This is a genomic window from Ruegeria sp. AP11, assembly GCF_056535865.1.
On sequence record NZ_JBQFJB010000002.1, the window covers coordinates 57,672 to 115,342 of the forward strand.

The 57,671-nt window shown below is 57.1% G+C and carries 47 protein-coding genes and 2 pseudogenes (2 of these 49 cut by a window edge); 23 read left to right on the forward strand and 26 right to left on the reverse strand.

Going from position 1 to position 57,671, the window contains the following annotated elements; genetic code table 11:
* The 6 genes from gcvT to glyA form a co-directional block, all read right to left on the reverse strand.
* Positions 1 to 65: the 5' end (the start) of a glycine cleavage system aminomethyltransferase GcvT gene (gene gcvT / locus ACR3E4_RS18175; RefSeq protein ID WP_480567129.1), read on the reverse strand. Its footprint begins 1,030 nt before the window's first position; the window shows 65 of its 1,095 coding nt (coding positions 1–65); the start codon lies at positions 63 to 65; its stop codon lies beyond the left edge, outside the window.
* A 16-nt stretch (positions 66 to 81) separates the two neighbouring features.
* Positions 82 to 504 (reverse strand): universal stress protein, encoded by a 423-nt coding sequence (locus ACR3E4_RS18180; protein WP_480536532.1) that lies wholly within the window; start codon positions 502 to 504, stop codon positions 82 to 84.
* Positions 505 to 580: 76 nt separating this feature from the next.
* The gene (locus ACR3E4_RS18185) at positions 581 to 1,954 is read right to left on the reverse strand and encodes an alanine/glycine:cation symporter family protein (protein WP_480536533.1); all 1,374 of its coding nucleotides are present in this window, start codon (positions 1,952 to 1,954) and stop codon (positions 581 to 583) included.
* Positions 1,955 to 1,978: 24 nt separating this feature from the next.
* Positions 1,979 to 2,923, reverse strand: coding sequence for a lipoyl synthase (gene lipA, locus ACR3E4_RS18190; protein ID WP_480536534.1), 945 nt, complete (start codon positions 2,921 to 2,923; stop codon positions 1,979 to 1,981).
* 14 nt (positions 2,924 to 2,937) lie between these two features.
* Positions 2,938 to 4,320 carry a dihydrolipoyl dehydrogenase gene (gene lpdA, locus ACR3E4_RS18195; RefSeq protein ID WP_480536536.1) on the reverse strand — a complete coding sequence of 461 codons (1,383 nt, stop codon included), beginning with the start codon at positions 4,318 to 4,320 and terminating at the stop codon, positions 2,938 to 2,940.
* Between the two features lie 12 nt (positions 4,321 to 4,332).
* Complete coding sequence (gene glyA / locus ACR3E4_RS18200; RefSeq protein WP_480536537.1) at positions 4,333 to 5,586, reverse strand: serine hydroxymethyltransferase; 1,254 nt, start codon at positions 5,584 to 5,586, stop codon at positions 4,333 to 4,335.
* A 147-nt stretch (positions 5,587 to 5,733) separates the two neighbouring features.
* On the opposite strand from glyA, the gene ACR3E4_RS18205 reads away from it, so the two are divergent.
* The gene (locus ACR3E4_RS18205; protein WP_480536538.1) at positions 5,734 to 6,336 is read left to right on the forward strand and encodes a helix-turn-helix domain-containing protein; all 603 of its coding nucleotides are present in this window, start codon (positions 5,734 to 5,736) and stop codon (positions 6,334 to 6,336) included.
* Between the two features lie 168 nt (positions 6,337 to 6,504).
* Here the strand turns inward: ACR3E4_RS18205 and ACR3E4_RS18210 are convergent, their stop codons facing one another.
* The 12 genes from ACR3E4_RS18210 to ACR3E4_RS18265 all read right to left on the reverse strand — a co-directional run bounded on the left by ACR3E4_RS18210 (position 6,505) and on the right by ACR3E4_RS18265 (position 20,100).
* Complete coding sequence (locus ACR3E4_RS18210; RefSeq protein ID WP_480567130.1) at positions 6,505 to 7,314, reverse strand: ATP-binding cassette domain-containing protein; 810 nt, start codon at positions 7,312 to 7,314, stop codon at positions 6,505 to 6,507.
* An 8-nt stretch (positions 7,315 to 7,322) separates the two neighbouring features.
* Positions 7,323 to 8,321: an ABC transporter ATP-binding protein gene (locus tag ACR3E4_RS18215; protein ID WP_480536542.1), complete on the reverse strand. Its 999-nt coding sequence runs from the start codon at positions 8,319 to 8,321 to the stop codon at positions 7,323 to 7,325.
* Positions 8,318 to 9,448 (reverse strand): ABC transporter permease, encoded by a 1,131-nt coding sequence (locus ACR3E4_RS18220; RefSeq protein ID WP_480536544.1) that lies wholly within the window; start codon positions 9,446 to 9,448, stop codon positions 8,318 to 8,320. The genes ACR3E4_RS18215 and ACR3E4_RS18220 overlap by 4 nt, the downstream gene beginning before the upstream one ends.
* A 4-nt stretch (positions 9,449 to 9,452) precedes the next feature.
* The gene (locus ACR3E4_RS18225; RefSeq protein WP_480536546.1) at positions 9,453 to 10,457 is read right to left on the reverse strand and encodes an ABC transporter permease; all 1,005 of its coding nucleotides are present in this window, start codon (positions 10,455 to 10,457) and stop codon (positions 9,453 to 9,455) included.
* Between the two features lie 60 nt (positions 10,458 to 10,517).
* Entirely contained in the window at positions 10,518 to 12,557 is a 2,040-nt protein-coding gene (locus ACR3E4_RS18230; protein WP_480536547.1) for an ABC transporter substrate-binding protein, read from the reverse strand.
* An 81-nt stretch (positions 12,558 to 12,638) separates the two neighbouring features.
* Positions 12,639 to 13,424 (reverse strand): DeoR/GlpR family DNA-binding transcription regulator, encoded by a 786-nt coding sequence (locus ACR3E4_RS18235; RefSeq protein ID WP_480536549.1) that lies wholly within the window; start codon positions 13,422 to 13,424, stop codon positions 12,639 to 12,641.
* Positions 13,425 to 13,598: 174 nt separating this feature from the next.
* Positions 13,599 to 14,438, reverse strand: coding sequence for an EamA family transporter (locus ACR3E4_RS18240; protein ID WP_480536551.1), 840 nt, complete (start codon positions 14,436 to 14,438; stop codon positions 13,599 to 13,601).
* Between the two features lie 2 nt (positions 14,439 to 14,440).
* Positions 14,441 to 15,586, reverse strand: a complete 1,146-nt coding sequence (locus ACR3E4_RS18245; protein ID WP_480567131.1) for an iron-containing alcohol dehydrogenase — start codon at positions 15,584 to 15,586, stop codon at positions 14,441 to 14,443.
* Positions 15,583 to 16,965, reverse strand: coding sequence for an aldehyde dehydrogenase family protein (locus ACR3E4_RS18250; RefSeq protein ID WP_480536655.1), 1,383 nt, complete (start codon positions 16,963 to 16,965; stop codon positions 15,583 to 15,585). The genes ACR3E4_RS18245 and ACR3E4_RS18250 overlap by 4 nt, the downstream gene beginning before the upstream one ends.
* Positions 16,966 to 17,082: 117 nt before the next feature.
* Positions 17,083 to 18,360: a glutamine synthetase family protein gene (locus ACR3E4_RS18255; RefSeq protein WP_480567265.1), complete on the reverse strand. Its 1,278-nt coding sequence runs from the start codon at positions 18,358 to 18,360 to the stop codon at positions 17,083 to 17,085.
* Positions 18,361 to 18,440: 80 nt separating this feature from the next.
* Entirely contained in the window at positions 18,441 to 19,190 is a 750-nt protein-coding gene (locus ACR3E4_RS18260) for an N-formylglutamate amidohydrolase (protein WP_480536649.1), read from the reverse strand.
* 106 nt (positions 19,191 to 19,296) lie between these two features.
* Positions 19,297 to 20,100 carry an inositol monophosphatase family protein gene (locus ACR3E4_RS18265; protein ID WP_480536650.1) on the reverse strand — a complete coding sequence of 268 codons (804 nt, stop codon included), beginning with the start codon at positions 20,098 to 20,100 and terminating at the stop codon, positions 19,297 to 19,299.
* 372 nt (positions 20,101 to 20,472) lie between these two features.
* Between ACR3E4_RS18265 and ACR3E4_RS18270 the strand changes: the two genes are divergently transcribed.
* Complete coding sequence (locus tag ACR3E4_RS18270) at positions 20,473 to 22,002, forward strand: sulfatase-like hydrolase/transferase (RefSeq protein ID WP_480536652.1); 1,530 nt, start codon at positions 20,473 to 20,475, stop codon at positions 22,000 to 22,002.
* A gap of 440 nt (positions 22,003 to 22,442) precedes the next feature.
* Positions 22,443 to 23,200 (forward strand): IS5 family transposase gene (locus ACR3E4_RS18275; protein ID WP_480536684.1). Its coding sequence is split into 2 segments (ribosomal slippage): positions 22,443 to 22,767 and positions 22,767 to 23,200, totalling 759 coding nucleotides; the frame shifts between segments, so codons are not numbered across the junction.
* Positions 23,201 to 23,510: 310 nt separating this feature from the next.
* Here ACR3E4_RS18275 and ACR3E4_RS18280 read toward each other — a convergent pair.
* The 5 genes from ACR3E4_RS18280 to ACR3E4_RS18300 are packed head-to-tail and all read right to left on the reverse strand — an operon-like array spanning position 23,511 to position 30,260.
* Positions 23,511 to 25,199 carry an ABC transporter ATP-binding protein gene (locus ACR3E4_RS18280; protein ID WP_480536103.1) on the reverse strand — a complete coding sequence of 563 codons (1,689 nt, stop codon included), beginning with the start codon at positions 25,197 to 25,199 and terminating at the stop codon, positions 23,511 to 23,513.
* Entirely contained in the window at positions 25,196 to 26,110 is a 915-nt protein-coding gene (locus ACR3E4_RS18285; protein WP_480536104.1) for an ABC transporter permease, read from the reverse strand. Before ACR3E4_RS18285 ends, ACR3E4_RS18280 begins: the two co-directional genes overlap by 4 nt.
* Positions 26,107 to 27,075, reverse strand: a complete 969-nt coding sequence (locus tag ACR3E4_RS18290) for an ABC transporter permease (RefSeq protein ID WP_480536105.1) — start codon at positions 27,073 to 27,075, stop codon at positions 26,107 to 26,109. The genes ACR3E4_RS18285 and ACR3E4_RS18290 overlap by 4 nt, the downstream gene beginning before the upstream one ends.
* Entirely contained in the window at positions 27,076 to 28,629 is a 1,554-nt protein-coding gene (locus tag ACR3E4_RS18295; RefSeq protein WP_480536107.1) for an ABC transporter substrate-binding protein, read from the reverse strand.
* A 56-nt stretch (positions 28,630 to 28,685) separates the two neighbouring features.
* Positions 28,686 to 30,260, reverse strand: coding sequence for an ABC transporter substrate-binding protein (locus ACR3E4_RS18300; protein ID WP_480536108.1), 1,575 nt, complete (start codon positions 30,258 to 30,260; stop codon positions 28,686 to 28,688).
* Positions 30,261 to 31,050: 790 nt separating this feature from the next.
* Here ACR3E4_RS18300 and ACR3E4_RS18305 point away from each other — a divergent pair.
* From ACR3E4_RS18305 to ACR3E4_RS18340, 8 genes are all read left to right on the forward strand, one after another.
* Positions 31,051 to 32,790, forward strand: a complete 1,740-nt coding sequence (locus ACR3E4_RS18305; protein WP_480536109.1) for an ABC transporter substrate-binding protein — start codon at positions 31,051 to 31,053, stop codon at positions 32,788 to 32,790.
* Between the two features lie 82 nt (positions 32,791 to 32,872).
* Positions 32,873 to 33,922: an ABC transporter ATP-binding protein gene (locus tag ACR3E4_RS18310; RefSeq protein WP_480536111.1), complete on the forward strand. Its 1,050-nt coding sequence runs from the start codon at positions 32,873 to 32,875 to the stop codon at positions 33,920 to 33,922.
* Between the two features lies 1 nt (position 33,923).
* Positions 33,924 to 35,000 (forward strand): ABC transporter ATP-binding protein, encoded by a 1,077-nt coding sequence (locus ACR3E4_RS18315; protein WP_480536112.1) that lies wholly within the window; start codon positions 33,924 to 33,926, stop codon positions 34,998 to 35,000.
* Positions 34,997 to 35,860 carry a carbohydrate ABC transporter permease gene (locus ACR3E4_RS18320; RefSeq protein WP_209595792.1) on the forward strand — a complete coding sequence of 288 codons (864 nt, stop codon included), beginning with the start codon at positions 34,997 to 34,999 and terminating at the stop codon, positions 35,858 to 35,860. Before ACR3E4_RS18315 ends, ACR3E4_RS18320 begins: the two co-directional genes overlap by 4 nt.
* The gene (locus ACR3E4_RS18325) at positions 35,857 to 36,654 is read left to right on the forward strand and encodes a carbohydrate ABC transporter permease (RefSeq protein ID WP_480536114.1); all 798 of its coding nucleotides are present in this window, start codon (positions 35,857 to 35,859) and stop codon (positions 36,652 to 36,654) included. The genes ACR3E4_RS18320 and ACR3E4_RS18325 overlap by 4 nt, the downstream gene beginning before the upstream one ends.
* A gap of 8 nt (positions 36,655 to 36,662) precedes the next feature.
* A complete protein-coding gene (locus ACR3E4_RS18330) occupies positions 36,663 to 37,067 on the forward strand; it encodes a DUF2160 domain-containing protein (protein WP_480536116.1) in 405 nt (134 codons plus the stop codon).
* A 65-nt stretch (positions 37,068 to 37,132) separates the two neighbouring features.
* Entirely contained in the window at positions 37,133 to 37,528 is a 396-nt protein-coding gene (locus tag ACR3E4_RS18335) for a BlaI/MecI/CopY family transcriptional regulator (protein WP_480536117.1), read from the forward strand.
* Entirely contained in the window at positions 37,515 to 38,612 is a 1,098-nt protein-coding gene (locus ACR3E4_RS18340) for a M56 family metallopeptidase (protein ID WP_480536119.1), read from the forward strand. Before ACR3E4_RS18335 ends, ACR3E4_RS18340 begins: the two co-directional genes overlap by 14 nt.
* A 432-nt stretch (positions 38,613 to 39,044) precedes the next feature.
* On the opposite strand, the pseudogene ACR3E4_RS18345 reads toward ACR3E4_RS18340, so the two are convergent.
* Together ACR3E4_RS18345 and ACR3E4_RS18350 are read right to left on the reverse strand one after the other, a co-directional pair.
* Positions 39,045 to 39,380: pseudogene (locus ACR3E4_RS18345) on the reverse strand (transposase); the annotation flags it as partial.
* A 486-nt stretch (positions 39,381 to 39,866) separates the two neighbouring features.
* A complete protein-coding gene (locus ACR3E4_RS18350) occupies positions 39,867 to 40,358 on the reverse strand; it encodes a DMT family transporter (RefSeq protein WP_480536120.1) in 492 nt (163 codons plus the stop codon).
* A gap of 644 nt (positions 40,359 to 41,002) precedes the next feature.
* Between ACR3E4_RS18350 and ACR3E4_RS18355 the strand changes: the two genes are divergently transcribed.
* The 9 genes and pseudogenes from ACR3E4_RS18355 to ACR3E4_RS18395 all read left to right on the forward strand — a co-directional run bounded on the left by ACR3E4_RS18355 (position 41,003) and on the right by ACR3E4_RS18395 (position 53,519).
* A complete protein-coding gene (locus ACR3E4_RS18355) occupies positions 41,003 to 41,956 on the forward strand; it encodes a helix-turn-helix transcriptional regulator (protein WP_480536122.1) in 954 nt (317 codons plus the stop codon).
* Between the two features lie 268 nt (positions 41,957 to 42,224).
* Positions 42,225 to 42,980: a DeoR/GlpR family DNA-binding transcription regulator gene (locus ACR3E4_RS18360; protein ID WP_480536123.1), complete on the forward strand. Its 756-nt coding sequence runs from the start codon at positions 42,225 to 42,227 to the stop codon at positions 42,978 to 42,980.
* A gap of 86 nt (positions 42,981 to 43,066) precedes the next feature.
* Entirely contained in the window at positions 43,067 to 45,529 is a 2,463-nt protein-coding gene (locus ACR3E4_RS18365; protein WP_480536124.1) for a GcvT family protein, read from the forward strand.
* 31 nt (positions 45,530 to 45,560) lie between these two features.
* Complete coding sequence (locus ACR3E4_RS18370; RefSeq protein ID WP_480536126.1) at positions 45,561 to 46,568, forward strand: helix-turn-helix domain-containing protein; 1,008 nt, start codon at positions 45,561 to 45,563, stop codon at positions 46,566 to 46,568.
* 45 nt (positions 46,569 to 46,613) lie between these two features.
* A complete protein-coding gene (locus tag ACR3E4_RS18375) occupies positions 46,614 to 47,453 on the forward strand; it encodes an EamA family transporter (RefSeq protein WP_480536127.1) in 840 nt (279 codons plus the stop codon).
* Between the two features lie 161 nt (positions 47,454 to 47,614).
* Positions 47,615 to 48,757, forward strand: a pseudogene (locus ACR3E4_RS18380) (sulfatase-like hydrolase/transferase); the annotation flags it as partial.
* Between the two features lie 476 nt (positions 48,758 to 49,233).
* Positions 49,234 to 50,253, forward strand: coding sequence for a putative 2-aminoethylphosphonate ABC transporter substrate-binding protein (locus tag ACR3E4_RS18385; RefSeq protein ID WP_480536131.1), 1,020 nt, complete (start codon positions 49,234 to 49,236; stop codon positions 50,251 to 50,253).
* A 132-nt stretch (positions 50,254 to 50,385) separates the two neighbouring features.
* Positions 50,386 to 51,501 (forward strand): putative 2-aminoethylphosphonate ABC transporter ATP-binding protein, encoded by a 1,116-nt coding sequence (locus ACR3E4_RS18390; RefSeq protein ID WP_480536133.1) that lies wholly within the window; start codon positions 50,386 to 50,388, stop codon positions 51,499 to 51,501.
* Positions 51,498 to 53,519 (forward strand): putative 2-aminoethylphosphonate ABC transporter permease subunit, encoded by a 2,022-nt coding sequence (locus tag ACR3E4_RS18395; protein WP_480536134.1) that lies wholly within the window; start codon positions 51,498 to 51,500, stop codon positions 53,517 to 53,519. Before ACR3E4_RS18390 ends, ACR3E4_RS18395 begins: the two co-directional genes overlap by 4 nt.
* A 32-nt stretch (positions 53,520 to 53,551) precedes the next feature.
* On the opposite strand, the gene ACR3E4_RS18400 is transcribed toward ACR3E4_RS18395, so the two are convergent.
* Positions 53,552 to 54,436, reverse strand: coding sequence for a LysR substrate-binding domain-containing protein (locus ACR3E4_RS18400; protein WP_480536135.1), 885 nt, complete (start codon positions 54,434 to 54,436; stop codon positions 53,552 to 53,554).
* Positions 54,437 to 54,555: 119 nt separating this feature from the next.
* Between ACR3E4_RS18400 and ACR3E4_RS18405 the strand changes: the two genes are divergently transcribed.
* The 3 genes in view from ACR3E4_RS18405 to phnY are tightly spaced (at most 20 nt apart) and all read left to right on the forward strand, a layout consistent with a single transcriptional unit that may run on beyond the window.
* Entirely contained in the window at positions 54,556 to 55,743 is a 1,188-nt protein-coding gene (locus ACR3E4_RS18405) for a 2-aminoethylphosphonate--pyruvate transaminase (protein ID WP_480536136.1), read from the forward strand.
* A gap of 20 nt (positions 55,744 to 55,763) precedes the next feature.
* Entirely contained in the window at positions 55,764 to 57,008 is a 1,245-nt protein-coding gene (gene phnA / locus ACR3E4_RS18410; protein WP_170744501.1) for a phosphonoacetate hydrolase, read from the forward strand.
* Between the two features lie 3 nt (positions 57,009 to 57,011).
* A protein-coding gene (phnY, locus tag ACR3E4_RS18415; protein WP_480536138.1) for a phosphonoacetaldehyde dehydrogenase crosses the window boundary here: on the forward strand, positions 57,012 to 57,671 show its start. 804 nt of this gene lie beyond the right edge of the window; the window shows 660 of its 1,464 coding nt (coding positions 1–660); it begins with the start codon at positions 57,012 to 57,014; its stop codon lies beyond the right edge, outside the window.

The window sequence follows — 57,671 nt, forward strand, 5'->3', positions numbered from 1 at the left end:
TCAACCAACTTTCCACCCAACTCAACATGCAAATCGTAGAGAGGCGTGCGTTTAATATCGGACATAATTCTAACCTTTCGATCAGCGAGACTGGTCACGAACGACTGTGACGGTGCAATGCGCGTTGCGTACGACACGGGCGAGGTTCGGGCCGATCTCATAATTCGGAAAATCGCCTTTAGTCGATGCCATGACGATCAGGTCGAAGCCGTCCTTGTAGGCCAGCTTCAGGATTTCGCGGTAGACACTGCCTTCTTCGATGTGAATTTTCACATCGGAGGCATTGCCATGATCCAGAACGGCCTGCACCGCGCCCCGGACATGTTCCTTGGCACCAGCCCCATAATTGGCGGGCAGGTTCGGCAGCTGGATGATCTCGGGGATGACGGCAACCGCATGCAATTCGGCACCATAGAACTTCGCCTGTTCCAGTGCGAGCGGCAGTGCGTTCTTCCACGAACGGTCGTCGGTGTGATCAATCGGCAGCAGGATTTTCGTGGCCATCACGTCTCTCCTCGAGATATGGAATTCTGTTTCAAAGGCAGGGGGCCGGGATGGCCCCCCGCATGTTCATCCGAGATTATTCGGCAGGTGTGCCGCCCGGCTCTTCGGATTGACCGCCTGAGGCGAAGAACTCTTTCGTCAGTTTGAAGACGATCGGGCTCAGCAATGCGAGGGCGATCAGGTTCGGGATAGCCATCATGGCGTTCAGCGTGTCGGCCAGCAGCCAGATAAAGCCCAGATCTGCAGTTGCGCCAAAATAGATCATCACGATCCACAGAACGCGATAGGGGATCAGCGATTTGACGCCCAGCAGGAACTCGACGCATTTCTCGCCGTAGAAAGACCAGCCAAGGATGGTGGTGAAGGCAAAGATCGACAGAGCGATGGCGATCAGATACCCGCCGATACCCGGCAGCGACAGCTCAAAGGCGTGGCTGGTCAGGGCTGCACCGGATTCACCCGATGTCCACGCACCCGACGAGATGATCGCCAGACCGGTGATCGAGCAAACGATGATGGTGTCGATGAACGTTCCCAACATCGCGATCAGGCCCTGATTGACCGGACCTTTGGTCTCGGCAGCGGCGTGCGCGATCGGAGCGGACCCCAGGCCGGCTTCGTTCGAAAACACACCACGTGCCACACCAAAGCGGATGGCGGCCCAGACGGCTGCGCCCGCGAAACCACCTTCGGCGGCCGACGGAGTAAAGGCATAGGTGAAGACCAGCGAAATAGCGTTACCGATATTGCCGATGTTGATCAGCAGAACCAGCAGACCGGCGATGATATAGGCAACTGCCATGAACGGAACCAGTTTACCGGCAACCGCACCGATGCGGGTGATGCCACCCAGAATAACGGCAGCAGTCAGAACCATCAGGACAACACCGGTGACCGAAGTGTTCAGGCCGAAGTTGGCCTCGAGAACCTGAGCCACACCGTTTGCCTGGACCCCGTTGCCGATGCCAAAGGCTGCAACCGCGCCGAACAGGGCAAAGGCAACGCCCAGCCAGGCCCATTTCGCGCCCAGACCGTTCTTGATGTAGTACATCGGACCGCCGACATAGTTGCCCAGCTCGTCTTTTTCACGGTATTTCACCGCGCAGACAGCTTCGGCATATTTGGTGGCCATGCCCACCAGGGCGGTCATCCACATCCAGAACAAGGCGCCCGGACCGCCCAGGAAGACAGCAGTGGCCACACCGGCGATGTTCCCCGTACCGATGGTCGCCGACAGCGAGGTCATCAGCGCGTTGAACGGGCTGATCTGGCCTTCGCCCTGCCCTTCACGGCCTTTGAACAGCAGGCTGAACCCTGTGCCGATGCGCAGGATCGGCATGAATTTCAAACCGACCTGCAGGAAGAAGCCGACGCCGAGGATGAGAACCAGCATCAGCGGCCCCCATACGACGCCATTGATGGCCCCTACGATTGAATTTAACGCTTCCATGGTTTCCCTCCCAATTGCGTTTGGTTATGCCCCTTTGGCGATGGTCCGCTGGCGGGCCTGCTTCAGGGCGGCAAAGTCTTCGTCCGCATGGAACGACGAACGGGTCAGCGGAGTGGCCGACACGTGCAGAAAGCCCTTGGAACGTGCGATCTGCTCCAGCTGGGCGAACTCTTCGGGCGACCAGAACCGGTCGATCGGATGGTGTTTCGGGGTCGGTTGCAGGTATTGACCGACAGTCAGGAAATCGACATTGGCGGCCCGCAAATCGTCCATGACCTGCCGGACATCGCTCAGGCATTCACCCAAACCGACCATCAGGCCGGATTTGGTGAAGATCTCGGGGTTGGCCCGTTTGGCATCGTCCAGCAACCGCAGCGAGGCATAGTAGCGCGCGCCGGGGCGTACCGTTGGATACAGGTGCGGAACGGTTTCCAGATTGTGGTTGAACACGTCCGGAGCAGCCTCGAACACGATATCGGCCGCTGCGCCCTTGCCCAGAAAGTCGGGTGTCAGCACCTCGACCGTGGTGCCGGGGTTCTGATGACGAACGGCGCGGATGGTCTGGGCAATGTGTTCGGCCCCGCCATCGGACAGATCGTCACGGTCCACCGAAGTGATCACCACATGGCGCAGGCCAAGCTTTTTGACCGCGGCGGCCACGCGTCCGGGTTCGAACACGTCCAGCGCATCCGGGCGACCGGTCGCGACATTGCAGAAGGAACAACCGCGCGTACAGACCTCGCCCATGATCATCATGGTTGCGTGACGCTTGGACCAGCACTCACCAATGTTCGGGCATGCCGCCTCTTCGCAGACCGTTGCCAAATCGTGATCACGCATCAGGCGGCGGGTTTCGTAGTATTCGGCGCTTTCGATCTTTTTCCGGCGAATCCATCTGGGCTTGCGCGGGATGACACTGTCGGCCTTCTTGGCCTTTTCCGGGTGGCGGGGACGAAGCTGGATGGTCATCTTGCTGTCCCCCGTTACGCGTGAATTGCGCGGCCCATGGCGTCGAGACAGGCCTCTTTGACCGCCTCGCCCATGGCCGGGTGTGCATGGCAGGTTGCGGCAACCTCGGCGACGGTTGCGCCTTTGGTCATCGCCAGAACCAGTTCGGCAATCAGGTCGCCGCCATGCGCGCCGCAGATATGCCCGCCCAGGATTTTGCCATCCGCGTCGGCCAGAACCTTGACCGCGCCATCGGTTTCACCGGTCGAACGCGCGCGCGAGTTGGCCATGAAGGCGAACTTGCCAACCGAATATTCGGTTCCTGCCTCTTTCAGCGCCTCTTCGGTCAGACCAACCGAAGCGACCTCGGGGTCGGTGTAAACCACGCCCGGAACCGTGTTGTAGTCCACATGACCACTCTGCCCTGCCAGCATCTCAACGCAGGCCACGCCATCTTCTTCGGCCTTATGAGCCAACATCGGACCGGAGATACAGTCCCCGATCGCGTAGATGCCGGGAACCGAAGTGCGGAAGCCGCCGTCCACCTGAACAAAACCGCGCGGGTCAAGGGTTATTCCCAGTTCTTCCAGCCCCAACCCGCGCGTTACAGGTCGACGCCCAACGGCAATGAGAACCTTGTCCGCCTCGATCACCTCTTCCTTGTCTTTGCCGACACGATCCAGAGTGAGTGTCAATCCGGACTCAGTCTTTTCGATGGTCTTCAGCGCGCGACCCAGCTGAAACTTCAACCCCCGCTTGGCAAGCGCGCGCTGAGCAAGCTTTGCAATCTCGCCATCGATCCCGGGCAGCACACGGTCCAGATATTCAACAACGGTGACTTTCGCGCCGAGCCGCGCCCAAACCTGACCAAGCTCCAGCCCGATCACACCCGCACCCACAACAACCAGATGGTCCGGCACTGTGTCCATCGCCAGTGCGCCGGTCGAACTCAGAACATTCTGTTCGTCAATCTCGATCCCGGGCAGCGATGTCGGCTCCGATCCGGTTGCAATCAGGATGTTCTTGGCCTCATAGACATCATCGCCCACTTTGACCTGCCCATCCGCAGGAATGCTGGCCCAGCCTTCAATCAGCTCTACGCCGTTTTTCTTGAACAGAAACCCAATACCCTTGGTCAGATCGCCGACGATCTTGTCCTTGCGCCCCATCATGGCGTTCAGATCGATGCTGGCCCCCTCAACCGCAATGCCATGGGAGGAGAGATGAGCAAGTTCGGCATATTTGGCCGAGGAGGTCAGCAACGCTTTGGAGGGAATGCACCCCACATTCAGACAGGTCCCGCCAAGCGTCCCGCGCCCTTCCACACAGGCCACTTTCAGACCCAGTTGCGCCGCCCGGATCGCAGCAACATAACCGCCGGGGCCGCCCCCGATGACGATGAGGTCATAGATGCTCATTGGGTCAATCCCTCAGTAGATCGGGTGGCTGGCGCACAAGGCGCGGACTTTGTCACGGGTCTGGGCTTCGACAGTCTGGTCACCGTCCGGCGACTGACACAGTGCGTCCAGAACATCGCCGATCAGATGGCCGATCTGTCTGAACTCATCCGGACCAAACCCGCGGCTGCAGCCGGCGGCCGTGCCCAGCCGGATACCGCTGGTGACCGTCGGTTTTTGCGGATCACCCGGTACGCTGTTCTTGTTACAGGTGAACCCGGCCCGCTCGAGCGCCGCTTCGGCGTCTTTACCGGTGACACCCAGTGGTCTCAGGTCAACCAGCATCAGGTGGTTTTCGGTACCGCCCGAAACGATGTCACATCCCCGCGCCATCATGACATTTGCCAAGGCGGTCGCGCTATCGACAACGCGCTGCATGTATTCTTTGAATTCCGGCTTTAGCGCCTCGCCAAATGCGACGGCTTTACCGGCAATCACGTGCATCAACGGACCGCCCTGCAAGCCGGGGAACACAGCCGAGTTGATTTTTTTAGCCAGTGCCTCGTCATTCGTCAGGATGATCCCACCGCGTGGGCCGCGCAGAGTCTTGTGCGTTGTCGAAGTGACAATATGAGCGTGGCCAATTGGCGTAGGATGCAGCCCGGTAGCAACCAGGCCCGCGATATGGGCCATATCGGCCAGCAGCCAGGCGCCGACCTCATCGGCAATCGCACGAAACCGGGCGAAATCGATCTTTTGCGAATAGGCCGACGCGCCTGCAATAATCAGCTTGGGCTTTTCTGCCTTGGCGAGCGTTTCGACCTGATCGTAGTCGATCAGCCCCGTCGCGGTCAGACCATACTGAATCGGACGGAACCATTTCCCGGATTGAGCTGGCTTGGCACCATGGGTCAGATGACCACCTGCATCAAGCGACATGCCAAGGATGGTGTCGCCCGGGCTGAGCAGCGCCAGCTTGACGGCCCCGTTTGCCTGTGCACCGGAATGGGGCTGAACATTTGCATACGCGCAGCCGAACAGTTTCTTGAGTCGTTCGATCGCCTCGACCTCGACCTCGTCCACGTATTCACAGCCGCCATAGTACCGGCGACCGGGATAACCCTCGGCATACTTGTTCGTCAGAACGGAACCCTGTGCTTCGATCACAGCCCGCGAGACAATATTTTCAGACGCAATGAGCTCAATTTGCTCGGCCTGACGTTCGCCCTCTCGCGCAATTGATGCGGCGATAATCGGATCAGCGTCTTTAAGCGGTTTCGCAAACATGGTTCCCTCCTGGATACCCGAATCCCAAGTACGAAATTTTGTTTCCTATAGTGGAATTATATCTCCATTGGCAACATAAATCTCTTCGTTGTGAAGTTGTGTAAGCACGGGGAAATCGTTAACCTGCGGAAAATCTGGGAGAATTCGATGGTCGAAGACAGTCCGAACGAAGCCGTCGGGCCGGCGGAACAGGACGAAGGTGCCGCGTTGGGGCGCTCAATCCGGGACGCGCGCCGTGCAAAAGGATGGACTTTGGAGGAAGCGGGACGCGCTGCGGGAATCGGCCGCTCGACCCTTTCCAAGATCGAAAACAACCAGACACGTCCGAGTTTCGACATCGTACGAAGGCTGACTCAGGCACTGGATATGAGCACCCCGCAACTTTTCCTGCAATCAGGTCAGAGCGGCATTTCAGGACGGCGCGATTTCACTCCGCTGGGTGGCGGCGAATTCCGCGACACCCCCACATACCTGCACGAATTGCTTTGCCCGGAGTTAACCAGCAAACGAATGCTGCCCTATATTGCGACTATCAAAGCCCGCGATGTATCCGAATTCGAGAACTGGATTCGCCACACCGGCGAAGAGTTCATGTATGTTATCAGCGGTGAGCTGATCTTTGTCTCAGAACACTATCGACCTTTGCCGATGAAGGCCGGGGATTCCCTTTACTACGATAGCGGCATGGGACATGGCTGTATCTCGACCAGCGAAGAAGATGCCCGGGTTTTGTGGGTCTCGTTGGAGTAGACTTGCGAAGGCTGTCTCAGGCACTCTGTGGCATTGACGATATGAGATCCGAGGTTTTGGGACCGAAAAACGCTTGTTTCTTAGGCTCTTGCAAATGGCGTCAGGCCGCCATCATACTTCGGGGATATCGCGCGCTCGCGATCTCCCTTTGAAATTGCGGGCGCCCCTTCACGCGTGCATTCGGTGATCCGGGTCCAGCGACGGGATCGCGTCAAGCAATCGCTTGGTGTAATCCTGCTTTGGCGCGGCGAACAGCTCGCGCGTTGGCGCGCTTTCGACGATTTTGCCGTGATACATCACAACGACGAAATCACAGGTATGGGCCACCACAGACAGATCGTGGCTGATGAACATAAAGGTCAGACCCATGTCGCGCTGCAGAGATTTCAGCAGGTTCAGGATATCGGCCTGAATCGACACATCCAGCGCCGCCACACATTCATCTGCAACCACGAAACGCGGGCTGCAGGCCAGGGCCCGCGCGATTGAAATCCGCTGACGCTGCCCGCCCGAGAAAGCGTGCGGATAGCGGCGCAGATGCTCCAGGTTCAGACGGCACTTGGCCGCAATATCGCGCACTCGCGCATCCGTTTCATCGCGCGACCCGGTCAGGCCCATGACCTCCAGCGGTTCGGCAATGATGTCGCGCACGGTCATTCGCGGGCTCAGCGCCGCATACGGATCCTGAAAAATCAGCTGGGCGCGGCGGCGATAGTCCTTGAGGTCAGTGGCTGACATCTTGGTCAGATCGAACTGCGCCTCTCCGTCATCGTAACGGGCGCTGCCGCTGGTGACGGGCACCGCATTTAGCAGCGCGCGGCCAAGCGTGGTCTTGCCCGAGCCGGATTCGCCAACAACGCCCACAAAGGCACCCTGCGGAATCTCGATCGAGACATTGTCGACCGCCTTCAGCGTGCGCTTATTGAAAAGTCCGCCCCCGATGGGAAACTCGACCGACAGGTTTTCAGTTTTGATCAATGCGTTTGTCATGGCTGGCCGGGGATATCTTCGGGGAAAATGGCTGCGAAATGGCCGGGGCTGACCTCGGTCAGGGGCGGGCGTTCCGTCTCGTACCGCGATCCGGGTTTCAGTTCCGGATTGCGCGGATGGAACACGCAACCTGAGGGGCGTTCAAGCGGCGACGGGATATCGCCGGGGATCGGCGTCAGCGGCGCATCCAGATCGTCAAGTTTGGGAAGCGCGTTCAGCAGACCCCGCGTATAGGCGTGTGCAGGGTGGCGGATCACGTCGCGCACTGGTCCGCTTTCCAGGATCCGGCCCAGATACATTACGGCCACCCGATCGGCGGTCTGGGCAACAACGCTCAGGTCATGGGTGATAAACACGATGCCCATGCCAAACTCGGCCACCAGATCCTTCATCAGATCCAGAACCTGAGCCTGGATGGTCACGTCCAGCGCCGTTGTCGGCTCATCCGCGATCAGCAGTTTGGGCTTGGTCGAAAGCGCCATGGCGATCATCGCCCGCTGACGCATCCCGCCCGACAGCTCGAACGCGTATTGGTTGAACCGGGCCGCAGGTTCAAGGATGCCGACCCGATCCAGCATTTCGATGGACAGTTCTTTGGCCTGCTTCTTGCTCAGATCCGTGTGGATCAGCAGCTGTTCGACCATCTGCTTGCCGATGGTAATCGCGGGGGCAAAGCTGGCCATCGGTTCCTGAAAGATCATGCTGATCGCCCCGCCACGCACGATCTCCATGTCGCGGGGCCGTTTCAGCGCCATCACATCAACCGGACCGTTGTCCAGATGCAGATCGATCCGGCTTTCGGGCGCATAGATCGCGTTGGATGGGTTCAGCTTCATCAGCGACTTTGCCGTCACCGATTTGCCCGATCCGCTTTCGCCGACCAGCCCCATCACCTCGCCCGGGGCAAGCGAGAACGAAACATCATCGACCGCCGTGATCAGCCCCTCATCGGTTTTGAACTGGACGGACAGGTTTTCGACATCGATCAGGCTCATTTGCGGGCCTCCGAATAGGGGTCGGCCGCATCGCGCAGACCATCGCCGACGAACACGAACGACATCACCAGCACGACGAAGAAGATGACCGGGATGAAGTACCATTGGTAGTTCAGCAGAACATCCGCCTTGGTCACATTCTGCAGCATCACACCCAGCGAGTTGACCGGATCTTTCAGCCCCAGCCCGATAAAGCTGAGCGCGGTCTCGCTGAGGACCATATAGGGGAACGAGATCACCAGATCGACGATGATATAGCTGGTGAAGCTGGGCAACAGATGACGTCGGATGATGTGGCCCGGCGATGCACCGCACAGTTTCGCGGCAAGCACGTATTCCTGATTGCGTTCCGTCAGCAGATGGGTGCGCACCCGCCGCGCCAGCGTCGGCCAGCCAACCAGTCCCAATATGGCGGTTATCACAAAGAACCGTGTTTCAGCCGACCATTCCGGCGGGATGAAGGCGGCAATCGCCATGAACAGAGGGATGGCCGGAACCGTTCGGATCGCATCGGTGATCATCTGGATCACGCTGTCCACCATGCCGCCATAATACCCGGCAACCCCGCCAATCGCGAGCGCCAGAACGAATGAGATCATCACCCCAAGCGTTCCGACCTGCAGCGACGTCCACACCGCGTGCAGCGTCCGGCTGAAGATATCCTTGCCGGCACTGTCTGTTCCGAACAGATGAACATAGCCCTTATCGACGCCAAACAGGTGGATGTCACCGGGTATGAAGCCGAACAGCTTGTATTTGTCGCCCCTTACAAAGAACTGGATATACCGGCGTTCGTCCTCGTTCACCTTCTCGACCCAGCGGAAATTGGTCGCCAACGAGCGTTCGCGGGTCACCCCATGCAGGAACGGGCGGATCGAACAGCCATTGCTGTCGCAGAATTTCGGGATTTGCGGGGCGCCGTTCAGATAATCTTTGTCCCGTCCTGCGGCAGTCGGATCGTAGGGGGACAGGAACGGGGCGAAAATGCCCGACAGGATCAGCACCACCAGAACCGAGGCAGCAATCATTGCCGCCCGCTGTTTCTTGAAGCGCGCCCAGATCAGTTGACGCTGCGAGGCGGTGAAATAGGCTTCTTTTGCCTTTTGGTTGTCGATTGTCGCAGTCATCTGGTCACCTGAGGATACTTTTGCGCACGCGCGGATCGATCACCGCAAGCAGAATGTCGGTGAAGAAATTCAACGTCACGATGGATGCCGTCAGCAGGAAGATAATGGCCCCCGCAAGTTGCTGGTCATTGGACCGCGCCAAGGCTTCAAGCAGCAGCGCCCCGGCTTCGGTCAATGTCAGGATCAGCGCCACGATGGGCAGTTCGTTGAAAATCCGGTTCAGGTCAAAGCCAAGGCTATTGACGATGGGCCCCAGCGCATGGCGGGCCGGATAGCGCCACAGCAGGCGGCGGCCATAGATGCCCCGCGCGGCAGCGGCCGTCACATACAGCTTGCCGATCTCGTCCGACATCAACGCGCGCACGGTCTGCAGCGCAAAAGCGGTGGCCGACCAGCCCAGGATGAAAACCGGCAGCCAAGCGTGTTTCAGCAGGTCCACGAACTTGCCCCACGACCAGGGGGCCTCTTTGTATTCGGGTGAGAACAGCCCCGTCAGCGTCTCGCCGAAGTAAACGGTCGATACCAGCATCACCATCAGGGCGAGCAGGAAGTTCGGCATCGCCAGACCCAGATAGCTGACGATCCGCAGTGAGTTGTTCAGTGCCGCGCTGCGCGAGGCGGCGGAAATGATGCCCACAGGGATGGCAATGGCATAAGCCAGCGTCAAAGCACCAAGGCAGATCCACAGCGACAGCCAGAATTTGTCGCCCAGCAATTGCGCGATATTCACTCGTAGAATGCAGCTTTCGCCGAAATCGCCGCGAAACGCCCCCGACAGCCACGTGGCCCATCGGGTCAGGAACGGTTGGTCCAACCCCAGCCGGGCACGTTCGGCTGCAACATCTGCGACGGTGATCGCGGAGCCTTGAGTGTTCTTATACGCCAAATAGCGCTCGGCACAGTCGCCGGGCACCAGCTCCATCAGCGAAAAAACGATCAGTGATACGATGACCAGAGTGACCAGCGCCATAACCGCCCGGGTGGCGGCAAATCTGCAGAATTGCAACATATCTGTCCCCGCGGGATGCGCGAAGGCGGGCGCGAGCGCCCACCTTCTTATTTCTAAACCTTACTCGCTCAACCACCATTGCGCGGGACGGTACGGATAGGTCCGATAGAACTCGTAAGACTGCGTTTTGAACTCGGTGAAGTTCTGCAGGTTATTCGAGTGATAGATCGGCGCGGGCGCGTTGACGGTACCCAGGAACAGCAGCTCGCCGGTCATGATCTCGACCATCTTCTGCGCAGCTGCCACCGAAGCATCCGAACCCGGCGCGCTGGACTGATAGGTATCCAGAGCAGTCTTCAACTCGGCAACCCACGCAGGCGGTTCAACACCATTTTCGCCATTCGAAGAGATGTATTCGGCCCACAGCATACCTGTGCGGACGTCGAAATACCCATCGAACGGAGGCACCCAGATTTCGCTATCGCCAAGGATCGAACCGACGGGCTGACTTTTCAGCCACAGGCCCAGATCAAGCGAGTTCGCCGTTTGCGCAGCGCGGAACTCGTCCGAGGTAACCTCTTTGATCGCGGTGTTGACGCCAACGTCTTTCCAGTTCTGCGCAATCAGCTCCACCAGTTGCGCCGAAGCAGGCTGGGTCGAGAACTGCCAGTCCAGAACAAACGGATCACCGTTCGGCAGATCGCGGAAACCGTCCCCATCCTTGTCGACCAAACCGATTTCGTCCAGCAACGCATTGGCGCGGTCAGTATCGAATTCGATCTCGTGGTTGGCCCATTTTTCATCGACGAAATCCGGGCGCGGCGAGAAGCCGATATACTGTGTCGGCGTACCCAGACCAAAGGCTGTCACTTCGTTCAGTTGGTTGCGATCCATCGCCACGGACATCGCGGTTCTAAACCGGATGTCATTAAAGATCGCCCGTTTCGCTTCGTCTTCAGCGGTCACGTTGAATGTCAGAACAGGATAACCGATCGAAGGTTTCACCTCGACCGTATAGTTGCCGTTCTCCTGACCTTCGAGAAGAACCGGAGCGGATGTCAGGTTCACACCCTGCGACTTGTAGTCGACTTCGCCATTCAGCAGTTTGAGCGTGCGGACTTCCTCATCCGGAACATAGGTTTCGTCCATCTCAGAGATGTAGGGCAGTTGGTTACCCTGCGTATCGACCTGGAAGAAATAGGGGTTGGCCACATAGTGGCGACCCTCGGTGCTTTCCTTTACCAGAATATGGCTTTCCAGCGTCGGCATGGTATCGGTCGGAAGACCTGCCAGCTTGTCACCGGCTGTCAGCATTGGTGACGGCGTGTCCATCCAGTCCGAGTTGCCATAATAAGCCTTGATCAGCTCATACCCGTTTTCATAGCCAAGCGCCTGCGCGTTGGCATCGGCGTTCTCGTCAAGCGCGGGGTGGAACTTTTCGAAGAAATGCCTGGGCTGGTAAGGCTGCACATAGGTGAACGAGAATGTCTCGGTCAGACCCGGTTTGGGCGCAGCAAGCGTGAAACGGACGGTGGTGTCGTCCAGCGCCTCAACCTTCATGGGCTCGCCGCCCGCCAGCGCATAATCTTTCGCCTCGGCGATGACATTGGTGTCCATCATCAGGTTGTCGTACCAGAACACAACATCCGCTGAGGTGAAGGGCGCCCCATCCGACCATTTGTGACCTTCTCGAAGGCTCACGGTCAGCTCGGTGAAATCATCATTCCATTCCCAGGATTTGGCCACATTGGGCACCAGGGTCTGAAGGTCGTCCGAGTACCGGAACAGGTTTACGTGGCGCACAGACAGAAAGTCCGACGTCCCGCTTTCGGTCGCGTTGGACAGCGCGTCCAGCACACCGCCATACTGACCGACCGAGTCATAGGGCACGATCACCAGAGGATCCGCCGGCAGGCGATCCGCCACCGCAGGCAGATCACCGTTGCCGCGGATCATGCCGTTCAGATCACTAATGGCCGGGTTTTCGGCAAAGCTGAGCGTACAGTTTGCAGCCGACTGAAACTCGGACAGATCAAATTGCTGAGGATATGCACCGGCAGATACCCCTTGCATGTCCGCAACGGTTGCCGCTGGGCAATTCGCCCAGGCCGCGCTTCCAATTGTGGCAAAGGCCACACCTGACATAAGAAACTTTTTCATGTTCTCTCCCTAAGTTTCGTTCACTTTGTTTTGCGTAGCGGGTCAGCTGCCGTTTCTGTGTCGGCCTTGTGACCGTGGTCTTTAGTTTTTATCCGCGACATGCACGTTCACTCCGGCATCCTTGAGAACCGGCGTAAACGCGTCCGGTGGGACAATATCGGTCACCAGATCAGTGACCTTGTCGAATGGGCAGGATACGTTGGCTGCCTTCGCGCCAAATTTGGTGTGATCCGCTGCAACGATCATGCGATGGGTGTGTCCGTGCAGCGCGCGGGTCAGTTCCGCCTCAAGCGGGTTGGACGCCAGTACACCGCCCACCAGCGACAATGCATCCGCGCCACAGATAACCGCATCATAGCTGTACTGACGCGCCAGCTCCTCGGCTGGGCGACCAAAACTGCCGCGCTCAGACCGGATTACTTCGCCGCCTGCCAGCACAGCCCGTGTTCCATTGTGGTCAGCCAAAGAGGCAACCACCGACAAGGAATTGCTGACAACCGTCAACCCGCGCAATTCGCGCAGTTGCTCTGCCACATGCGTCATCGTCGATCCGACGGTGATGAACAGCACCATTTCATCTTCAAGCAACCCGCAGACCCGCTTGGCGATATTGGTTTTCTCATCAGCGTTGTGTTCCAGCGCACCTGAGAACATGGGCGTGTCTTGCGCGCGTGACAGATAAGTACCGCCGTGCACACGCTCGACTTTGTTTGCCCGTGCCAGAGCCTTGACCAGACGTCGAACAGTTTCCTCCGAGACGTCCATGATTTGCGCAATCTGAGTATTGCGTGCTGATCCACCCAGCCGCGCCAATACATCCAGAAGCTCTCGCCCACGATGCGGGATGGTTACGCTGTCATCATCCATGTTCAAACTCGGTCACAATTCCGCGCAAAAATCCACAATAAATGTAAATATTTTGCGATAAATTTGGTTTTTTGCCGCTTTTGGTCAGATTTATACAAAATATCTGCTCTGCTTGAGGTGCGGCGGGTGAAGTCCGGGCTATGTGCAAGAATCATCCGCAACTCCGACCCGTGATCATGACGACAGAGCGATCATCGTCACCCCTGCCGCCATCATCACCGCAGCCAGAAGCCGGCGAATGGGATTGCCTTCCCCCAACAACAGGAACCCAATCAGGGCTGCGAAGATCACAGAGGTTTCGCGCAAAGCCGAAACAACGCCCAGCGGTGCGAAATTCTTGGCGTAAAGCACCAGACCATATGCCGTCATCGACACCATTCCGCCCACCAGCCCTATCACCCAGGTTCGCAATGGCAAATCCAGCAACAAGGTGCCCCGGCGTATTGCTACAAATCCGACAAGAAAGATGTGGAGCACCGAATGCCATGCCCAATAGCTCAGGATGTTCCCCGACACCCGTACACCCAGTCCATCAACAAGCGAATAGATCGAGATGCAGAAACCCGTCCCCAAAGCAAAAACAAGCGATGCCCTGCCAACGCCCTGCCTCAGGACCGACCAACTTGACACCTGAATGCCCGTGGCAATCACGGCAATCCCCATCCAGGCCTGCATCGGCAGATGCTCGCCCGCAAAGATCACCGCCCAAAGCGCAACAAGTGCTGGCACAACACCGCGCGCAATCGGATAGACCACGCTCAGATCACCGTGCCGATACGCTTGGTTAAGCATGTAGAAATAGCCGAAATGCACAACCGTCGAGCCTGCCAGATACGGCAGGCTCTCGATATCAGGCAGCGGCAAAACCGCTACCATCAGCGCCCCCGGAATCACATGCCCCAGCGCTACCAACCCCAGAGCGACTGTCCGGTCAGTGGCCGTTTTGACGACAGTATTCCAGATCGCATGCAGCAGAGCTGCGGTCAGAATTATGAGAACGATGCCAATGCTCACGCTCAAAATGCCGCTTTGAACAGCGCGGTGAGGTTGTCTTCGGTCAGCGTGATCGGGTTACCGCCGCATGAGGGGTCGATGATTGCGCCTTTGACCAGTTCGGGGACCCGTGCTTCGGTGACGCCCAGCTCGGAGAGTTTGCGCGGAATGCCCAGGCTGTCGTTGAGGTTCCGCACAAAGGCGCGGAAGCCGTCAAAGCCGCCTTCGATACCCAGATAGGCCGCCGCCTGCTGGAACCGGTCCGCGATGGCGGGGGCGTTGAACTCCAGCACCGCGGGCATGCAGACCGCGTTGGTGGTGCCGTGATGGGTGTCGAACACCGCACCGATCGGATGGCTCATGGCGTGGATCGCGCCCAGGCCCTTCTGGAAGGCGGTGGCGCCCATCGCCGCCGCGCTCATCATCTGGGCGCGGGCCTCGATATCGGTGCCGTCGGCATAGGCGCGCGGCAGATACTCCTTGACCAGCCGCATCCCTTCCAGCGCGATGCCCTGAGACATCGGGTGGTAATGCGGGCTGCTGAACGCCTCGACACAGTGTGCAAAGGCATCAAGGCCTGTACCTGCGGTGATGAACTTTGGCATCCCCACCGTCATTTCCGGGTCGCAGATCACCACGGTCGGCAGCACCTTGGGGTGGAAGATGATCTTCTTGGCATGGGTCTCGGAATTGGTGATGACGCTGGCGCGGCCCACTTCCGATCCGGTCCCGGCAGTGGTTGGCACCGCGATGATCGGCGCGATCACATCGGCATCGGCACGGGTCCACCAATCGCCGATATCCTCAAAATCCCAGACCGGGCGCGTCTGACCGGCCATGAAGGCCACCATCTTGCCCAGATCCAGCCCCGAGCCGCCACCGAAGGCAATCACCCCGTCATGGCCACCTGCGTTATAGGCCGCGACCCCGGCGTCGAGGTTCTTCTCATTCGGGTTCGGATCAACATCGCTGAACAGACCCCGGCCCAGACCGGCGGCCTCCATGATATCCAGCGTCGCAATGGTGATCGGCAGATCCGCCAGCCCCTTGTCGGTGACCAGCAGAGGGCGCTTCATCCCAGCGGCGGCACAGGCCTCGGGCAGTTCTTTGATCCGGCCAGCGCCGAACTTGATTGCGGTCGGATAAGACCAGTTTCCAACAAGGCTCATGAGGTCACCTTCTTCAGATGGTAGGATTTGGGACGGGTCAGGTTGTGATAGCCGATGACGGACAATCCCCCGCCCCGCCCGGTATTCTTGCAGCCGGTCCAGCACAGGCCCGGGTCCAGATAATCGGCCCGGTTCATGAAGACCGTCCCGGTTTCGATCCGGTCGCCGACGCGCGCGGCGCGCTCCACATCGCTTGTCCACAGGCTGGCGGTCAGGCCAAATTCGCTGTCATTCATCAACGCGATGGCCTCGTCGTCGGACGACACTTTCATGATGCCCACAACCGGCCCAAAGCTTTCATCCCGCATCACCCGCATGTCGTGGGTGACATTGGTCAGGATCTGCGGCGTCAGGTATGCGCCGCCATCGTCTTCGGCGAAGGTGTCGATATGCGCCACCGCGCCCGCCGCCACGGCCTCGGCAATCTGCGCCCGCACCTCATTGGCAAAGCGCACATTGGCCATCGGACCCAGCGTCGTCTCAGTGTCCAGCGGATTGCCCAGCTTATAGCCCTTCACGATCTCCACCGCCTTGGCGGCAAAATCGTCATAGAGGCTCTCATGCACATAAATCCGTTCGATCCCACAGCAGCACTGGCCCGCGTTGAACATCGCCCCGTCGATCAGCGTCTCAACGGCGGCACCCAGATCGGCGTCCTCCATGACATAGCCCGGATCCTTGCCGCCCAGCTCGGTGCCAACGCCGGTGAAGGTGCCTGCCGCCGCGCGTTCCATCGCCTGACCGCCACCGACCGAGCCGGTGAAGTTCACAAAATCAAACGCCTTGCCCGCGATCAGATCATTGGTCACGTCATGGCTCAGGAACACGTTCTGGAACACATCCTCGGGCACACCCGCCGCATGGAAGGCCCGCGCCATCCGCTCGCCCACCAGCAGGGTCTGCGTGGCATGTTTCAGGACCACCGTATTGCCCGCGATCAGCGCCGGGGCAACCGTGTTGATCGCCGTCATGTAAGGATAGTTCCAGGGCGCCACCACAAACACCACCCCATGCGGAATGCGCTTGATATAGCGTTTGAACGTCTCATCCTCACCCACGGCAATATCGGCCAGCGCCGTCTCGGCAATCTGCGCCATATGGCCGGCACGCTCGTTGAAGCCGCCAAACTCACCGCCATAGCGTACGGGACGCCCCATCATATGCGCCAGTTCCGGCACGATCTCATCATTCATCGCGCCAACTGCCGCGACACCCGCCATCACCAGATCGATACGCTCCTGCAACGGCCGCGCCGCCCAGCCCGCCTGTGCGGCCCGCGCCCGACCCGCAACCTCAAACGCTGCCTCTCGCGACAGCACCTCACGTTCCGCAAAAACCGATCCATCAATCGGCGAGACACATTGCAACATCTGCCCCATAGTCACTCCATTTCGAAAGAAAGCAGGATCCCTGCTTCATCTGGCCATAAATATCCCGGGGGCCGCCGTTGGTTCGAGCGCCGATGGCGGCGGGCAGAGCCCCTCGCCCCCTCCACCTCAAGCCCGCTCAAACCCGCGGGCAATTTCCCAATCGGTCACCACCCGCTCGAATTCCTCGATCTCGACCTCCGCCGCGCGCGCATAGTGATCGACCACCTCATCCCCCATCGCCGCCCGCAACATGGCCGAGCCATGCAGAGCATCCCGCGCCGCGCGCAAATTGCCCGGGATCATGCCACTTTCACCCTGATATACGTCGCCTTTGGTGGGCGCTTGCAGCTCCAACCCCTCTTCGATGCCCGCAATCCCGGCGGCCAGCATCCCGGCCATCGCCAGATAAGGGTTCATGTCCGAGCCGGGTATGCGGCATTCGACCCGCACCGCCCTGGTGCCATCCCCACACAGGCGGAACCCGGCGGTGCGGTTGTCCACCGACCAGATGATCCGCGTTGGCGCAAAGGTGCCCTTCATGAACCGCTTGTAGCTGTTGATGTAAGGCGCCATGAAGTACGTATAATCACCGGCGTATTTCAACAGCCCGGCCATATAGCTTTTCATCAGCGCCGACATGCCCAACTCATCACCCGCATCATAAAAAGCCGGCTGGCCATCCGCCCACAGCGACTGATGCACATGGGACGAACTGCCCACCTTCTCATGATGCCATTTCGGCAAAAACGTCGCGGCATGGCCGTGCTGCCAGGCGATCTCCTTCACCGCGTTCTTGGCGATCGAGTGATACTCGGCCGTCTCCATCGCAGGCGCATATTTGATGTTCAGCTCTTCCTGCCCGGTCTCGGCCTCGCCCTTCGTATTCTCCACCGGGATGCCCGCATTCCACAGATGGTTGCGGATCGGGCGCATCACATGCTCTTCCTTGGTGGTCTGCAGGATGTGGTAATCCTCATTATACCCCGAAATCGGCTCCAGATCGCGAAACCCCTCCTTGCGGATCGCATCAAAGCTTTTCTCGAACAGGAAGAATTCCAGCTCGGTGGCGCACATCGCCTCATAACCCATGGCTTTCAGCCGGTTCACCTGCCGCTTCAGGATCGAGCGCGGCGCGTGCGGCACCTCTTCATGCGTGTGGTGATCCAGCACATCGCACATCACCATCACCGTGCCCTCAAGCCACGGCACCGGGCGCAGAGTGCTCAGGTCCGGCTTCATCACATAATCGCCATAGCCCCGCTCCCAACTCGTGGCCGCATAACCATCCGGCGTGCCCATCTCAAGATCCGTCGCCAGAAGATAGTTGCAACAATGCGTCTCCTCCCACGCACCCGCCACAAAATGACCCGCGTGAAACCGCTTCCCCATCAAACGGCCCTGCATGTCAACAAAACAAACCAAAACCGTGTCAACCGCGCCAGCTGAAACCTGCGCCTGAAGATGCTCGAATGTAAGTGTCGCGCTCACGATGCGTCCTCCCTGATCGTGATATCGTTCAGCGCCGGTTCAAGCAGCGCCAGAATGTCTTGTGCCATGGCGGCAACCTGCTGTTCGTCGCTCAGCAGATCATTGCGCACCTCGATCATCACATTGGCCAATCCCCGGCTTAGCGCGTGCAGTCGAAGTGAATGGGTGACACCGTCCGCCGGGCCGTAGGGCTGGTTGCGTTCGGTGCGACGGTGCGGAATTCGATCCGCGTAATCCAGCATTGCATCGACCAACCGGCTGTCCTCATCATGAAGCAACCCAAGCTCCACCGCGCGCGGCTGGCCATAATAGACCGGCGTGAAGGAATGAACAGTCACCACCACCGTGTCCGGTCCACGCCCATCCAGAACCTGCGCGACGGCGCTACAGAACGGCAGATAGACCGCCCGGGTCCGCGCGTCGCGTTGCAGTTGATCAAGGCCCACATTTCCCGGGACCTCGATCAATTCAGATCTGTCGGGCATCGCGCTTGCCGCCTCGGGCGGGCGATTGCAGTCATAAACCAGTCGCGAAACAGTCGAAACCACGACCGGTGCATCGAGCGCTGAAGACAGCGCCTGTGTCAGCGCCAATGCGCCAGGGTCCCAGGCGACATGACTGACACGATCCGAGTCGGACAATCCCAATCCATCAAACTCGGACGGTATGTGGTTACTTGCGTGTTCGCAGAGCAGAACGACGCGCCCTTTGCCCGTTTCGTTCAGGATTTCAACTGATCCGGTCAAACTTTGACCTCCACATCAACATCCAACGCACTCCGCGCCATTTCTTTGATCAGACACATCTCTGGTCATTGCCCTTAGCGACACAGAAATGGGCCATCGCATCCCTTTATCCGTTTACAAGTTCAAGAAGCTCGGTGAGCAACGCGGGCGTCGCGGCTGATATCACCCGCCCGTCTGAGTTCAGATCCAGTGCCTTGCCCTGCCAGTCGGTCATGATCCCACCAGCAGCTTCAACAACCGCTGTTACAGGCAAGTAGTCATAGGGCTGCAGATCATAGTCGATCACCGCATCCACGTGACCCATCGCAAGCAACGCATGGGGATAGCAGTCATAAGCAAACCTCCGGGTTTGCCCAGCGTTCATCAGCCGGTCAAACAGCGCCGGGTGATCTCGATAAATCTTATCACCCTCGTTGACGAAAAGAACCGCATCGCTCAGTTGACGTGTCGCGCTGACAGCGACGGGCACACCGTTCAACGCAGCCCGCTGACCCTTTATGCCGATCAGAACTTCGTTCAGAGCCGGCATACCGATGACACCCAGCTGCGGCACCCCGTCGGTCAGATACCCCAACAGGAAACCAAACAACGGATGCCCCGACAGGAACGAGCGGGTTCCGTCAATGGGGTCCACGATCCAGACATTCTGCCGATCCTGCCCGTCGAAACCCTGTTCTTCGCCAAAGATACCGTCGTTGGGGAAGTTCTCGGCCAGATATTGGCGCACAACGGCCTCGACGCCTTTATCCGCTTGCGTGACGGGGCTTTCATCGGACTTGAACTCTATCCCCAGCCGTCCGCGGAAATAACCGCGCGCAGCCTGAGCGGCGATACGTGCAATTTCTGCCGCATGGGCTGCGATGTCTGCCGTCTTTTTGGATGTTTCAACGGCGTTACGTGGGGTCGGCATTCAGTTCTTCCTTCATCGCAGTACCCGTGGCGACAGGTCGAGGCGCGGCTCTGAAACAGCTAAACCAGATGTGTAACAGATCATCATTGCACACGGGTTTTCCGACTGTATCGTCACTCTGAGCATCTAAGTTGCGCAGCATGTTTGAAGCATCTACCTCATAAATTCCACACAACACGTCAACAATAACCCACAAAAACCAACCATCACAACGTAAATGCTCCGCTTTTTGTTGATTGTTGCGTTCTTTTGTGGATTTTAGGCGACGGATATCGCAAGCATGCGGCAAAGCGGACCCATCCACAGCGCATTTTGGGCAGGAATACACGCACGGGACCCGAGATACGGTCCGGCGATCAGGAGCAACGGGAAATGACAGTCAAACGCAACGTCCTGTTTATCATCACCGACCAGATGCGAGCGGATTGCTTGTTCGGGGCGCTGGCAGATCATGTGGATCTGCCCCATATGCGCGCGCTGATGGAAGACAGCGTTTCTTTCACCCGGCATTTTTCGGTCACCAACCCGTGCGGACCTTCGCGTGCCTCGTTGCTGACCGGGCAATACGCGATGAACCACCGATCGGTGCGAAACGGCACGCCCTTGCGACACGATACGCCGTCCATCGCCAGCGAAATGCGCAAGGCCGGGTATTTACCGATGCTGTTTGGATATACGGACACATCGCAAGACCCACGCATCTTTGATGCAAACGACCCCGCGCTCAAGTCCTACGAATTCCATATGGCCGGATTTCAGGAAATGCTCGAAATGCGGATGGAGATGTCGTTTCCCTGGCGGTCGCATCTGAAGAACCGCGGGTATAAGTTCGATGACTATTTCGATGTGTTCAAACCCGTCGCATACGACGGCGGCCAGCCTGCGCTGAACGATCCCGCTATGTATGCGGCTGAAGACAGCGACACGGCCTTTCTGACAGACCGGTTTCTGGACACCATGCCCGCCTACGCGGATGATGACCGGGGCTGGTTTGCCCATCTGACCTATCTGCGCCCACATCCACCGCTGGTCGCCCCGGCACCCTATAACCGGATGTATGACCCCGCCGAATTGCCGCTGCCATCGCGCCTTGCAACACCCGTGGCCGAGGACGCCTTGCACCCGTTTTTCGCCCCGGCGCGCGCCAACACCACGGTTGCCGGATTTGTAGAAGGCTTCCCTGATCTCGAACCGACGGACGAGGTGGTGCAGACGTTGCGCGCCATCTATCTGGGGCTGGCAACCGAAGTGGATCATCACATCGGCCGCGTTGTGTCTTTTCTGAAAGCGTCAGGCCAATATGACAACACATTGCTGGTGATCACCGCCGATCATGGCGAAATGCTGGGGGATCGGCATAGCTGGGGCAAAATGTCGGTTTACGACGCTGCCTATCACACGCCACTGATAATGCGCATGCCCGGCGGCGCGCGCGGCAAGCGCGTCGATGCGCCGACGGAATCGATCGATATCGTGCCGACCATTCTCGACTGGGTCGGTCAGGACATCCCGGATTCCATGAACGGGCATTCGCTGATGCCTTTTGTACAGGACGAAAACCCAAATCCACCCAAAGATTGGCGTCACTATTCATTCTCGGAACTGGATTTCGCCGACCCTCTTAGCCCAACCCGCTGGCAACGGGATCTTGAAACAGGACTAGAGGACAGTTGCCTGAGCATTCTGCGCGACAATCGATTCACTCTGGTCGAATTCGCAGCCGACTTGCCGCCCTTGTTGTTCGACAGCGCAGGACGAGGAGAGCAAGAGAATCTGGCGGAACATCCTGAACACGCAGCTACTTTGGCGCGCATGACACGCGACATGCTACGTCACCGGATGCGAAAAATGGACAAGACGCTCTCAAACTGGATGGTTACCCCGGACGGGCCACGCCGCTAAAAAACGAGGCCACCGCCTTTGCCTGATATCAGCGCCAACGAAACATCTAAGGTCGATTTGATTCAAGAGAGCTTCTGGCACAATGTACCCGCCAAGACGTGGGAATGAGATGGGTCGAAGCGTCAATCATTTGATCCACGGATTTAAATGCAGTGCATTGCGGCGACGTATAACTGCAACAGCCAGCAGGTTGTTCTTTCCCCAAGTATGCAGATTTATACGCCATGTACCTATGTCCGCGATAGGCCGTGCAGCATCGTGATTTCTGAGATCCCCAGGATCAAAAGCTTGTTTCATAGTTCAGAGAATGAAATCTGACGCGTTCAGATCGAGGTTGCCCTGAAAGGTCACTTCGGAAACGAAGTCGGTTCGTCTAGGGTCAGGATGCATTGATTTCCCGAGCGCTGCGTGATTCACGGCTCCGAAAACAGAGCGGTGACATGAGCAATCTTTTCTGGCTGACCGACGCACAGATGGCGCGTCTGAAACCCTACTTTCCAAAGTCGCACGGTAAGCCAAGGGTCGACGACAGGCGGATTCTGAGCGGGATAATTTTCATCAACCGCAATGGGTTAAGGTGGCGCGACGCTCCTGAAGCCTATGGCCCACACAAGACGCTTTATAGCCGTTGGAAGCGCTGGAGCGAAAAGGGCATATTCGCGCGGATGATGGTGGGGCTAGCTGCCGAGCACGGCGAACAGAAGACAGTCATGATCGACGCGACCTACCTGAAGGCACATCGAACAGCGACCAGCATGGCCGCTAAAAAGGGGGGCGCGGTCGCCTGATTGGCCGGACCAAAGGTGGTATGAACACCAAGCTTCACGCCATTTGCTACAGCCAGGGACGACCGCTCGACCTCTTCATCACCGCCGGACAGGTCAGTGACTATATCGGCGCACGGGCATTGCTGGGCGGTTTGCCAAAGGTCGAATGGCTGCTCGGAGACCGAGGCTACGACGCCGACTGGTTCAGAGATGCGTTGAAAGACAAAGGGATACGCGCCTGCATCCCTGGACGAAAACAGCGCAAGAAGACCGTGAAATACGACAAGCGCCGATACAAACGGCGCAACCGCATTGAGATCATGTTCGGCAGGCTCAAAGACTGGAGACGCGTGGCAACCCGCTACGACAGGTGTCCCAAGGTCTTCCTCTCGGCCATCGCGCTCGCAGCCGTCGTCATCTACTGGTTATGAATCCTGACCCTAGTTCGTCGATATCAATTTGGTACCGCACCCTAAAATCTTTTTCGCTCAATCCACCTATGCCGTTCGGTTCATTTAACGAGGTGAAAGCAATGCTCAAAGACTGTTTTTCAGTCGGCCCAACTTACCTCGGGGAGAAAAAGAAGCGCCTGCTGAAAATAGTCACGCTCGCACCTAGCTAATGCGCTGGAGCGAAAAGGCAGGAGAATGGGTGCTTTTGCTGAAGGCACGCATACTGGCCCTAACGTTGGATACTGCCCTCTCAGGTGCAGTCTTTCTGGCGGGACCGGAGCCTATCCGATCACGCCAATTGCTTGAGCCTTGGCATCAAATCCAGAAGCTCTCTGGTGTATGGATGCTGCGGGTCTGCGAACAACGCGTCCGTTTTCTGAACCTCGACCAGCTTGCCCTGCCGCATGACGCCCACGCGATCGCACATCTGCCGCACCACCGGCAGGTCGTGGCTGATGAACAGCATTGTCAGGCCCAGGTGATCCTGCAGGTCCTTCAGGATGTTCAGAATCTGCGCCTGAATCGAGACATCCAGCGCGCTTGTCGGCTCATCACAGATCAGGAACCGGGGCTGCGTGGCCAACGCACGGGCGATGCAGATCCGTTGTCGCTGCCCGCCCGAGAATTCGTGCGGGTATTTGCGCCAGGCATCCTTGGCCAACCCGACCCAGTCCAGCAACTCGCGCACGCGCGGCTCGATGACAGGCTTGGGCAGGATTTTGTGATGATGGATCGGCTCAGCAACAAGGTCCCCGACCCTCATACGAGGGTTGAGGCTGGAGAACGGGTCCTGAAAGATCATCTGAATCTGGCGGCGATAGGCTTGCAGGTCATCCATGCCCATTGCCGTCACATCCTGCCCGTCAAATATCACGCGGCCACCGTCCACCGGATAAAGCGTGCCGATCATCCGCGCGACGGTGGATTTTCCCGACCCGCTTTCGCCGACAAGGCCAAACACCTCGCCATCGCGGATGTCGAAGCTGACCTGATCGACGGCGGTGAAATACTGTCGCTGCGAGGGCAGCAGACCGCCTTTTTCCAGAAAGGTCTTGGTGATGTTTTCGACCTCAAGCAGCTTGCCGGATTTGGAAAGATCGGTTTTGTCCCAATGCGCCGCGAGATCGTCGATCTTGAAGGTTCTTTCCCGCTCGCCATAGCTGACGACCGGAAAGCGTTCGACCCGTGTGTGTGGGCGCGGCACGGCGGCGATCAGGGATTTGGTGTAATCATGCGTGGGCGCGCCGAGGATTTGATCGGTGGTGCCGCTTTCGACCACATGGCCGGAATACATGACGGTCACGGTATCGGTGGTGTCGGCAATGACGCCCATATCGTGCGTCACGAGGATCACGCCGACCTGCCGTTCCTTGGCCAGTTCCTTGATCAGATCCAGTACCTGCGCCTGCACCGATACGTCCAAAGCCGTGGTAGGTTCGTCCGCAATCAGTACGCTGGGTTCGGTACACAAGGCCAGCGCTATCACCACCCGCTGACGCATCCCGCCGGAAAACTGATGGGGATACTGATTGAATCGCTCTGCCGGGTTGGGGATCGACACACGGTCCAGCAGGGCGATGGCGCGCTTCTTCGCCTCGGACGCCGACAGGCCAAGGTGCAGCTGGATCGTCTCGACCAGTTGCTCACCCACGGTGAACAGCGGGTTCAGCGAAGTCAGCGGGTCCTGAAAGATCATCCCGATCTCTTTGCCCCGAATCCTGCGCTTGTCTTCAGCATCAAGCACGTCAATTCGGCGGCCGTTCAGCCAGACTTCGCCTTCCGAGACATGGGCCGGAGGGTCCAGCAGGCCAATCACCGCGTTGCCGGTCATGGATTTGCCAGCACCGCTTTCCCCCACGACCCCACGGATTTCACCGGGGAGGAGGTCATAGGTCACATGCTCCACCGGCTTGAAAATGCCGTGACGCGTGGGAATCTCCACCGTCAGGTTGCGGATCGAAAGAACGGGGTTGGTCATTTCAGCCTCGGGTTCAGAACATCGCGCAGCCAGTCGCCCAGCAGGTTTACACTCAGCGCCAGTGCCAGCAGGGTGCAGGCGGGGAAGAACAGAATCCACCACTCGCCTGAGAACAGGAACCCCTGCCCGATACGGATCAGCGTGCCCAGCGACGGTTGCGTGGGCGGTGCCCCAACGCCCAGAAAGCTGAGCGTCGCCTCAGCGATGATCGCCAGCGCCAATGAGATGGTGGCAATTACCAATACCGGCGACAGCACGTTGGGCAGGATATGGCGCAGCATGATCGTCAGCGGGCTTTGCCCGATGATGCGCGCGGCGGCGACATAGTCCTTGTTCTTCTCTACCAGCGTTGCGCCCCGAACGACGCGGGCGAACTGAACCCAGTCAGACAGACCAATGGCCAGGATCAGCACCCAGATTGCCATCTGATCGCGATATTCCACCGGGGTCACGCCCTTGGCGATACCAAAGATCAGCATGGCCAGCAGGATCGACGGGAAGGTCAGTTGCACATCTGCCGTGCGCATGATGATGGTTTCGGTCCAACCACCGAAATACCCCGACAGCAGGCCCAGAATGATGCCCAGCACCATTGCAAACAGAACCGCAGACACGCCCACAAACAGCGAGATCCGCATTCCGTACAAAATGGTCGAGAACACGTCGCGTCCCTGATCGTCGGTGCCCATCAAAAAGCTTTCGCCGGTGAAGGCGTTTGGTGCCATCGGCGGGGTGAACCCGTTCATCAGGTTCAGGCTGGCCGGGTCGAACGGGTTCGTTGGCGCAATCAGTGGGGCAAGGATGGTGGCGAGGATGAGAACCAACGCCACCGTTGCCGACACCATGGCCACGGGTGAGCGGCGGAAGGCATAGAACTGATCGCTATCCAGAATGGTTTGCAGACGGCTCATGCGCTGACCCTCAGGCGCGGGTCGATGAACGCGTAAAGAATGTCGACCGCTAGGTTGATGGTGACGAAGATGACCGAGATCATCATCAGGTAGGCTGCCATGACAGGGATATCCACGAACTGGATTGCGTTGATGAACAGAAGGCCAAGGCCGGGCCATTGAAACACCGTTTCGGTGATGATGGCGAAGGCAATGATGGCCCCCAGTTGCAGACCGATTATGGTGATAACAGGCACCATCGTGTTCTTTAGCGCATGACGGAAATTGATGGTCCGGTCGCTCAGGCCGCGGGCGCGGGCAAAGCGGATATAATCCTGCCGCAACACCTCGAGCATTTCAGAGCGTACCAGCCGCATGATCAGGGTCATCTGATACAGGCCCAGCGTGATCGACGGCAGGATCAGCGCCTTGAGACCGCTCGCGGTCAGGAACCCGGTGTTCCACCAGCCAAGATCAACGACCTCGCCCCGTCCGAAGCTGGGCAGCCAGCCCAGTTCGACCGAAAAGACGTAAATCAGCAGAATGCCGATCAGAAAAGTGGGAAGCGATACCCCGATCAATGAGGCCGACATGATGAAATTCGCCGCGAACCCGTCTCGTCGGATCGCGGTAAAGACGCCCAGCGCGATGCCCAATATGATGGCGAATGTCGCCGATACCATCGCCAGTTCCAGCGTAGCCGGAGCGCGCTCGGCCAAAATCTCGGCGACCGGGCGCCCCTGGCGGAAGCTGACACCGAAATTGCCCTGCACCGCCTCTTGCAGGAATTTCACATATTGCACCGGAAATGGCTGATCCAGGCCCAACTGGGTGCGCAGGCGTTCCACGTCTTCCATGGTGCGCTCCTGCCCCAACATGTTGTCGATGGGATCGCCGACAAAGCGGAACATGGAAAAGGCGACAAGGCCCACGACGAACAGAACCAGCGCCGACTGGGCCACCCGCCTGATGATGTATGACAGCATTTAGTTGACCGTAACCCACCGCAGAAGGAAGAAATTGTCGGGCCGCTGAGTCAGCTCGATATTGCTGCGCGCGCCCCAAACCAACGGCTGCACATAAAGCGGCACATAGGCCACCTCGTCCTGCAGAAGGCCGGCGACCTCGTCCAGCATCGCCTGACGCTTGGTCTCGTCAATCTCGGACTGGATCATCGGCAGCAGTTCATCCACACGCGCGTTGGAATAGCCACCAAAGTTCCACGAGCCCAGCTTCTTTTCCTCGTTCGGGGTCGCGGCCAGAAAGCGCACGGGATGTTCGGCGTCAAAGGTGCCGGGCGACCAGCCCAGCAGATACATGTCGAAATTGTCGGCCCGCAGTTCCGGCCAGTAGTTCTGCACCGGCATCGCGTCGAGCGTCACATTCAGCCCGGCCTGCGTCAGCATGGCGGTAATCGCCTGACACACGGATTCGTCGTTCAGATACCGATTGTTGGAGCATTTGAAACTGACCTCGGCCCCCTCTGCCCCGGCCTCGGCCAGCAGCGCCTTCGCACCCTCGGGGTCATAGCCATAGGGGTCTGCATTCACGGCTGAGAACCCGCGCATTGCGGGGCTGACAAGCTGGCTCGCCACTTCGGCATTGCCGCGCATGATGGTTTGCAGAATGGCCGGTACGTTGACCGCCTTGGCCACAGCCTCGCGGGTACGGGGATCAAGAAACAGATCAGAACTGCCCTGCCCGGCCTCGCTTGCGCCTTCCTGCTGATCGAAACCCAACATGATCACACGCGCTTCGATCCCCTGAATAACCTTCACATCCGGGTTGCCCTGCAGGCGGGCGACGTCCTGAATGGGGACCGGGTTGATGAAATCCACATCGCCTGAAAGCAGCGCCGCCAAAGCGGTCGCCGGGTTCTGGATCGGCACCAGTTCGGCGCGGGTCAGGTTGTGTTCGACATCGCCCCACCATGCATCAAAGGGTTCCAGCACCGTGCGCAGGCCCGGTTCGCGCGCGGAGACGCGGAACGCGCCTGTGCCGTTGGCGTTCAGGGTCGCATAGTTGCCGGCCTCTTTGTCGGGCAGAGCGGCGTCGTTTGCCTCGGCCCAACCGCTGTCCATGATCATCCAGTTGGCGATGCTGTCCGGAAAGATCGGGTTCGGCGCAGTGGTCATCACATCGACGGTAAAGTCGTCAACCTTCACCACCTCGCTGACCGGAGCGAACCAGCTGCGGGTATCCGAACTTTCATCCGAGGCGCGCTGATACGAAAAGATAACGTCATCAGCGTTGAATTCGGACCCGTCATGAAATGTCACCCCTTCGCGCAGCTTGAATCTCCAGCCCGCGCCGCCATCGATGGTTTCCCAACTGGTGGCCAGAGCGGGTTCGATGGTCATATCCTTGCCGCGACGAACAAGCCCTTCGTAGACGTTGTTCAGAAAACCCAGAACAGGGGCTGAGTTAACCGCATGAGGGTCCATCGTTTGCGGGTCGGTTGTGACGGCAAACGTGAACTCTTCGGCTGCGACAGGTAAGGCAAGCGCGCCCAACAGCGCGGCAGTGGTCAGACGTTTCATGATAGCTCCCACTTTTTTGGTGGCAGGCCCCGTATTCCGGGGCCCGGCCACTCAGCTTAGTTCAGACCGAAGTGCTTCACCATGGGCTGATCTTCGGGATCAACCTCGATGGCCAGGTTTTCAGCCATACCCCAGTTCAGCACCTGGTGGTGGATCGGGATGTACAACTGTTCGTCCTGCACCACACGCCAGATCTCGGCGATGTCCTGATTGCGGGCATCCAGATCGGTGTTCGAGGCCAGCGATTTGATCTTGGCGTCCAGATCGTCATTGTCGAAGCCAGTGCCATTCCAGGTGCCGATGTCGCTTTCACGGCCATGGACAAGGAAGTTGAAGATGTACTCCGAGTCGTATGTCGGAACACCCCAGCCCAGCATGTAGAAATCGGTCTTGCCATCCGTGATCAGCGGGAAATGCTGCGCTTTGGGTTTGGCGTCCAGGTTTACGGTAATGCCAATCTGACCCAGCATCCCGACGGCGGCCTGACAGATGCCTTCGTCGTTGATGTAGCGGTCATTGGGGCAGTCCAACCGTATCGAGAAACCGTCAGGATAGCCCGCTTCGGCCAGCAGCGCCTTTGCGCCTTCAACATCCGTGCTGCTTTCACCGTCCATCTCAGCCGTCCAGCCGTTCACAAAGGGTGGTGCGATCATCCCGGCAGGCTGTGATTGACCGCGCATGACCACCTGCTGAATCGCATCGCGGTTGATCGCCTTGGACATGGCCTGACGCACACGCACATCGGCCAGAGGATTCTTGCCATCCACATTGTCGGCTTCGATATCATCCCCGCCCTGGTTCATCCCGAAGAAGATTACCCGGTTCTGAGGCGCCTGTTTGACAACCAGCCCGTCCGCGGCATTGACCCGCTCAAGATCCTGTACCGGCATGTCCTGAAGAAAGTTCACTTCACCCGACAACATCGCCGCAACGCGCGTCGCGTTGTTCTGGATGGGGGTATAGATGATTTCGCTGATCGCCATGGGGAACTGATCGCGACCCCAATAGTCCTCATTCCGCTCCATAACCGTTTTTACATCAGGCTCGCGGCTGACCAGTTTGTAGGCACCTGTGCCATTCACATTGGTGGTCGCAAAAGTGATCTCGCCACCTTCAAAGTCCTGAACGTCGACTGTGTTGTTTGCCTCGGTCCAGCCCTTGTCCATGATGAACAGGTCCGTCAGGTTCGCCGGAAGGATCGGGTTTGGGCCGTCGGTCACAATCTCGACCGTGTGGTCATCGACCGCGCGCACCTCGACGATCGAATTGATCAGCTCTTTCATGTCCGAGTTCGGCTGCTTGGCGCGATTGATGCTGAACACCACGTCTTCGGCGGTGAAATCCGCGCCATCGTGGAACTTCACACCCTGGCGAAGGTTGAACACCCAGACATTCGGGTCATCGGCGCTGGGTGCCCAATCGGTGGCGAGCGCAGCTTCGAATGCACCGGTCGTGTCACGAATAATCAACGGCTCATACATCTGATGGCGCACGGTATGCGTGGGCCCTTCGTTTTGCGAGTGTGGGTCGAGCGTCAGCGCGTCACCGGCACGGGCCCAGCGCAGAGTCTCGGCCTGTGCTAGCGTTGTTGACGACATCAGCAACGCCAGCGCGAGCAATGATTTGTTCATTATTTTCTCCCTTTTTTGCAGTCGGTTAACTGCATTGAATCCGCGATACGATGTCGCAAATTTCTGTGAACGTTATGGTTGGGGATAGCATACCAACTGCGTGGGCATGTCAATCGGTTGGATTACCAAACGTTGTGGGAAGCAGGTTTTTTGGGGGAGTGCAGCCCGACAGACGTAGCGAAAGACTGGTCTATATGAATTCAGTGGAAGAGCACAGCATTGCAAGTAGCGACTGGAATTTGGTACAAGTGCCGTTCTGCTCAGGCTTAGTGTGAATGCTGCACGGCACGACACCACCAACAAGCAGATTGAAGTCCACATCGGAGCAAATCCGCCGTGATATTGCCCTGCCTGAAAGTAGGAGCGCATTGATTTATGTAGCCCCGGAGCCGCACAAACCGTCCGCTGTACGAATCTCTGCACATCGAGAAACAGATTCTCAGTGCGGACATGAATAATCAGCCCGTTTGGACTTCGGCCTCCCGGAGAATGAGCATCAGTATTTTGAACAGAAGCAGAGTTTAACTTACCGGTTTCGAAGATCGTATGCGGCTGCAATTGGTGGACAAGCACTGTTCAAACTCACAATGCGCTACAAGTATCGGGGATGAGATTTTGTTATGAAACATGCAGCCCACACCACAGATCATCTTAACGTTTTTATATCAATATGTTACATTAATAATTTCCGTATTACTAAAAATTTAGTTTGACAGCCACGCAGAAAATCGCTGATGCTGCCTGCCATCCGGTTTCAACCGGAGAACCATAATTTTTTGGGAGGAAAGAGATGCGGAGACATCTACTTTCCGCAGTGGCGGCTGCTGCCGTCATTGCGGGGCACGGTCCCGTTTGGGCCGACGAAGCCGCAGCACAACGTTGGATCGACGACGAATTCCAGCCATCGACCCTGTCGAAAGACGAACAGATGTCGGAAATGCAGTGGTTCATCGAAGCTGCACAGCCTTATGCTGGCATGGAAATCAACGTCCTGTCCGAAGGCATCCCGACCCACTCGTACGAATCCGAGGTTCTGACCAAGGCGTTCGAGGAAATCACCGGCATCAAGGTCAATCACCAGATCCTTGGTGAAGGTGAAGTGGTACAGGCTGTTCAGACGCAAATGCAGACGGGCCGGAACCTGTATGACGGCTATGTCAACGACAGCGACCTGATCGGCACGCATTCGCGACTGCAACTGGCCTATCCGCTGACCGATATGATGGCGGGCGACTGGGCAGCGACAACCTCGCCCACGCTGGATCTGGATGACTTCATGGGCATTCAGTTCACCACCGGTCCCGACGGCAAGCTGTATCAGCTGCCCGATCAGCAGTTCGCCAACCTCTACTGGTTCCGCAAGGACTGGTTTGATGACGAGGCCAACAAGGCCGCGTTCAAGGAAAAATACGGCTATGATCTGGGCGTTCCGGTCAACTGGTCGGCCTACGAGGACATCGCTGAATTCTTCACCAATGACGTGAAAGAAGTCGACGGTGTGGCGATCTATGGCCACATGGACTACGGCAAGCGCGCACCTGACCTGGGCTGGCGCATGACCGACGCCTGGCTGTCGATGGCCGGTGCGGGCGACAAGGGTGAGCCGAACGGTGTGCCCGTCGACGAATGGGGCATCCGTATGGAAGCGGGCACCTGTAACCCTGTTGGGGCGTCCGTCTCGCGCGGTGGTGCTGCGAACGGTCCAGCTGCGGTTTATGCGATCCGTAAATGGGATGAGTGGCTGCGCAACTACGCGCCTCCGGGTGCGGCGTCTTATGACTTCTACCAGTCGCTGCCCGCGCTTAGCCAGGGCAACGTGGCTCAGCAGATCTTCTGGTACACCGCCTTTACCGCCGACATGGTGAAGCCGAAGTCCGAAGGCAACAACACAGTGGACGACGAGGGCACGCCGCTGTGGCGGATGGCGCCCAGCCCGCACGGCCCCTATTGGGAAGAAGGCCAGAAGGTTGGTTATCAGGACGTGGGGTCCTGGACTTTCCTGAAGTCGACCCCAGCGGATCGTGCACAGGCGGCGTGGCTCTATGCCCAGTTCGTGACGTCCAAAACTGTCGACGTGAAGAAATCCCATGTGGGTCTGACCTTCACCCGTGACAGCTCGGTCAACCACGAGTCGTTCACCGAACGCGCACCCAAGCTGGGTGGTCTGGTCGAGTTCTACCGCTCGCCTGACCGTGTGGCATGGTCGCCGACCGGCATCAACGTGCCGGACTATCCGAAGCTGGCCCAGATCTGGTGGCAGCAGATCGGTGACGTGAACTCGGGCGCGTTTACTCCGCAAGAGGCGATGGACCGTCTGGCCGAAGAGATGGACATCACCATGGCCCGTATGCAGGCTGCGGATGAAAGCGCCGGTATCTACGGTGGCTGTGGTCCCCGCCTGAACGAGCCGCAGGACGCGTCCTTCTGGCTGGAGAAAGAGGGTTCGCCGAAAGCCAAGCTCGAGAACGAAAAGCCGCAAGGCCAGACCGTCAACTATGACGAGCTGGTTCAGCGCTGGCAGTCTCAGTAAGCGTTTTGAAACCGGGGATGCCGCATCAGGCATCCCCACCCCAAGACCAGTGCCGCGCACTGAAGGACCGGAACCCACGGACATGATCGAACTCAAAGACGCGACCAAACGGGTCGGCAACGTCATCCATATCAAACCCACCAACCTGACGCTGCAAACGGGCCATTTCAACGTGCTTTTGGGCGCGACGGGTTCGGGCAAGACCTCTCTGATCAAGATGATGGCCGGGCTGGACCCGATCGCCTCGGGTAGGGTTCTGATGGATGGTCAGGACGTCACACGGCTGAACACGCAAAAACGGCAGATCAGCCTGGTGCACCAGTTCTTCGTGAACTACCCCCATATGACCGTATTCGACAACATTGCCTCGCCGCTGCGCGTGGCTGGCATGGCCCAAAGCGAGATCGAAGGCCGCGTGGAAGAGGCCGCCGACCTGCTGCAACTGCGCCCGATGTTGCACCGCCGTCCGCACGAGCTGTCGGGCGGCCAACAACAACGCACCGCGCTGGCGCGTGCCATTGCCAAGGAAAGCCGCGCGGTGTTTCTGGACGAACCGCTGGCGAACCTCGACTACAAGCTGCGCGAAGAGCTGCGCGAGCAATTGCCCGACCTGTTCGCGGGTCGCGGCGCCGTGGTGGTCTATGCCACCTCGGAGCCCGAAGAGGCGCTGCTGCTTGGGGGCTATACTGCGCTGATGGAGAACGGGCGTGTAACTCAATTTGGCCCGACTGCAGACATTTACCGCAACCCCGAAAACATCGCCGCCGCGCGCGTGTTCTCGGATCCGCCGATCAATGTGGCCCGTATCACTGTTTCTAACGCTCAGGCACAATTGGAGGGTGGAGGCGGCTGGTCGGTCGCAGATATCGCGGATGGAGAATACATGGTCGCCGTGCGCCCGCACCGGGTGACGCCGTTCCGCACTTCGGATGCGGATGTGGAACTGACGGGCCGCGTGGTCGTGACCGAGCTGTCCGGCTCGGATTCCAGCGCGCATTTCCGGCACGGATCGGATGACTGGGTATCTCTGGCCGCTGGAGTCCATCCCTATCAGGTGGGCGAGGATCACAGCTTCTATATGAACCCGGCCCATTGCCGGTATTTCGGCCAAGACGGCCAAAGGGTGGCCTGACATGGCACAGATCAAGCTTTCCAACCTGCGACACAGCTACATGCCCGCGCCGAAAGGCCCAGAGGATTATGCGCTGAAAGAAATTGATGTGACCTGGCGTGACGGCGGGGCATATGCCCTGCTCGGGCCGTCAGGCTGCGGCAAGTCCACGCTGCTGAACATCATATCCGGCCTTCTTACCCCCTCGGAAGGTCGGATCCTATTTGATGACCGGGACGTAACCGCGCTGCCGCCTGATCAGCGCAACATCGCGCAGGTGTTCCAGTTCCCGGTGATCTATGACACGATGACCGTTGGCGAAAATCTGGCGTTTCCCCTGAAAAACCGGGGCGTCGACCCCGCAACGATCAAGCGCCGTGTCGATGAGATTGCCGAGATGTTGGACGTCACGGACATGCTGAACACCCGCGCCAGCGGCCTCAGCCCGGACAACAAGCAGAAGATCTCGATGGGGCGCGGTCTGGTCCGCGACGATGTGAACGCGGTGATGTTCGATGAGCCGCTGACCGTGATCGACCCGCACCTGAAGTGGAAGCTGCGTTCGAAGCTGAAAGAGCTGCATCAACGTGTCAAAGCCACGATGATCTACGTCACCCACGACCAGACCGAGGCGCTGACCTTTGCCGATGAGGTCGTGGTGATGCAGGAAGGCGAAGTGGTGCAGATCGGTACGCCGGTGGAACTGTTCGAGCGCCCTCAGCACACTTTTGTTGGCCATTTCATCGGATCGCCCGGCATGAATGTCCTGCCCTGCGACGCCAAAGGCGACCGTGCCATATTCGAAGGGCACGAGGTCATGCTGGAGGGCCCGACCCATGGCGACGGGGGCCGCACTGATCTGGGTATCCGCCCCGAATATGTCGGCTTTGGCGATACGGGTATTCCGGCCCATGTGACCAAAGTATCGGATATCGGTCGCCACTATGTGGTCAGCGCCATGGTCGGCAATACGCCCCTCAAAGCAGTGACCGAACACGAAGTACCCGAACCCGGTTCACAGGTCTTTCTACAATTCAAACCCGAACAATCGCGCGTCTACCGTGACGGCTGGATCGCAACTGAGGAGCGGGCGCAATGAGAACGGAAAACCAAAAGGCATGGTTCTTTGTCCTGCCGGTTCTGGCGCTGGTCGCGTTCAACGCGCTGGTGCCGATGATGACGGTGGTCAACTACTCGGTTCAGGAAACCTTCGGCAATAACCAGTTCTTCTGGGAGGGGCTGGGCTGGTTCGAACAGATTCTGCGGTCGGACCGGTTTCAGGCCGCGCTGGGACGGCAGTTCCTGTTCACTTTCCTGATCTTGCTGATCGAGGTGCCCTTGGGCATCATCGTGGCCCTTTCCATGCCGCGCAAAGGCTTCTGGGTGCCGGTCTGTCTGGTGCTGATGGCGCTGCCGATGCTGATCCCGTGGAACGTGGTCGGGTCGATGTGGAACATCTTTACCCTGCCAAAAATTGGCCTGCTGGGCTATTTCCTGAATGACGTTCTGGGCATCAACTATGACATGACGCAACAGCCGTTGTCGGCCTGGATCACGGTCATCGTCATGGATGTCTGGCACTGGACGTCACTGGTTGTGCTGCTGTGCTATGCGGGCCTCGTGTCGATCCCTGACGCCTACTATCAGGCGGCCAAGATCGATGGCGCCAGCCCATGGTCGGTGTTCCGCTATATCCAGTTGCCGAAGATGAAAACCGTCCTGACCATCGCCGTTCTGCTGCGCTTCATGGACAGTTTTAACATCTATACCGAGCCCTTCGTTCTGACCGGTGGCGGCCCCGGCAACTCGACCACTCTGCTGTCGATCGACCTTGTGAAGATCGCGCTGGGGCAGTTCGACCTTGGCCCTGCGGCCGCGATGAGCCTGATCTATTTCGCCATCACGCTGCTGGTTTCATGGCTCTTCTACACACTGATGACAAAGGACGACGCAGAATGAAAAAGCGGTCCCTTATCCCGATCCTCTATATCGCGTTCCTGATGCTGCCGATCTATTGGCTGGTGGCAATGTCCTTCAAGACCACGAACGAGATCCTGTCGGGCTTTTCCCTGTTCCCCCAGACCTTCACGCTTGAGAACTACATCACCATCTTCACCGACCCGACGTGGTACTGGGGGTATATCAACTCGATCACCTATGTGACGCTGAACACGGTCCTTTCGGTCAGCGTGGCCCTGCCTGCCGCTTATGCCTTCTCGCGCTATCGGTTCTTGGGTGACAAGCAGTTGTTCTTCTGGCTGCTGACCAACCGCATGGCCCCGGCGGCGGTCTTTGCTTTGCCCTTCTTCCAGCTCTATTCGTCCATCGGCCTGTTCGATACCCATCTGGCGGTGGCGCTGGCGCATACGCTGTTCAACGTGCCGCTGGCGGTGTGGATTCTGGAAGGCTTCATGCGCGGCATCCCGAAGGAACTGGACGAAACGGCTTATGTCGACGGCTATTCCTTCACGCGCTTCTTCGTGACGATCTTCTTGCCCAACATCAAAGCAGGCGTCGGCGTCGCGGCTTTCTTCTGCTTCATGTTCTCATGGGTCGAAATGCTGCTGGCCAAGACGCTCACTGCGGTCGAGGCCAAACCCATCGCCGCCGTGATGACCCGCACCGCATCAAGCGCCGGATATGAACTGGGCCTGCTTGCCGCTGCCGGCACTCTGACCATTATCCCCGGGGCAATCGTCATCTGGTTTGTCCGCAACTACATCGCGCGTGGTTTCGCGATGGGACGTGTATGAGGTTCGATATGCGTAAACGTCTTTTCGCGCTTCTCTTCCTGCCCTCGACGGCCTTTGCACAAGCACAGGCCGGGTGGGGCAATGTTGGCCAACAGGAAGAAAAAGGGTTCTCGTGGACCGACCCCCTGTGGCCCGATTTCTGGATGGCATGGACCCCGGCAACGCTGGCGGTGTTTGTCGGCATCTTCTCGGCGATTGCGCTGATCGGCATTCTCGAGGGTTTCAAATACCGTGACGGAATCGAACGGAGGGGCGTATTGGGCCTGACCACAACGCTCGGCGACCGCTTGTTCATCACGCTTCTGGGATCAGCCTATATCTTTCTGGCCTGGCTTGGATTGGTGGGGCAGCCTGTTTGGATACCGCTTTTTCTGTCCATCGGCTGGGGCGTTTTTGTGTTCTGGAAAGTTTAGGCTTTGCGAAACGACGAAAGGATGCTTGTCTGACAGGCATACTAAGAATGGCGGCACAATACCCGATGCGTAAGAAGAAAACGACAAATCTGATGACCGAAGTTGAACTGGAGTTCATGAATGAGCTCTGGGCGCTTGGGCAAGGATCGGTGCGGGATGTACTGGATCGACTGCCATCGGAACGCAATCTGGCCTACACATCCGGCGCAACAATTCTACGCATTCTGGACGAGAAGGGATTTGTTGAAAGCCGCAAGGACGGCAAGACGCTGATCTACAAGCCGCTGCTAGAAAAAGACAGGTATCAGGCGCGGTCGCTGCAAAACCTGTCTCGGACTCTGTTCGATGACACCCCGGCAACGCTGGTCGCGCGTCTTGTCGATGACGCAGGGCTGAGTGAAGCCGATCTTGAGGAAATTCGGGCACTGGTAGAGAGGAGGCTGCAAAATGACGGCGGTTAAACCGGTTCTCGATGCATTTCTTGAATTCAATGTCGTGCTTGGATTGTCAGCACTGATCTGGCTTGCGGCCCGTGCCCTGTTCGCGCGGACGTCGATGCGATACGGCTTTGTGGAGCAACTCCGCTCGCTCAAAACGCTGTGTCTTTGTGTTGTGCTTAGTCCGGTTCTTGCGCTGGCAGTGGCAACAATCGCCAATCTGATCTGGCCAGGAGTTGCGGTTGCTTTGGGCGATATCGCCGTTGCCGCCTACCTGCGCGGGGACATCGCCATGCCAGCGGCAGAATTCGAAGCTCTGTTGAATAGCCGCGAGCGTTGGATCGATCACATGCTCTCCGGTGACAATGCCTTTGTGACCTGCATTTTGATTGCGCTGGCGTTGATCTCGGCAATGTTGGCAGCCAGGGTAATGCACGATGCCTGGTCTATCCGCAAAGTCGTCAGGTCCAGCTTCCTTTGGCGGCGCTCATCGCGTGTTGATATTCGCCTCTCCGACCGAACAACCGTTCCTTTCGCGGTGCGGGGTTTGCGTCGTCGGCATGTAGTTTTGCCCAGCCATCTGCTGAACACCCCTGCCGAACTTCGGTTCGCGCTGGCTCATGAGTTTCAGCATATCCGTGCCAGAGACGTGGAATGGGAGTTGGGCTTCGAACTCCTGCGGCCGGTACTGTTCTGGAATCCGGCCTATCTGGTATTGAAGCATCAATTTGACCGGCTTCGTGAATTGGCCTGCGACCAGTCCGTCGTTTCGCGCAAAGGGATCAACGCAAAAGACTATACCACGTGCCTGCTGGACTATTGCGCGCAATCCGTCGCCCTGAGTAATCCGCGCGTTCTTCACGTGGCCCTGGTGAACGGTCCCAACGCAAAGCAGATATTGCGGCAACGCGTCGTCGCGCTGACCGAGGCACCGATCACGACGGCACACATGACGGCGATTTTCTTTGGGCTGACTTTGACCTTGGCTATGGTCCTTGCCATCGGATCCGCATCAGTCCGCCAAACCCAGGATTGGAGCCATGATCGAATAATGCTTTCTACAGTGGTAAATCTTGAGCGGCTGGAAGCCAGAAATCAAAGCAACTGATCGCTGACATTGGGACTTGTCTCCTTTCATGTCGGGCTGATCAACCTAGTGGTATCCGCAATAGTGATAGACGCGCCAAATCGTTGCATGTCCATTCTTGGAAGTTGGGATAATAGTCGAAATTTCGCCGGATAGATTGCGTTTGATAATGGAGAGACGCAAGCACATGACTTAGCTTACATTAACCGCTCGGTTAGAAAGACCAATCCGAATATTTTGAGTTTTAGCCTGACGAGGTTAGGAGCATTCTGAAGCATTTGCGAAAGGTAGTCTTGCACGAACAGGTTGACGAGTTCCAGAAGGAAAACCAGCCCTTTCGCAATTGTGGAAACCGACGTCGTTCATTCGCCAGTTCGCACAGCCGCTTGCGCAGAGCATCATCGCATCGGTGCCGCTTCTTGCACTGGAAAACTGACCTGTGAAGATCTGCCAGCTCACACGCCCGACGCTCAGACAGGCCGTGCCGGTCCATTACGTCCACACGGCACGTCGCTTCACATCAGGCGTCGGTAGTTTTTTCGCGAGATCCTTGAGCGACGCGTTGTCCAGCATGGCATCCGCCAGCATCCGTTTCAGACGATTGTTCTCGTCTTCCAGCGCACGCAATTTCTTCGCATTCGACACATTCATGCCACCGAACTTCGCTTTGTATTTGTAAAACGTGGCATCGCTGATCCCATATTTGCGGCACAGCTCCTGAGCTTTCACGCCTGCCTCGTATTCCTTGATCAGTCCAATGATCTGTTCGTCAGAAAATCTGCGTTTCATAGTCCATCCTTTGTTGGAACGGCGTACTAACACCTCGATGGCAGGATTTCAGGGGGCTGGGTCAGTGGAGATGCCGCCTTTTGGAAAACCCAGTAACAGCGAGGTTCGAGGCACATTTACCCAGCGATCTCGACAAACAGCCAAAAACTGAATCGCATGTGTGGTCGAAGCGCTGCCGTGACGACACTCACGCCCAGTACAGAAATACAATTATGGCAAGCTTCGAACTCGGAGTTGAGCCGTGAATATGGCATCAAAACCAACGCCAGAGGGCGAAAACGGTAGACTGTCGAGGATCATAATACCGCTTCTAATGAGACAGGATACTGCACAGCCATCTCGCCGACTTTCTCGTGTCAACGACTGTCCCGCTTCGCTTGCAGCCAGTGAGCGGCTTCACGCTTTACGAATTCGCCTGCAAGATGCGGACATCCGATCCAGATTACTTCATACAATATCCGATCCACCAGAGACAGGGACTAACAACTAACACCCAACCGGACGAGCCCGTTGCTGTGTGGCGCGGATCTGCAAAATGCCGGCGGCAACGATCAACACGCCACCGATCCAAGTCGATGAGGCCGGCGTGTCGCCAAACACAAGATACCCGATCACTGCCGCCCAGACGATTTGCACATAGTTCAAAGGTTGCAGAACAGTTGCCGGAGCGGCGGAGAATGCCAGAACAATGCAGGTCTGACCAATCATGTTGAACAGACTAAGCCGCACGAAATTCCAGGCATGTTCTGCATTGATCGGCTGAAAGCTGTTCCAACCCAGAAACAGAGGAAGGATCGATCCTGCCAGGCTGGCAAAAAACAGCGAAGTCATCACACCATCGACAAACGAGGTCATGCGCGTCAGCACCAGATAGATAGCGTAACAGACCGCTGCGCTGAGCGACAACAGAAGCCCGACCGGGTTGAGGTCGGTACCGGGGCCCGCAACGATTGCAATTCCAGCGAATCCGATAATCAATGCTAATGCCGTCTCCCACGGTGCTCGTTCTCCCAGCAGAATTATCGCGAATTGTCTGACGTCAGCGCCAATGGGACAGTTTAGATCGATTTGATAAGAGAGGGTTTCTGGCTCATCAGCCGGTGGTAGAGATCAGAATTTCAACCCATCGCTCTACGCAATCGAGACCGGCGTTTGGTCGCGATTGTCAGAGATCGGCACCAATATCTCCGCTTGGCATACGGCGATTGACCGTTTGACCGTGATGGGTGCAATCCTGGCCGGGTTGATCACAGACACGAGGCTGAGCGATCCACGATTGCCGCCAGTGGTCAATCCGGGCGGATATCTGCGTGGTATGTTGAAAGCTGATGAGCGCGGGGAGTTGAACCTGATTTCCAGTTTCATTGGATTGTTGGCCCGAAGGGCGCGGGAGGATGAGGATAGAATTCGCTAGGGTACGAGATCGTTGCTCCAACCCTGCCCGTGGGCATGTTGCCAGCTTCGCAAATTTATGCGCCTCATCGGCAAGATATTGCTCTGTTTCCACCACCAGAACAGAACTGTATTCAAATGTATGATTGGCTACGGGAATTCCCGAGTGGTTCATTCAGCTTTAGGTTGCTACTGGGTCGCGAAGGCGACGCGGAACAGAAAGACGACCTATGAAAATTGCGGATATTGGCAGTTCTAAACTGGATTTCAGGCAAACCGGGGAGGCACGCCTCCAAGAGATTTGCTCCAGGTTTGGACTTGAAAATGCTTCCTATGCCCATATCGACAAGCATCACAACGTAGTCCACGGCTGCACCACGTTTCCGGCCGAATGGGTCAGGCACTACGTCGACAACGACCTGGTTCTGGCCGATCCCCTGATTCGGTTTGGCGCCACTATGATCGCACCGATCGACTGGTCAGTGTTCGACAACCAGGCTGACTACGCAGCGCTTTTTGAGGCAGCCCGAAAGTTTGGCGTTGGACGCAACGGTCTTTCCATTCCGGTTATCAACCCCTTCGGGGAGCGGGGCGTATTTACCGTCACGTCCAATGCACCTCGGCCCGAGTGGGACGCATTGATCACGAGAATGCTCCCTGCCCTACGCCATGAAGCACAGGTTCTGCACCTGCTTGCCCTAGATGTCATTGATACGGTCTTCAACTTTCCCTCGGATTCCCTGTCCGGCGATGAGCTGGATGTGTTGAAGATGCTCTCGTCGGGTTTGATACCGTCTGTCATTGCCAGGCAGACGGGGCATTCTTCGCGAATGGTAGAGGCACTGACTGCTTCGATCACCACCAAGCTCAAAAGCCGGACGATTGAACAGGCAGTGGCGCGGGCAGTCAGCACTGGATTTCTTAAGTGGAGCGATTTCTTTGCCGACCCTGTGGCCGAACTGGTCAATATGGAAAGTCAGCGACTATGCGGTGGGATCGTCCGTTGGGGTGGCAGGTCTCACGAGTTTATCGCTTTTGAAGACGGCAGACTTGTTCGAAACGCCGATAGCTTTCAGCCGGTCCAGATCACGGATCTCGCGAGAGAGTTTAACTTGAGTGCAAACGAGGTGGTCGAGGAACTTACGTGTAACCGTGATCAAAGATTGCGGATCAGGTATCTCTGAATTCGGCTAAAACGCATTGCTTCGTCTTTGAAAAGACCGCAGGCGCTTGTTTCAAATAATTTCGCTTACGGTTGATGGACCGCAGTCGGGGGCACCTTCTAAACTTATTTCGACCTACACTCGTTTAGTAGAGCGGCAGCCAAGCCTTCCGCAACTCGGCTAGCTTCGTGGAACTGGCACCGTAACACACTCGTCTGTATTGAACCGGGCTGGACCCTCTTTGCAAAATTTGGCATGATTGTGCAACTCTAAACTTGAAGACCAACCGATGCTTCCATCTGAACGACATGCAATAATCCTCGAAGAAGTTTCGCGTCAACCTGCGGTTTCAATCCGAGCATTGACCGAACGGCTCGGCGTATCGCGGGAAACTGTACGCAAGGATATCGAGCAACTGGCGCAGGAAAACAAGCTCAACCAGGTACGCGGCGGAGCGACGAGTGTGCGTACACACGAACCCCCCATGGTTGACCGCACTCAAACTAATCGAGAAGGCAAAGAGCGTATTGGCAATTACGTAGCCAGTATAATCCCGGATGGAGCGAGTGTAATCATTGACAGCGGCTCGACGACACTCGCGGCAGCGCAAGCTCTGGCGACCAATCGCCAACATTTAGCAATTTATACCAATGATTTAACCATAGCTTCGGTACTAGCGCCAGCGGCAGAAGAGGTCACCTTGCTGGGCGGGCGGTTAGATTTTTTGGAGAATGCTACAATGGGTTTGGACACGCTGGACCACCTTTCCCGATACAATGCAGAATTTGCACTGATCGGAGTTGGTGGGATTAGTGCTCGGACCTTGTTCACCGATTTTTCGCTGGAAGGCGCAAACCTGCGACACATGATGATAGAGCGGTCGCAGCACCCGTTCCTATTGGCGGACAGCAGCAAATTCGATGTGGTGGGGCAAGTTGCGATGAAACCACTGCCTGTGGATGTAACCCTAGTGGTTGACGGCGAGTTGCCCAAAGGCATTTTGGAAGTGATTAGAGACCAACCTGTTGATATTGTCAGTGTTTGACGCCAACAAAAGAAAAATATTGCCAAGTTTTGCAAAGCACGGATAAGGTGGAGGCAAACCCGAATCCTTCTGTACGGAGCAAGTCAATGGCCGACATCCAACTTCCGCAAAGCGCGCAATATGTCATCGTGGGGGGCGGTATCGTTGGCTGCTCGGTCGCATATCACCTGACGAAGATGGGGCATCGCGACGTCGTTCTGCTGGAACAGGGGCAGCTGAGTTGCGGCACCACATGGCACGCGGCGGGTCTAGTCGGTCAGCTGCGTAGCCAGCCCGCGATGACCAACCTGATCCGCTATTCGACCGAGCTGTATTCACAGCTTGAGGCCGAGACCGGGCTTGCCACCGGCTGGATGGAATGCGGCTCGGTCACAGTGGCACGGACCGACGATCGCATGACCATGCTGATGCGCACCGCTGCTGCCGCGCGGGCGCAGGGGGTCGAGGTCCAGGTCATCACCCCGCAGGAGGCGCAGGACAAATGGCAGGTGATGCAGGTGGACGACGTCAAAGGCGGGCTGTGGATGCCCGGTGACGGTAAGGCCAACCCGACTGATCTGACCCAGTCTCTGGCCAAAGGCGCGCGCATGGGTGGCGCGAAGGTGATCGAAGGAATCAAGGTCACTGACATTCTGTCCAAAGATGGCACCGTCACCGGTGTGGTCACCGATCAGGGCACGATCAATGCCGAGATCGTGGTGAACTGCGGTGGACAGTGGGCACGTCAACTGGGCAAGATGTGCGGCGTCAATGTGCCTCTGCACTCTGCCGAACACTACTACATCGTGACCGAGCAGATCGAAGGTGTGAAGCCCGACCTGCCCGTTCTGCGCGATCCAGACGGCTATATCTATTTCAAGGAAGAGACAGGCGGTCTGGTAATGGGTGGCTTTGAACCGGACGCCAAGCCATGGGGCATGGATGGCATACCCGAAAACTTCTTCTTCCAGCTTCTCGAAGATGACTGGGATCAGTTCGAAATCCTGATGGAAAATGCACTGATCCGCGTGCCCAGCATGGCCGAGACTGGCGTACGTCAGTTCTATAACGGGCCTGAGAGCTTTACCCCCGACAATAACTATCTGCTGGGCGAAGCGCCCGAGTTGAAGAATTTCTTTGTTGGCGCGGGCTTCAACTCGATGGGGATTGCCAGTGCAGGTGGGGCCGGACGCGCGCTTGCCGAATGGATTGTCGAAGGGGCGCCAACCTCGGACTTGTTTGCGGTGGATATCCGGCGGTTTGCAAATTTTAACAATAACCCGACTTGGCTGCATGACCGCGTCAAGGAAACGCTGGGCCTGCACTATGCGATGCCCTGGCCTAATCGGGAATTGGACACGGCGCGGCCGTTTCGCCGCTCAGCTCTCTATGATCGGCTGGCGGCCAAGAACGCCGTGTTTGGATCGAAAATGGGGTGGGAGAGGGCGAACTACTTTGCTGAGGATGGTGAAAAGGCCGAGATCGACTACAGCTTTGGTCGTCAGAACTGGCACCACAATGTGGGCAAAGAACACAAGGCCACGCGCAAAGCGGTCACGCTGTTTGACCAAAGCTCGTTCTCGAAATTGCTGGTGCAAGGGCGCGATGCTTGCCGCGAGTTGAACAGAATCTGCGCCGCAAATGTTGACGTGCCCGTGGGGCAGACAGTGTACACCGGCTTGCTGAACGAACGCGGGGGATATGAATCCGACCTGACGGTTCTGCGACTGAAAGAGCAGGAATTCATGCTGATCACAGGATCGGCCCAAACCATTCATGACGCGGACTGGGTCCGCAAGAATTTCAGCGAAGATGCCCATGTTTTCCTAACGGATGTGACGGCTGCATGGTCGGTGCTGTCGGTGATGGGTCCAAACTCGCGTGATGTTCTCAAAAAGCTGACGAAGGCGGACCTGTCGAATGCAGCCTTCCCGTTTGCCACCGTTCAGGAGATCGACCTGGGCTATGCCACGGTTCTGGCCAACCGCATGACTTATGTCGGCGAGTTGGGCTGGGAACTGATCGTACCGGTCGAATTTACCGCAGGCGTCTATGATGACCTGATGCGCGAAGGGGCGGCGTTCGGTATGATCGACGCCGGCTACTATGCGCTGGAAGGTCTGCGGATCGAGAAAGGCTTCCGCGCCTGGAGCCGCGAGCTGACACCGGACATCACGCCGATCCAGGCTGGTCTGAACTTTGCCGTCGACTATGACAAACCCGGCGGCTTCATCGGGAAAGAGGCACTGCTGGCCGCAAAAGCGGACCCCGATCACCTGAAAACCCGTATCGTTCAGCTGGTACTGGACGATGACGAGCCGCAGCTGTGGGGCGGCGAGGCTGTGCTGTATGATGGCGTCGAAATCGGTGAGGTCCGCTCGGCCGCCTATGGTCATACGCTGGGCGCGTCAGTTGCCCTTTGTCAGTTGGATGCACCCGAACGTGTGACGGCGGATTACATTGCCAAGGGTAAGTTCGAGATCGACCTTGCCGGTAGCCGACTGTCTGCATCGGCGCATATCCGAACCCCCTATGATGCAAAAAGCGAACGGCCCAAAGTGGACGGCTAGGCCCGATGAAACTCAGACGGCGCAACCCGGAATGAAACACTGTTCGGTCATCGAATCCGACACGGGTCATGCCACAGAGATTGGCTTTTTGTGCTGGGATGGCCTGCCCTTGGATCAGCTCTCGGTGGGGCTGACCTATTTGAAGGCGGCGAACCAACTGGCCGCTGACATACAATTCAGAGTCTCGGTCCTGTCGCTGGCAGGCACTGACGTGCAGAGCGAATGCGGAGTAAACTTGAGCACCAGCCGCATCAATGACCACACAGCGCGATACGGCTATCTGTTTCTGGTCGGCGGACCAGTCCTTCCTCCTGATCTGCAGAATATCCTCGGCCGCGTGGCACGCGCTCAACTCAGGGCAGGTCGGGTTCTGGGCGCGGTTGAAGCGGCCTTGATCCCGCTGGCGCATACCGGGCTTCTCAGTGGTTCGACGGTCGCCGCAACAGCCCCAGTACTGAGCGTGTTGGAGGAACAGTTCCCAGATATCTCGGCCGCATCCAACGATAGCCACGCCCGTGGAGCGATATGGTCTGCAGGATCAAGGTTCTCTCTACTCAACCTGCTGTCCAAGACTACAAGCGACACCCTTACTCCGCAGGAACAACCCCGGTTAGACCGGAAATTCCTAAGCTACAGGCCGAATTTCGGCAGGTGTATCGCTTGCGCACACGACATCGCCCGAGTCGACAATGGCTTTACTGGCGACATCGTTGTTGACAGGGCTATAGAACTGTTTCGGTATCATCTGGAAGAACCCCTCCAGATTACGAGCATTGCAGAGGAAGTAGGGATTTCGGTGCGCCAGCTTGAAAGGAAATTTGTAGCAGCAACAGGGCTTACCCCAAAAACCTACTACCTGGAAGAACGGTTGGACAAGGCCCAGGCAATCGTCAAGTTCACCAATCTGACGCTTACCGAGGTTGCCTTGGCCTGTGGGTTTGGGTCCAATGCCACGCTGTCGCGGAAGTACAAACAAAGGTTCGGGCAAACTCCAGCATGCGTACGCGCCCGGATGAACGCCTCAAGGTTCGAAACTTGATGCGCTGCTAGTGTTCAACACATTACCTCGGGACATCATGTTCGTATGACAATCCACGCGTTTCTCATCGTTTTGACCGCAGCCTTTCTGCACGCGCTATGGAATGCCGTAGTTAAAGGCGCGCCGGACAAAGCCGTCGTTTTGGGGCTGGTCTCGCTCGGCCATGCGATACCAGCGATGTTTGTATTGCCATTCACAGGCTTGCCGGTATGGGCGGCCTTTCCCTTTATCATAGGCTCGACCCTGATCCATTGGGGGTACTATTGGTTTCTGAACACCGCTTACAAACATGGCGACCTGTCGGTGGTCTATCCAATCTCACGCGGTATGACTCCGATGTTGGTTGCCATGGGCGCGATCTTGTTCGCGGGTGAAGTTCTGCCACCCGCGGCATGGATCGGCATTACCTGTATCTCTCTCGGTATTGGGTGCCTGTCCCTTGCCGGATTGGGCAGACACACGAACTGGATAGCCATCGCGGCTGCTTTTGGCACCGGCATGATGATTGCGTCCTATTCGCTTGTAGACGGTATTGGCGTCCGGCTGTCCGAGAACACGCTGGGGTATATCGCGGCATTGTTTGTGGCCGAGATTTTTGTGGCCGGATTCATCTTTACAACCCGGTGGCAGCGCGTGGTGACTCTGCCTCGACGTTATGTCTGGGCAGGCCTCGCAGGCGGTGTCATCTCGGGCATGGCCTATGGATTAGTACTTTATGCAAAGACAATCGCGCCGTTGGGCATGGTATCCGCGCTTAGAGAAAGTTCCGTTATCTTTGCGTCGATAATTGGTGTCATGTGGTTCGGCGAAGGGCCAAAATCCAACAGGCTTCTAGCTGCGACCATCGTGGTGATTGGGATAGTGGCGATGGCGATGGCAAGTTGAAGGGATTGGGGGGAAACTTGCAGACAGAAAACACAGAAACACGCCCGAATGTCTTGCTGATCGTCATCGATCAGTTCCGTTTCGATCTTCTGGGTCAGGATGGCCTCGGACGAATAGCGCAATTGCCCAACCTTCGGCGACTTTAAGAAGACGCCGTCAGCTTTGCCAATCACTTTGCCGTCACAGTGCCTTGCGGACCCAGCCGGGCATCCCTGTTCACCGGGCAATATGCTTTCAACCACCGGTCGGTCCGAAACGGCACTCCGCTCCGGCACGATACCCCGAACCTGGCGCGTGCGATGCGACAGGTCGGGTACAATCCACGTTTGTTCGGCTATACCGACACGACCCGCGATCCTACGGGTCTACCCCCCGATGACCCAAGGCTTCAAAGCTATGAGGAATTACTTCCTGGCTTTGACGAGGCGGAGAGAAGGCGCATGGAATCAGATGTTGGAGCCTGGCTTTCGCATCTGTCGCAGCAGGGCATTGACCTGCCCCCCTACCCCGACACCTACCGCCCCAACGGCCCGAACGTCGGTGATCCGGCTTTGTATCCGGCGGACCTGAGCGATACGGCGTTTCTGTCGGATCAGTTTCTATCCAAAATGCAGGATGCTGAGCCGGGATGGTTTGCCACGCTGACCTATATCCGGCCTCACCCTCCGCTTGTGGCATCTGCACCTTACAATACGATTTATGACCCAAGGGATATGCCTGCGCCACGTTCAACCCGCGATCCCTTAGGAGACCGGCACTGGCACCCGTTTCTTGCCCCTGCACAGGATAAGCAACCGATATCAAGCATGGTTGTTGGCTTCCCCGATCTGATGAATGATCTGGAAACCATCGCCCAACTGCGGGCAGCTTATCTGGCATTAGCAACGGAAGTCGATCATCATATTGGGCGCGTGGTGGACTGGCTAAGGACGTCCAACCAGTGGGACAATACCGTTCTGATCGTTACCGCAGATCACGGTGAGATGTTGGGCGACTACGGGCTGTGGGGAAAAGGTGCCTTCCATGATGCTGCCTGTCATGTGCCCCTGATTGTGCGCGATCCCGCGCGTCCTGATATGCACGGTCGAGTGCATTCCGGGTTCACGGAGTCCATCGATATATCCGTCACCATTCTCGAAAGAGTCGGTTCGATGCCCCCCTCTTCGATGAACGGGCGAAGTTTGCTTGGCATTTTGGGCGATACGGAAACGGAAGGGGCGGATTACAGCTTTTCCGAGTTCGATTTTGGCAATCCGGTAAAGCCGACTCCATGGATGGCTGAGTTGGGTCTGATCTCGCGATAGGCCAATCTGGGCATTCTGCGATCAAAAAGACACCGTCTGGTCGAGTTTGGGGCAAGGCTGCCGCAAGTACTCTTTGACATGGGCGAGCGTGGGGAAGCAGAGTCTATCGCAACGCAAACTGAAATCACACCAACGCTGCTTCATCTGGCCCGCAAGATGCTGCAACACCGCATGAAAAATGCCGATCCCACCTTTGCTCAAACGATTGTGCGCCCTGGAGGCGTTAAGACCGGGTCTTACTAAGTATATGCAAACCCGCGATTTTAAACGTTGAAGACCTGCTGCTGCGAAACCAAAATCTATCGTAAATGCTTTGCGGAAAATAGTATTCTTATCCATAGGACAAACTTATAACGTTGAAGGTATAATCGATTTTTCTTGAAATTTTAATCTGTCAAACTGTCGGCACTAATCTGAATGAGAACGCCGCACGAGAATGGCGAACCTGTCTAATAAATCACCAACAGAGGATGACAATGAGACACACAACATCACTTCTAACCGCTCTCGCCATCGGCACACTGACTGCAACGGCAGCCGCATCAGAGACAGAACTGACCGTTTATACCGCCGTCGAGGCCGAAGATCTGGCCCGATATGCCGAGACGTTTAACCAAAGCAACCCTGATATCAAAATTAACTGGGTTCGTGACTCGACCGGGATCATTACCGCCAAATTGCTGGCGGAGCGGGACAACCCTCAGGCAGACGTCGTCTGGGGGCTGGCGGCCACGTCGCTGCTGCTGCTGAAATCCGAAGGCATGCTGGAACCCTACGCACCGGTTGGCGTTGAAGAACTTGATGTCAAGTTTGTTGACGGCGACAATCCTCCAGCCTGGGTTGGCATGGATGCTTGGGTTGCGTCGGTTTGCTACAATACAGTCGAGGCCGAAAAGGCTGGGCTGACGCCGCCAACGTCATGGAAGGACCTTACCGATCCAATGTACAAGGATCAGGTAATCATGCCGAACCCGAACTCATCAGGTACTGGTTTCCTTGATGTTTCAAGCTGGCTGCAGATGTTTGGTGAAGACGGCGGCTGGGAATACATGGATGCGCTGCACGAAAACATCGCGCGATATACCCATTCGGGTTCGAAGCCCTGCAAACTGGCGGCTGCGGGCGAAATCCCGATCGGCATCTCGTTTGCTTTCCGCGGTGCCAAATCCAAAGCGGACGGCGCCCCGCTTGAAATCATCGTGCCTTCTGAGGGCGTCGGCTGGGACATGGAAGCAACCGCAATTGTTGCCGGCACAGGGAATCTGGAAGCTGCTCAGAAACTGGTTGATTTCACGGTCACCAAGGAAGCCAACGAGATGTACAACAGCGGTTATGCGGTTGTGGCCTATCCCGGCGTCGCAAAGCCGGTCGAGCACTTCCCAGCGGGCCTTTTGGATGCCATGATTGACAATGATTTTGAGTTTGCCGCCAACAATCGTGCGGCGATTCTGAAGGAATGGCAGTCTCGCTATGACGGAAAGTCGGAAGCGAAGTAATCCCATTCGCAGGAGGGGCGATCATGCCCCTCCTGCGCACCACACTCTTGTTCCCAACAATACAACCTACTCACCCGGTTCAGACCGGCCAGGTACGGCCGTGCCCGAGGTGCAGATATGAGGACTTCTCCCGTGCTTCAGAAAACGCCACCCGGTGAACTGTATCTCAGTATCCAAAACCTGTGGAAAGCCTTTGGCAGCTTTCTTGCACTCAAGGATATTTCGCTGGAAATTAACGAAGGTGAGTTTGTCTGCTTTCTAGGCCCGTCAGGATGTGGAAAAACAACTCTGCTGCGTGCCATTGCAGGTTTGGACCTGCAAACCAAAGGTACGGTCATGCAGGACGGTATGGACGTGTCCAACCTACCCCCATCCGAGCGTGACTTTGGGATCGTATTCCAGTCCTATGCGCTATTTCCCAACCTCACAATTGAGAAGAACATCGCTTTTGGTCTGGAAAACTCGGGCCGCAGCAAATCTGAAATTGCGGTCCGTGTGAACGAGTTGCTGCATCTTGTTGGCCTTCCCGATCAGGGTAAGAAATACCCTGCGCAATTGTCGGGCGGGCAACAGCAAAGGATTGCACTGGCGCGCGCGATTGCTACCAAGCCCGGACTATTGCTGCTGGACGAACCTCTGTCGGCGCTGGATGCCAAGGTACGTGTCCATTTGCGGCACGAAATCAAGGAATTGCAGCGCAAGCTGGGCGTGACCACCGTGATGGTGACTCATGATCAGGAAGAGGCGTTGGCCATGGCTGATCGTATCGTGGTCATGAATCACGGGGTTATTGAGCAAGTGGGTTCACCCACAGAAATCTACCGGGAACCGGCCAACCTGTTTGTGGCCGATTTTATTGGCGAAATGAATCAGATTAAGTCTCAAGTTACGAAGGGCGGGCGGTTGAGCGTTGGTGAAAAAACCTTTGCCTGCCTGGGTCATCAGTTCAACGATGGAACACCGGTTGTTGCAGCAATCAGGCCGGAAGACGTAATTCCCCATGAAGCTGGGTATCTGGATACCGGCGGAAACCGCAACTGCATCGAAGTGACACTTGATGAGATGGAGTTCCTAGGCTCGTTCTGGCGCTGCCGTCTAAGCAACGAGCGGTTCGGGTCATCAGAACTGATTGCTGATTTTTCGATCAATGCTGTGCGCCGTCTTGAGCTGGAAGAGGGGTGCAGCATGGTGATTGAGCTTCCTGAAAACCGTCTGATGGCGTTTGATGTTGCGGAGACCGAGGCATGAGCACGATTTCCACAAATACTGGTACGCTGCCCCCCGGACCGGATATCAAGCCGAAGCTCAGCCGTGACGATTTACTGATGCGTGGCAGCATGATAGTCATCGTGCTCTACCTGATCGTGACTCTGGCGCTGCCGCTTTACACAATGCTTTCCAAGTCGTTTTCCACTTATCGAGTGGAACTGTCGCAATACGAGTTTCAGGTCAGCGACGAGGCGGGCGTCTTTGACGGCACAATTCTGTCCGGGGATGCGCTGAACCGGCAAACCGAGGTATTCGCCGACACCGATCTTGTGACAGGCTCGGACGGGCGCTTGCCTGTGACAGGATTATTCCCGGATTTCAGCTTCCGCAGCCCGGTCATGTACCAGATCCGGAACACAAGCGACACTGGGCGCTTTCTGGTCGGATCAACTCTGCAGGATGGCACTGATTGGGTCGAGCTTGATTCCAACACGTTCCGCCGGGTTCAGTTGCGGCCCGTTCAGTCGCGAGGTCTGGATAACTTTGTAAACTACTTCTCGACACCCGCGCTGTTTAATTCGATCAAGAACTCGCTTTGGATATCCGTTGTCAGTACCATCGTTACAGTAACGCTGGCCTTCTGGTTCGCCTATGCGCTCAATCGCAGCTGTATGCGGTTCAAGGGGGTCTTTCGCCTGATCGCGATGGCACCGATCCTTGTCCCCTCGCTCTTGCCGGGTATCGCTTTGGTGTACCTGTTCGGTAATCAGGGCATGATCAAGGAACTGTTGTTCGGTGCAAGTATCTATGGCCCGATCGGCATTGTGATCGGATCAGTGTTTTTTACCTTCCCGCACGCCTTCCTGATTATTTCAACGGCACTCGCAATCTCGGATGCGCGGCTGTACGAGGCTGCGGCAAGTCTGCGGTCAACCCCATGGCGCACGTTCTGGACGGTCACGGTCCCGGGTGCGCGCTATGGCCTGATCTCAGCCGCCTTTGTGGTGTTCAACCTGGTGATTACCGATTTTGGGTTGCCTAAAGTCATCGGCGGACAGTTCAACGTGCTGGCGGTGGATATCTACAAACAGGTGATCGGCCAGCAGAACTTTGAGATGGGCGCGGTTGTGTCCGTGGTTCTGGTAATCCCGGCAATCCTGGCCTTTGCCATTGACCGTATGGTTCAGTCCAAACAGGTTGCGCTGCTGTCCGCTCGGTCGGTGCCGTACCAGGCAACCCCAAACCCAAAAGCGGATCGGCTGTTCCTGATTTATTGCAGCCTTGTTGGCCTGTTCATTGCCGGTCTTCTGGCGGTGTGCCAATTTGCGGCGCTGATCAAGTTCTGGCCCTATGACCTGAGCTTGAGCCTGAAGAACTATCAGTTCGACAAGATGGATGGCGGTGGATGGGGATCGTATTTCAATTCGATCCGGTTGGCCTTGCTGACCGCAGTGATTGGCACAACCGTTGTGTTCTTCGGTGCCTATCTGGTCGAAAAATCGCAAGGGTTCCGCACCGGAAGGTCGATTTTTCAGATGTTCGCGATGTTGCCGATGGCAATTCCTGGTATGGTGCTGGGGCTGTCCTACATCTTCTTCTTCAACAACCCTTCAAACCCCTTGAACGGCATCTACGGCACCATGGCAATACTGGTGATCTGTACAGTGACGCACTTTTACACTGTATCGCACCTGACGGCGGTGACCGCGCTGAAACAAATGGACCGCGAGTTCGAGTCAGTTTCGGCCTCGCTCAAACAGCCGACGATGAAACTGTTTGCGCGTGTAACGGTTCCAGTTTGCCTGCCAGCAGTTTTGGACATATCCATTTATCTGTTCGTTAATGCAATGACGACTGTGTCAGCGGTCGTGTTCCTCTACTCGCCTAAAACGACGCTCGCGTCTATCGCTGTGCTGAACATGGATGATGCCGGGGATATTGCACCAGCTGCGGCGATGGGCATGATGATCTTTTACACCAATGCTGCGGCCCGGATCATTCACCTGATTGCGTCCAAAGGGATATTGAAACGCACTCAGGCCTGGCGCAGTCGCTGACGGCCACTCCTGCTGATACCAAGCCCCGCCAATCAATCGTTGGCGGGGTTTTCTTCCAAGGTACGTTGCGCAAACTCTGTGAAGGCGCGGATGATCTTCACTTCGCGCCTCTGAGACAGAGATATAATGCTCTCGCCCATCTGCAGGTTGATGCCTTTAAGTTTGATTTGCCGGAGACGGTCATCATGACCATATTCCGCCTGCGAGACAAAACCGATACCTGCACCCGAGGCCACAAGCTCCCGTATCGCTTCGCGCCCCTCAGCTACAATCGCGGGTTTCAACGTTATCCCGTGTTTTTTGGCCTCGTCTTCAAGTTTCTGGCGCGTTTTTGATCCCGTTTCGCGGAAAATTAACGGTAGATTTGATAGCTCTTCCAGAGACAGTGTCGGCTTCGACGCCAAAAGAACACTCTGTGCGGCAAAGGCCACGATCTCTGTGGAACCAAGACTTAAGACATCCATATCCTTGCCGGGAGACAGGCTGCCCACTACGCCAATTTCCGCGTTGTAAGCCCTGAGCTCTTCCAGGATCTCTTCGCTATTCCCCGAGCGTACGGTGATCGTGACATTCGGGTTTTTCTTTTGAAAAGGCCCCAGAAAGGCTGTCATGTGGTGTGCAGAGTCGGCGATGATGCGCAACTCCCCATCGACCACGGCCTTAGTCTCGGATAGGTAATCCTCGATCTGACCTTCGATCTCGAAATATTGCTTCGTATATCGGTAAAGCTGCTCACCGTCGGGTGTCAAAGTCACACGTTTGCGCTCGCGTTGGAACAACAACAGATCATGATCCTGTTCCAGCTTTCGCACCTGTTCCGAAATTGCCGGTTGCGTCAGAAAAAGAGCCTCTGCAGCACGCGAAAATCCGCCATGCTTGGCTACAAAATGAAAGGCCTTGAGCTGGCTGTGCCGCATAGTAGTACTCCGAAATCAGATCATAGGCTGTGCTTATAATTAGATTGATATTTGCAATTTCACATATAGCAACATTTGCTGCAATTGTGTTCTTGAAAATACCTTTCTGGAGCCTGGTAATGACGCCTTCCATTCCCAAAATCGAACAACCGCGCCTTGGTGAACCTTACCTTCTGACACCCGGTCCTTTGACGACATCCTATGCCGTAAAAGAAGCCATGCTAAAGGATTGGGGCAGTTGGGATGACGATTTTCGTGCCATGACGCAAGAGCTGCGGACAAGCCTGCTCGCGCTATTGGGCGTGGGCGCCGATGATTTTGACTGCGTCCCGATGCAGGGCAGTGGTTCGTTTTCGGTCGAAGCGATGCTTGCGTCATTCATTCCGCGCGATGGCAAAGCGCTGGTGCTGGCGAACGGAGCGTATGGCCAGCGCTCGGCGCAAACGCTGGTATATCTGGGACGCGATCATGTGGTGCTGGACAAGGGTGATTACCTGCCCCCCCGGGGCAGCGAAGTGGCAGAGATTCTGGCTAAAGATCCTGAGATCACACATGTAGTAGCGATCCATTGCGAAACCTCCTCGGGCATTCTGAACCCCGTCGAAGAGATTTCCGAGGCGACCTATGCCGCCGGGCGTAAGCTTCTGATTGACTCAATGTCAGCTTTCGGTGCGATCGAGTTAAAACCAAGCGAGGTCAGGTATGAGGCGATGGTGTCCTCGGCCAACAAATGTATCGAAGGTGTACCAGGATTCGGCTTCATCGTCGCCCGCAAGTCCGAACTTGAGACGGCCGAGGGCAACAGCCATTCTTTGTCGCTGGATGTTCATGCGCAATGGGCACATATGAACAAGACCGGTCAGTGGCGGTTCACCCCTCCGACCCATGTGGTGGCGGCGTTCATTGAGGCACTCAGGGCGCACTCCGCCGAAGGGGGCGTACCAGGCCGCGGCGAGCGCTATACCCGCAACCGTGATGTCATGGTCGCCGGCATGCGCGAGTTGGGCTTTGAAACACTGCTGGACAATCGCTGGCTCAGCCCAATTATCGTCACCTTTTTCTGCCCGGCGGACGAAAACTTCGTATTCGATCAGTTCTATACCCTTATGAAATCTAAGGGTTTCATCATCTACCCGGGCAAGCTGACAGTGGTCGACAGTTTCCGTGTCGGATGTATCGGCCAAATGGACGAACACGTCATGCGTAAAGTTGTGACCGCAGCAAAGGAATCATTGGAGGAGATGGGTGTCACAAGCGCTGCACCGCCCCTCCGGGCATTGGAAGAACGCGCCAAACTGGCAGCTTAACTATCAAGGAACATAATAAGATGACCATCCAAACACCCGTTGAAGCAAACGAACGCGTCTATCCGACGCCGAAAGTGCCCGCAATCGCCATCTGCCTTGATGGGTGCGAGCCGGAATATCTGGAAGTCGCAATAGCCAAGGGTCTGATGCCCAACCTTAAGCGGATGCGCGAGACCGGCACCGACCGGTTGGCCCATTCTGTGATCCCTTCCTTCACCAACCCCAACAACCTGTCGATCGCCACCGGCCGGCCGCCTATCGTGCATGGTATCTGCGGCAACTATTTGATCGACCCTGACAGCGGCGAAGAGGTCATGATGAACGACGTGCGGTTCCTGCGCGCGCCGACCATTTTCTCGCAATTCTACGATGCTGGGTTCCGCGTCGCCATGGTTACCGCCAAGGACAAGCTGCGCGCCTTGCTCGGTGCCGGGTTGAAATTTGACGAAGGACGCGCCGTTGCCTTTTCTTCGGAACGCTCGGGCGAGACGACTTTAGCCGAACACGGGATCGACAATGCAAGCAAATGGCTGGGCATGGACGTCCCTGAGGTCTATTCGGCCGAACTGTCCGAGTTTGTATTCGCCGCCGGCGTCAAGCTGCTGAAAGAGTTCAAGCCCGACGTGATGTATCTGTCAACCACCGACTATATTCAGCACAAGTTTGCGCCTGAACAGCAAGGTGCGCTTGATTTCTATGCCATGTTTGACCGCTATCTGGGCGAGCTTGACGAACTGGGTGCCGCCATCGTTGTGACCGCCGATCATGGCATGAAGCCAAAGCACCTAGCTGATGGGTCCCCCGCCGTTGTCTACGCACAGGATCTGATGGATGAATGGCTTGGTAAGGACGCAGCGCGCGTCATCCTGCCGATCACCGACCCGTACGTGGTGCATCACGGTGCGTTGGGCTCGTTCGCAACGGCCTATCTGCCCGAAGGCGCAGATCAGGACAACATCATTGCCAAACTCAGGGCAACCGAAGGTATAACCCATGTGCTGACCAAGGCCGAGGCCATTGAGCAATTCGAACTGCCGGGCGACCGGATTGGCGACATCGTGATGGTTTCTGGCGAGAACATCTGCATTGGCACATCAGAGCACCGCCATGATCTGGCGGCCCTGAAAGAACCGCTGCGCAGCCATGGCGGTTTGACCGAACAAGAGGTTCCGTTCATCGTGAACCGTGTCATTGACCTGCCGAACCAGCCGGTTTTACGCAACTTCGACGCCTTTTTTTACGCAACCACAGCGGCGGCACAGTAAGTCATGAAAGATCAAACCATGTCGAACATCGAAGTACGAAACGAAGGGATGCGGATCGGTGGTGAAGTTGTATTCACTGACGAAACCGTTCCGGTGCTGTATCCCTATACCAACGAGGTGGTGGGTCATGTACCGGCCGGAACCGCTGAACATGCACGCAAGGCCTTCAAGATTGCGGCGAACTACAAGCCGAAACTCACCCGTTATGAACGCAGCCAGATCCTGCAGCGCGCGGGAGAACTGATCGGAGAAAAGCGTGAGTATCTGGCCAAATGGCTGACGCTGGAACTTGGCATTTGCCATCAGCACGCAATCTATGAAACCAAGCGCGCGCAGGACGTCTATCAGTTTGCCGCCGCCGAAGCGCTGAAAGACGACGGCGAGATATTTTCGTGCGATCTGACCCACAACGGCAAAGCCCGCAAGATTTTCACGACGCGAGAACCCGTAAACGCGATCAGTGCGATCACGCCATTCAACCACCCGCTGAACATGGTCAGCCACAAAATTGCTCCATCTATTGCGACCAATAACTGCATGGTCTGCAAACCGACGGAACTGACCCCGCTGACAGCGCTGACTTTAGCTGACATTCTCTATGAAGCGGGGCTGCCGCCGGAGATGTTCCAGGTTGTCACGGGCTGGCCCGGCGACATCGGTGAT

What these genes read in the sequence shown, in the direction of transcription:
- ACR3E4_RS18180 (WP_480536532.1), bottom strand. Translation starts at nt 504, where the DNA reads ATGGCCACGAAAATCCTGCTGCCGATTGATCACACCGACGACCGTTCG.
- ACR3E4_RS18185 (WP_480536533.1), bottom strand. Translation starts at nt 1,954, where the DNA reads ATGGAAGCGTTAAATTCAATCGTAGGGGCCATCAATGGCGTCGTATGG.
- lipA (WP_480536534.1), bottom strand. Translation starts at nt 2,923, where the DNA reads ATGACCATCCAGCTTCGTCCCCGCCACCCGGAAAAGGCCAAGAAGGCC.
- lpdA (WP_480536536.1), bottom strand. Translation starts at nt 4,320, where the DNA reads ATGAGCATCTATGACCTCATCGTCATCGGGGGCGGCCCCGGCGGTTAT.
- glyA (WP_480536537.1), bottom strand. Translation starts at nt 5,586, where the DNA reads ATGTTTGCGAAACCGCTTAAAGACGCTGATCCGATTATCGCCGCATCA.
- ACR3E4_RS18205 (WP_480536538.1), top strand. Translation starts at nt 5,734, where the DNA reads ATGGTCGAAGACAGTCCGAACGAAGCCGTCGGGCCGGCGGAACAGGAC.
- ACR3E4_RS18215 (WP_480536542.1), bottom strand. Translation starts at nt 8,321, where the DNA reads ATGAGCCTGATCGATGTCGAAAACCTGTCCGTCCAGTTCAAAACCGAT.
- ACR3E4_RS18220 (WP_480536544.1), bottom strand. Translation starts at nt 9,448, where the DNA reads ATGACTGCGACAATCGACAACCAAAAGGCAAAAGAAGCCTATTTCACC.
- ACR3E4_RS18225 (WP_480536546.1), bottom strand. Translation starts at nt 10,457, where the DNA reads ATGTTGCAATTCTGCAGATTTGCCGCCACCCGGGCGGTTATGGCGCTG.
- ACR3E4_RS18230 (WP_480536547.1), bottom strand. Translation starts at nt 12,557, where the DNA reads ATGAAAAAGTTTCTTATGTCAGGTGTGGCCTTTGCCACAATTGGAAGC.
- ACR3E4_RS18235 (WP_480536549.1), bottom strand. Translation starts at nt 13,424, where the DNA reads ATGGATGATGACAGCGTAACCATCCCGCATCGTGGGCGAGAGCTTCTG.
- ACR3E4_RS18245 (WP_480567131.1), bottom strand. Translation starts at nt 15,586, where the DNA reads ATGAGCCTTGTTGGAAACTGGTCTTATCCGACCGCAATCAAGTTCGGC.
- ACR3E4_RS18250 (WP_480536655.1), bottom strand. Translation starts at nt 16,965, where the DNA reads ATGGGGCAGATGTTGCAATGTGTCTCGCCGATTGATGGATCGGTTTTT.
- ACR3E4_RS18255 (WP_480567265.1), bottom strand. Translation starts at nt 18,360, where the DNA reads ATGCAGGGCCGTTTGATGGGGAAGCGGTTTCACGCGGGTCATTTTGTG.
- ACR3E4_RS18265 (WP_480536650.1), bottom strand. Translation starts at nt 20,100, where the DNA reads ATGCCGACCCCACGTAACGCCGTTGAAACATCCAAAAAGACGGCAGAC.
- ACR3E4_RS18270 (WP_480536652.1), top strand. Translation starts at nt 20,473, where the DNA reads ATGACAGTCAAACGCAACGTCCTGTTTATCATCACCGACCAGATGCGA.
- ACR3E4_RS18280 (WP_480536103.1), bottom strand. Translation starts at nt 25,199, where the DNA reads ATGACCAACCCCGTTCTTTCGATCCGCAACCTGACGGTGGAGATTCCC.
- ACR3E4_RS18285 (WP_480536104.1), bottom strand. Translation starts at nt 26,110, where the DNA reads ATGAGCCGTCTGCAAACCATTCTGGATAGCGATCAGTTCTATGCCTTC.
- ACR3E4_RS18290 (WP_480536105.1), bottom strand. Translation starts at nt 27,075, where the DNA reads ATGCTGTCATACATCATCAGGCGGGTGGCCCAGTCGGCGCTGGTTCTG.
- ACR3E4_RS18295 (WP_480536107.1), bottom strand. Translation starts at nt 28,629, where the DNA reads ATGAAACGTCTGACCACTGCCGCGCTGTTGGGCGCGCTTGCCTTACCT.
- ACR3E4_RS18300 (WP_480536108.1), bottom strand. Translation starts at nt 30,260, where the DNA reads ATGAACAAATCATTGCTCGCGCTGGCGTTGCTGATGTCGTCAACAACG.
- ACR3E4_RS18305 (WP_480536109.1), top strand. Translation starts at nt 31,051, where the DNA reads ATGCGGAGACATCTACTTTCCGCAGTGGCGGCTGCTGCCGTCATTGCG.
- ACR3E4_RS18310 (WP_480536111.1), top strand. Translation starts at nt 32,873, where the DNA reads ATGATCGAACTCAAAGACGCGACCAAACGGGTCGGCAACGTCATCCAT.
- ACR3E4_RS18315 (WP_480536112.1), top strand. Translation starts at nt 33,924, where the DNA reads ATGGCACAGATCAAGCTTTCCAACCTGCGACACAGCTACATGCCCGCG.
- ACR3E4_RS18320 (WP_209595792.1), top strand. Translation starts at nt 34,997, where the DNA reads ATGAGAACGGAAAACCAAAAGGCATGGTTCTTTGTCCTGCCGGTTCTG.
- ACR3E4_RS18325 (WP_480536114.1), top strand. Translation starts at nt 35,857, where the DNA reads ATGAAAAAGCGGTCCCTTATCCCGATCCTCTATATCGCGTTCCTGATG.
- ACR3E4_RS18330 (WP_480536116.1), top strand. Translation starts at nt 36,663, where the DNA reads ATGCGTAAACGTCTTTTCGCGCTTCTCTTCCTGCCCTCGACGGCCTTT.
- ACR3E4_RS18335 (WP_480536117.1), top strand. Translation starts at nt 37,133, where the DNA reads ATGCGTAAGAAGAAAACGACAAATCTGATGACCGAAGTTGAACTGGAG.
- ACR3E4_RS18340 (WP_480536119.1), top strand. Translation starts at nt 37,515, where the DNA reads ATGACGGCGGTTAAACCGGTTCTCGATGCATTTCTTGAATTCAATGTC.
- ACR3E4_RS18355 (WP_480536122.1), top strand. Translation starts at nt 41,003, where the DNA reads ATGAAAATTGCGGATATTGGCAGTTCTAAACTGGATTTCAGGCAAACC.
- ACR3E4_RS18360 (WP_480536123.1), top strand. Translation starts at nt 42,225, where the DNA reads ATGCTTCCATCTGAACGACATGCAATAATCCTCGAAGAAGTTTCGCGT.
- ACR3E4_RS18365 (WP_480536124.1), top strand. Translation starts at nt 43,067, where the DNA reads ATGGCCGACATCCAACTTCCGCAAAGCGCGCAATATGTCATCGTGGGG.
- ACR3E4_RS18370 (WP_480536126.1), top strand. Translation starts at nt 45,561, where the DNA reads ATGAAACACTGTTCGGTCATCGAATCCGACACGGGTCATGCCACAGAG.
- ACR3E4_RS18375 (WP_480536127.1), top strand. Translation starts at nt 46,614, where the DNA reads ATGACAATCCACGCGTTTCTCATCGTTTTGACCGCAGCCTTTCTGCAC.
- ACR3E4_RS18385 (WP_480536131.1), top strand. Translation starts at nt 49,234, where the DNA reads ATGAGACACACAACATCACTTCTAACCGCTCTCGCCATCGGCACACTG.
- ACR3E4_RS18395 (WP_480536134.1), top strand. Translation starts at nt 51,498, where the DNA reads ATGAGCACGATTTCCACAAATACTGGTACGCTGCCCCCCGGACCGGAT.
- ACR3E4_RS18400 (WP_480536135.1), bottom strand. Translation starts at nt 54,436, where the DNA reads ATGCGGCACAGCCAGCTCAAGGCCTTTCATTTTGTAGCCAAGCATGGC.
- ACR3E4_RS18405 (WP_480536136.1), top strand. Translation starts at nt 54,556, where the DNA reads ATGACGCCTTCCATTCCCAAAATCGAACAACCGCGCCTTGGTGAACCT.
- phnA (WP_170744501.1), top strand. Translation starts at nt 55,764, where the DNA reads ATGACCATCCAAACACCCGTTGAAGCAAACGAACGCGTCTATCCGACG.